Raw genomic sequence first — 51598 nt, 5'->3', positions numbered from 1 at the left:
CCGTACAGACGACTTTATTCAATGCTAGTAAACGGTGTCGATTACAACCCCTTTCTCAACCAACCATTCAACATGCTCACCACTGTTAAGCATTACGGCTACATCAACCGGCTGTTCAGGGTTAAAAGCGAATTGCCATACGAATGACACTTCCCACTGGTTTTCGCTGTGACTACGTAGCTCAAGTAAATCACCATCAATCAACCACGTTTCGTCATCTTGACGCAAAGAAATGCTTTCCACATCAAGATCGGCGGGCAAAGTGGTACTCGTTTCCAAAACTAGCGCACCATGCAATGCTTGCTCTTGCATCTCACCAATGGTCGGCATTTTATTCAGCCAAAGACTACTGGTTAAATGAACTTTTGCCTGATTTATCTCGATTTGATTGTCTTGATCCCAACCAACTTGCGGTGAAGAGCACCCAGCTAACAAAGCCATGCCCAACGAAATTACAGCTATTTTTTTCATTTGTTCACCTTCAGTTTTATGATCACAGCAGCGATGGTGTCTTACTTACCACTCAACGTTCACTTAACCACTGTTTGAGTATTTGAATATCATTCTGATACTCGTTCTTTATTTCTTCAACCCAGTCATCAATATTTTGCCACCAGGTTGGGTGCTCCGGTGATTGCGCTTTTTGTGCGACTTTCTGGATATGCTTCAAGCCAATAGAGCCTGCCGCTCCTTTGATTTTGTGCGCTTCAGAAACAATGCCATCTTGATCTTTGGCGGTCATATTCGAGTCAAGCAGCTCAATATAATCCGGCATCATATCTTCAAACATAGCGACGCTTTCTAAAACCGGCTTGGTTCCAACAATGCCGATGTAAGAATCCAACATTTCAAGATCGAGCAAACGCTGATAAACCTCATCGTTAACAGGCGGCTTTTCAACCACTGCCGTGACTAATGGTGCAGGGTTTTCAAACTCTGGAGTCATCATCGCAATCACCTCTTGGACCGCCGAGACAGACAATGGCTTGCTTATCGCTTCATCCATGCCCTTCTCGTAATATTCTTCTTTGTTCTTAAGTACGTTAGCAGTCAGCGCCACCAGCGGGGGCACGGTGTCGTAATTATCACGATAGTAGGCAGCAACATCGAAACCGGTCATATCTGGCAACTGAATATCCAAGAACACCAGATCATACAAATCAGGGTCAAAGTTATCGATCGCTTCTTGTCCTGTCATTGCCACCGTCACACTGTGGCCCATGCTTTCCAACAATGAGCGCGCGACCGTAATGTTCAGTTCAATGTCTTCGACCATAAAGATATTTAGTTGATGCTGAGCAGGCTCAACATCCACCACTTTGATTTCATCACTGCTGGCTAACGGCACTCGAAGGGTTACCGTGAAAGTACTACCAAAGCCTTCTTCGCTGCTGACCGAAATATCACCATCCATCTTCTTGATCAGTTGTTTTGATACTGCCAGACCGATACCGGTTCCCACCGCATGAAGATTATCTTTGCCTGATTTTACCTGATAGTACATGGCGAAGATCTTAGATAGCTCTTGCTCTGGAATACCCACGCCCGAGTCTTCAACTTCTAAAGTCAGATGTGCAAAATCTTCATCGCAATCCGCACTGACAGACAGCACCACGCCGCCTTCTTTGGTAAACTTCATCGCATTGCTGATTAAGTTCCACAGCACTTGGCGCAAGCGGGTGGCATCCACATTGATCGCTACAGGCAGGTCACTCAATCTTTCCAAGTCAAAGCGTAAGCCTTTTTGCTCAGCCATCAGCGCTGCAATACTTTCAATTTCAACGATAAACTCATCAAAATTAAGTGGGGCTGGGTACAGCTCCAGTTTGCGGCGATCAAACTTATCCATATCGATAATATCGTTAAAGATACTGCCTAGCGTCACTGCACTGACATTGATGGTTTGCATGTGTTTACGCTGTACATCCGTCATTGGGGTATCGAGTAACATACGACTCAAACCAACAATACCATTCAGCGGCGTGCGTAATTCATGGCTAATGGTGGAGATAAACGTCGTCTTATCACGACTGGCTTTTTCTAACGACTCTTGATGACGCTTGCGCTCGGTAATATCACGACCAAAACCGACCAAGCCTAAGTGACGACCATCTTTGCTGTAGAAGGGAACTTTACGTAACTCAAAGTAATTTTTATGCCCATCTGGGTATTCCAACCACTGCTCATAAGTGAGTGCTTGATTGTTCTTAAAGACCGCTTCATCTGTTTCAACAATGTGTTGGGCATCTTCTTTGCTGTACACATCCCACGGCGTCAAGCCCACTAACTGTGACTCTTTCATCCCTGTCAATTCTTCTAGAGCTCGGTTACAACCGGAGAAAACCCCTTCCGCGTTACGGTAATAGATTAAGTCTGGTGATGCATCAATGAAAGAACGCAACAGTGCCGTACGCTCCGCCAATTCAACTTGGGTACGCTCACGTTGATAGACTTCATTCTCGAGATCTTTCATCGCTTCTTCACGTGCCTCTTCGGCTTTTTGACGCTCTTCAATCTCTTGATTTAACTGGGTGATATTGTGTTGCAGTTGATTATTTAACTCTTGATCTCGAGAACGCATATCTTTTAGTTTTGAGACCACTTTTGATAAACGCTGACGTGATTCTTCCAATTGATCAACCACCACCGAGAGAAAATAGACAGCCCAAGGCGTGATGAGTAAACCAAAGAAGACCGAACGAACAATATCGATATCATCGACATGACCACTCAACACTAAGGTAATGCCAACCTGCACCACGACAGCCAATGCGACGAGGGCAAGTGCAAGTAAAATAGAGAAACGCAAAATGCCCAGTTTGACTAACAAATCAACATAATACTGGGCAAGGTTTTTGATGGTATTCATTCAGCGCTCCGGCGACAATCTTAACTAGATCTTACCTGTTTTGCCTGAAATCGGCTAAAGATTCCATTGGCTCGCGGAGCTTAATTTTCGGATGTGTGATGTACACAAGTTTGATTACGGCCATTGGCTTTGGCTTGATAGAGCGCACTATCAGCCAGTGCCACCATTGATTCGGCATCATCTTGAGGATGAGGTGTGAGCGAAATAAGACCGATACTGACCGTAATATGCGATGCTACTCGTGAGTTTTGGTGCGGGATCGCCAACCTTTCCACTTCAGCATGGATGCGCTGTGCCAGCAATTCAGCGCCTTCTGCAGTGGTATTTGGCAAGATAAAACCGAACTCCTCGCCACCATAACGAGCAACACAATCACTAGAGCGCGAAGCCACACGACGAAAAGATTGCGCCACCGCAATCAGGGCTTCATCGCCTTTTTGGTGACCATAATGATCGTTGTAACCTTTGAAGTCATCGATGTCACACATCATTACTGTTAATGGCTGTTTTTCACGGACGTGCAAATGCCACAGAGTATCCAATTGCTCATCAAAACGTCGACGGTTAGAGATTTGCGTTAAGCCATCAATAAAACTCAAACGCTCAAGCTCTTGGTTCACTGCCTCTAATTTTTGTTCCGCTAAGTAACGCTCTGAGACATCACGCGCCATTACCAATACGCCGTTCGTGCCCGAGGCTGGATCGCGAAATGGGGATTTCACTACATCGTACCAAGTGATCTCGCCATTGCTGTGGAATACCTGGTCGATGTAGCGCAACGAAATGCCTTCGCTTAGCACTTTTTGATCACTTTCCGATAGACGGCCATACACATCATCAGCAATCACATCTTGTAAGCGCTTGCCGATCAAATCATTGACGTCAGAAATACCCAGACCTTTTACAAACGGCTTATTACACGCTTGGTAAACCATATTCTCATTAAAGATACCGATAGAGTCCGGACTAGATTCTAGAATATTTTGTAAAATCGTATCGCGTTGAGCCAATGCCACTTCAGTATCTTTACGCTTTTCCATTTCATCACGTAGATTCTGCTGCATGTTATGCCAATCGGTCACGTCATGGCTGATACCAAGCATACCTAATGGCTTGCCTTGATCCGACATTAAGATACTTTGGTGGCTTTCTAACAAACAGCTGCGCCCTTGTGGGTCAACCGTCCAACGACGGTTCGACGCTCGCCCTTTCATCATACCGCCGATCGCTCGATAGCCTTCTTCAGCGCGCTCCCCCCAGAAACGATCAAAAGCGCGGTTACTCACCACCGAGTCATCTTGTTTTTTGATAAAGATAAGTTCAGACAAGCTATCAAAGGCACTTTTTACCATCGTCAGCGACTGCATCTCAGCCATCACTTCAACGGCACTGGATTTATAAGGTGTGACATACAATAACCACACCATACGACCACGGTAACGGGTTTGACGCCCAGTAATTTCCACTTTGATGGTTTTGCTAGCAGAGACAGCCCAGTCGAGTTGATAGCCAGCAAAGCCACTACCGGAGAATTGCTTGATGAGCTTGAGAATAAAAGCTGAAGATAAAAGTTCAGGTAATAAATAGGAGCGACCAACACGTCTAACTCCCAGCACTTGGGTGGCAAACGCATTGGAAAGCAGTAACGCGCCCGACTTAGCATCCACTAACAGCAGTGGCGTGGGCGCATCTTGAATTAACGTTTTTAATTGCTGATTAAAACGAAAATAGAGGCGAGCTATCAACGCGAACACAATCATCACGATCAGCACTTCAAATCCATGGAGATGAAATGTACTGGATAGCTGTTCGATGGTCTGTTCTATCATAACCCTCTATCTTTCTAAACGAGTTTAACGCGCTAAAAGATACCAGCTTATGTGCACTTAGTCTCGGATAATCAAGGTTTAACGTAGTGGAAAGGTCGCTCGAGTAATGAACCTTGAGCACCGTCGCGATTTAATGCACGACCGATCTCAGTCATTGCGAGCCAACGATTCTCACACCATAGTGGCGACAGCAACGTTGGACGACGAGCTGCGGAAGAGACACGATGAAAGACCACTTCCGGAGGTGTCATGCGGATCATTTCACTGGCAATCGCGACATATTCTTCCAGCTCTGGCGCTTCTAATCGCCCTGCTCGCCATGCTTTCGCCATGGTGCTGCCTTCAACAATATGTAGCCCATGCAGCTTGATTCCGTCCGTTCCCACCGCTAATACTTTCTCTAACGTTTGCACGTTATCATCACGGGTTTCTTTTGGTAAGCCGACAATCAAGTGAGTACATACTTTAATGCCAAGGGCGCGTGCTCGCTGAGTGATTTCTGCATAGCATTCAAAATCATGGCCTCGGTTAATATGCTTTAAAGTTTGGTTGTTTGCGGTTTGCAAGCCCAACTCAAGCCAGATTTCATAACCTTGTTCCACGTAACCAGACAAAAGATCCAACACAGCATCCGGCACGCAGTCAGGACGAGTCCCCACACACAAGCCAACGATATCCGCCGCCTTTAAAGCCTCTTCATACATATTCTTCAGCACTTGCACTTCACCGTAGGTACTGGTGTAGGCTTGGAAATAAGCGAGGTATTTTTTGGCACGGCTAATTTCACCGGCGCGATCAGTTAATTGCTCGACAATAGTTTTAACTTGCGTCTGCTCATCAGCAAAAGAAGCCACATTGCAAAATGTGCAGCCACCTTTACCTATGGTGCCATCTCGATTTGGACAGCTAAAGCCGCCATGAAGGGTGAGCTTATGGACTTTTTCACCATAGCGGCGCTGAAGATCTTGGCCGATGGTATTAACTAATTCGTGTAATTGCATCTTATTTAAATACTAATGATTATCATTCTGTTTAGTGTAATTTGATTACACCTTTGAAACCTTTTTTTAGCACCTGCGATCTAACCATATTTATTAATTTGATCCCTATCACAAATCAATAAACATGCAGAAACACGTGCTTCACACTAAGAATTAGTCAAAAAACAAACATAAAATCTATTTATTGCGCGAAAAAACTGCGCAACAGTGCGGAGTTTTGATTGATTTTTAGGCCTAGTAAATTGTAGGATACTTACAGGTTTTACTTGCTCGGCGTAAGCCAATTAAAAAACTAACTGCAAGAAAATCGGTGATAGACAGATCCCACCTATATAAATCACTACTTTAGTGATGCAGTAAATTGGATATCACCAAGGATTGTCTTTCTCGCAACATTTTTCCTGTGAGAAGAAGAAGGGAATCAAACTTGAACAACCTCGTTCAGGTGCGAATCAAATTATAAAAGGAAGTGACGTGCGATTAAGTTCGCTTAATAGAAGTGCGTCCAAATTAGATTGGAAGGATGTATCTATGGTAGATAGAGAGCAGAGCGCACAAGGTCTGTATACTCCTGAACTGGAGCACGACGCTTGTGGTATCGGTTTTGTCGCTCACCTAAAAAACCGTAAATCTCACGAAGTTGTTACTCAAGCTCTTGATATGCTGGCACGTATGGAACACCGTGGCGGCCAAGGCTGCGATCCATGCAGTGGTGATGGCGCAGGTATTCTACTTCAGAAGCCTCATGAATTTCTGTTAGAAGAAGCGGTTAAGCTTGGCATCAAGCTACCTTCTTTTGAAAAGTACGGCGTTGGTGTGGTTCTTTTCCCGAAAGACCAACACAAACGCGAGCAATGTCGTGACATTTTAGAACGTAATGCTAAACGTTTAGATCTTGAAGTGATTGGCTACCGCGTGTTGCCAACCGACAACTCAATGATTGGTGCAGATCCACTCAGCACTGAACCTCAATTCGAACATGTATTTGTTACTGGTGGCCCAGGTGTGACACCTGAAGAGCTTGAGCGTAAGCTTTATGTACTGCGTAACTACACCGTACGTGTTTGTTTAGAAAGCATATCGAACATTGGTGATGACTTTTACATCAACTCAATGTCGTACAAAACGCTTGTCTACAAAGGCCAGTTAACCACAGAGCAAGTACCTCAATACTTCTTGGATTTACAAAACCCGACCATGGTAACGGCATTAGCGCTGGTTCACTCACGCTTCTCAACCAACACCTTCCCTCGCTGGCGCCTAGCGCAGCCTTTCCGTTACATTGCCCACAACGGTGAAATCAACACTGTACGCGGTAACTTGAACTGGATGAAGGCTCGTGAAGCGATCATCGAATCGGATCTGTTTACCCAAGCAGAAATCGACATGCTACTGCCTATCTGTCAGGAAGGTAGCTCGGATTCATCTAACTTTGATATGGCACTTGAGCTCCTAGTTCTTTCTGGTCGTAGCCTGCCACATGCATTGATGATGATGATCCCAGAAGCATGGCAAGAAAACAAAAACATGGATCCAACACGTCGTGCATTTTATCAATACCATGCCAATGTAATGGAACCATGGGATGGCCCTGCATCAGTCTGTTTCACCGATGGTGTGCAAGTTGGTGCGACGCTTGACCGTAACGGTCTACGCCCTTCTCGCTACACAGTCACTAAAGATGATTTCCTTGTGATGGCATCAGAGTCTGGTGTCGTAGATATTGCTCCTGAGAACGTTGAGTTCCGTGGCCGTCTACAACCAGGCCGTATATTCGTTGCTGACCTTGAGCAAGGCCGTATCATTTCTGATGAAGAAGTGAAAGACGGTATCGCAAACTCACAGCCATATGAAAAATGGGTTGAAGAAAATCTACTGAGCCTGAAGAAGCTGCCTGACGCGAGCAATGAATTTAGCCAGCCATCGCCAGAAAAACTGCTACACAAGCAGCAAGCATTCGGTGTGAGCTCTGAAGAAGTGAATGAGATCATTCTGCCTCTTGCGAAAACAGGCTACGAGCCACTTTCGGCAATGGGTGCCGACTGGCCTCTAGCGATTCTTTCACACCAATCTCAGCACCTTTCTAACTACTTTAAGCAGTTATTTGCTCAGGTAACCAACCCACCAATCGACCCGATTCGTGAGCGTATGGTGATGTCTCTGAACACTTACTTAGGTAAAGATCAGAACCTGCTAGCAGAAACCCCGCAGCACTGTCAGAAAGTTGAGCTTGAATCTCCAGTTCTCTCTAACTCTGAGTTAGAAAAACTGCGCGCCATTGATAACGAGCACTTGCAAGCGAAGACATTGGATATCGTATTCCAAGCCAGTGAAGACGAAGGCAAGCTTGAGCGCGCGCTAAAACGAATCTGTCAGTACGCTGAAGACGCGGTGGTTGATGGTTACTCCATCATCTTGCTAACGGACCGTGCGGTTAACTCTAACCACGCAGCGATTCCTGCCATGCTGGCTGTCGGCGCAGTTCACCATCACCTAATCCGTAAGGGATTACGTGCTAAGTGTGACATCGTGGTTGAAACTGGTGACGCACGTGAAACGCATCACTTTGCAACACTGGTCGGTTACGGCGCGAATGCCGTTAACCCATACCTTGTGATTGAAACCATTGTTGAGCTGCAACGCACTAAGAAACTTGATCCTACCATTTCAGCTAAAGAGTACTTCGATAACTACCGTAAAGGGGTTAACGGCGGTCTACTGAAAATCTTCTCGAAGATGGGTATTTCAACCCTACAGTCTTATCACGGCGCACAGATTTTCGAAGCGCTTGGTATTAGCAAATCTGTGGTTGATAAGTACTTCACCGGTACAGTAACGCGTATTGAAGGCTTGACGATCGATGACATCGCCAAAGAAGTTTTGGTTCGTCACCGCGTGGGTTACCCAATGCGTGAAATCCCAGTCCAAGTTTTGGATGTCGGTGGTGTCTACCAGTGGAAACAGCGTGGCGAAAAACACCTGTTTAACCCTGAAACCATTTCACTACTGCAAGAATCGACGCGTAACAAAGACTACGCTCAGTTTAAGCAATACGCCAAAGCGGTTGATGATCAAGGCGACAATGCAGCGACACTGCGTAGCCAACTTGATTTCATCAAAAACCCAGCGGGTTCAATCCCACTGGAAGAAGTAGAACCGATTGAAAACATCCTAAAACGCTTTGCAACGGGTGCAATGTCGTTTGGTTCGATTTCGCATGAAGCCCACTCAACTCTTGCGGTAGCAATGAACCGCATCGGCGCAAAATCAAACTCAGGCGAAGGCGGTGAAGATCCGGTTCGTTTTGAGCGTAAAGAAAACGGTGACTGGGAACGTTCAGCAATCAAACAAGTAGCATCAGGCCGTTTCGGCGTGACCTCCTACTACCTGACGAATGCTGATGAGCTACAAATTAAAATGGCTCAAGGTGCGAAACCAGGTGAAGGTGGTCAGCTACCGGGTGATAAAGTCGATGATTGGATCGGCGCAACACGTCACTCAACTCCAGGGGTGGGTCTGATCTCGCCACCACCACACCATGATATCTACTCAATCGAAGATTTGGCTCAGCTAATCTACGATTTGAAGAATGCTAACCGCGCAGGTCGCGTGAACGTCAAACTAGTATCAGAAGCGGGTGTTGGTACGATTGCTTCAGGTGTTGCAAAAGCCAAAGCTGACGTAGTACTGATTGCTGGTTTCGATGGTGGTACCGGGGCATCTCCAATGTCTTCGATTCGTCATACAGGTCTTCCTTGGGAGCTTGGTTTGGCGGAAACACACCAAACGCTGCTAAAGAATGGTCTACGTAACCGTATCGTTGTTCAATCAGACGGTCAGATGAAAACACCTCGTGACCTTGCTGTTGCAACACTTCTGGGTGCTGAAGAATGGGGCGTAGCAACCGCAGCGCTTGTGGTTGAAGGTTGTATCATGATGCGTAAGTGTCATAAAAACACCTGTCCTGTTGGTATCGCAACCCAAAACAAAACTCTGCGTGAGCGCTTTGATGGTCGCGTAGAAGACGTGGTTACCTTCTTCCAATACATGGCTGAAGGTCTACGTGAAGTGATGGCAGAACTTGGTTTCCGCTCTATTGATGAGATGGTCGGTCAGTCACAGAAACTGAAAGTTCGTGATGACATTGGCCACTGGAAATATAAGAACCTCGATCTATCGCCTGTGCTGCACATTGAGCCAGCACGTGCCGAAGATGGTGTTTATAACCAGACAGTACAAAACCATAACCTAGAAAACGTGTTAGACCGTCAGTTGATTCAAGCGGCCCTTCCAGCGCTTGAGAAAGGTGAAGCGGTTACGGCCGAATTCCCTATCATCAACACTGACCGTTCAGCAGGTACGATGCTATCGAATGAAATTTCGAAAGTGTACAAGGACCAAGGTCTACCTCAACCAATGAATGTGAAGTTCTACGGTTCTGCGGGTCAGTCTTTCGGTGCTTTCCTGGCTAAAGGTGTCAAGTTTGAAGTTGAAGGCGATGCCAACGACTACTGGGGTAAAGGTCTCTCTGGCGGTACGCTAGTTCTGTACCCTGATGCGAAATCGACCATCGTCGCTGAAGATAATATCGTGGTAGGTAACGTTTGTTTCTACGGTGCAACTTCGGGTGAATCGTTCATCCGCGGTATGGCTGGTGAGCGTTTCTGTGTACGTAACTCAGGCGCAAACGTCGTCGTTGAAGGTGTGGGCGACCACGGTTGTGAATACATGACTGGTGGCGTAGCAATCATTCTTGGCTCAACAGGTCGTAACTTTGCGGCAGGTATGAGTGGTGGTGTGGCTTATGTTTGGGATAAAGCAGGTGACTTCGAAACCAAGCTAAACCCTGAACTGGTCGACCTAGATCCTATCGAGCAAGAAGATAAAGATCTTCTACTGGATATGCTAACTAAGCATGTCGAATTCACAGGAAGTGAAGTTGCTCAATCTTTCCTAGACAACTTTGAAGCAAGCCTAGCCTCTTTGGTTAAGGTAATGCCGCGTGATTACAAAGCGGTGCTTCTTAAGCGTAAAGCGGAAGCAGAGCAAGCACAAACGGAAGAAGTGGAGGCAGTATAATGGGTAAGCCTACTGGATTTTTAGAGCATGGTCGCGAGCTTCCAAAGAAGCTCGACCCTTCAGTGCGAATTGAAGACAACAAAGAGTTCGTTCTTAACGAAGAGTTTGGTGACAAAATTAACACTCAGGCTTCTCGTTGTATGGACTGTGGTGTGCCGTTTTGTCATAACGGTTGCCCTATCGGTAACATCATTCCTGAATTTAATGATGCGGTTTACCGTGATAGCTGGGAAGAGGCTTGGAATATTCTAAGTTCAACCAACAACTTCCCTGAATTTACCGGTCGTGTTTGTCCTGCACCTTGTGAAAGTGCGTGTGTTCTTGGTATTAACCAAGATCCAATCACCATCTGTAATATCGAAAAAACCATCGTCGAAACCGCCTACCGTGAAGGTTACGCTAAGCCGAAAAAACCGCGTGTTCGCACGGGTAAGACAGTCGCGATCATTGGCTCAGGCCCTGCAGGCCTAGCGGCGGCAGAACAGCTTAATAGTGCTGGCCATTGCGTAACGGTATTTGAGCGTGATGAAAAAGTCGGTGGCCTACTGCGTTTCGGAATCCCTGATTTCAAACTGGGTATGGACGTCATTGATCGTAAAATCAACCTAATGGCGGATGCGGGCATTGAGTTCAAAGTTAACCAACACATTGGTGTTGACGTTAATGCACAGCAGTTACGCCAAGAGTTCGATGTGGTTCTTTTGACTGGTGGTTCAACCGTTCCTCGTGACCTTCCCGTCCCAGGACGTGAACTAAAAGGGGTGCATTTCGCGATGGACTTCCTTGGTCAAAACAATCGCCGTGCCAACGACATGGATCTAAAGGGTGAAGAAATCCACGCTAAAGATAAGCACGTTGTGGTTATCGGTGGTGGTGATACCGGTTCTGACTGTGTCGGTACTTCTAACCGTCATAAAGCAGCCAGCGTTACTCAGGTTGAGATCATGCCGATCCCACCAGAAAAACGCCCTGCTAACATGCCTTGGCCTCAGTTCCCAATGATCATGAAAACTACCACTTCACATGAAGAAGGTTGTGAGCGTCATTGGAACATCCTGACCAAAGAATTTATTGGCAACGATAAAGGTGAAGTCACAGGTTTACGCATTGCCGATATCGTGTGGCAAGATGCGAAGCCTGGCGAGCGCCCTGGTTTTGAAGAAGTGGCAAATTCTGAGCGTGTCATTCCTTGCGATATGGCTTTCTTAGCCATGGGCTTTTTACACCCAGAACCAACCGGTGTGCTAGCGCAGCTTGACATTAAGCTTGATGAACGCGGCAATGTAGCCACCGATGGTTTTGCAACGAGTCAGAAAGGCGTTTTTGCGGCAGGTGATATGCGCACAGGCCAATCTTTGGTCGTACGTTGTATCAATGAAGGTCGCGAATGTGCGATTGCCATTGATAACCACCTAATGGGTAACTCAAACCTAGAAGCGAAAGCGAATTCATTAATGCTTTCTGCTTAATGCAACTCGGCGGGAGCTTACGCTCTCGCCAATCAGTTCCTTCAATCTATACCTTTGACCAGCCTCGTGCTGGTCTTTTTTATGCGCTAATTTGATTAGGCAATATTGATCGTTTTCGCCTATTTACCGTACTCTGCTACACTGAAACACTCATGAATTCAAAGACAAATAACATGAAAAAAATCGTATTCCTATTTGTTAGCAGTTTAGTCGTGGCAGGTTGTAGCCATGGAGGAACAACCATGAAAAATAAAATAAACCAAGCTTGTGGTGATAAACCCAACTGTGTATCGACCTTAGATCAGCGTGAGAAGTTCCACATTGCCCCCTACCCACTAAAAGCAGGCGTAACCCTTGCTCAAGTTGAACAAGTAGCTTTGAAGCTACCAGGAGCGAAAACAGCGGTGACTGATGGCGATTACTTACGCATTGAGTGCACCAGCAAAATTATGCGTTTTGTCGATGATTTAGAGATACAGATTAAAGATGGCCAACTGATGGTCCGTTCTGAGTCACGCGTGGGTTATTCAGACTTTGGCGTCAACCGTAAGCGTGCTGAACAGCTAAGAAACTATCTTAATGACGCCGGTTTGCTTGGGGTAGAATAAAAGCGAGAAGCGAGAAGCGAGAAGCGAGAAGCGAGAAGCGAGAAGCGAGAAGCGAGAAAATTTTGGCCGCATTTGATTATGCTGCAAAACAAAAAAGCCACGATATCGATCGTGGCTTTTGCATTGTTTTCACTGCGTCTTACTGATTATTCAGCTTCAACCTGCTCACGGAACACGACCAAACGCTTAGGCGCAACACGGCCTCTGTCGTCGATTTGCGCGACACCGATGAAAAGTTTCTCTTCACCACTGGTCATTCGCACCGTACCTTCTGCAGGCGCACCAGAGACTTGAACTGGCATGCCGTGTTGAACCAAATCGGTCAACTCAGCATTCATGTTCACCTCTGGTAGATCTTCCACAGCGCTGTCCATTGGCATTAGCAACGGATCAAGCAGTTCGCGTGGCGCAATCTCTTCACGGTGAGCTTGTTCAAGCAGTTCGTTTAACTGCTCAAGAGTCACCATTCTCTCATACGGATACTTAGCAACTGCGGTACGACGAAGCATCGTCACATGAGCGCCACAGCCAAGTAGTTCACCAAGATCATCCACGATTGTGCGGATGTAGGTGCCTTTTGAGCAATGCACTTCCATCTCTACTTCATCGCCTTCAAAGCGGTGCAGCACGATTTCATACACGGTGATTTTGCGCGATTCACGAGGGACTTCGATACCTGCTCGAGCATATTCGTACAAAGGCTTGCCTTGGTATTTCAGTGCCGAGAACATCGAAGGTACTTGATCCGATTCGCCACGGAATGTCTCAATGCAAGCTTCAAGCTTTGCCATATCAACATCGATTGGACGCGTTTCTACCACTTCACCATCAGAATCGGAGGTGTTTGTACGTTCACCTAGTTTGGCGATCACACGGTAGCGCTTATCTGAATCAAGTAAGAACTGTGAAAACTTGGTCGCTTCACCCAAGCAAATTGGCAGCATGCCAGTTGCAAGTGGATCTAGAGCGCCAGTATGACCGGCTTTTTCAGCAAAATAGATACGCTTAACTTTTTGTAGCGCATCGTTTGAAGAAATACCCGTTGGCTTATCCAATAGGATAACGCCATCAATTGGACGACCTTTGCGACGGCGAGCCATTACTCTTCGTCCTCACGACCAGAATCTTTTTGCTTCTTCTTATCGTTACTGATCACTTCACTTACAAGGTTAGACATACGCATACCTTCAACCAAAGTGTTGTCGTAGTAGAAACGGATTTCTGGAGTTAGACGTAGACGAATACGCTTGCCAAGCATCATACGGATATGAACTTCGTGCTCACGTAGTGCCGCAAGGCACGACTCAGGCGTTTGCTCACCGACACATAGGAAAGTAACGAATACTTTTGTGTACGCAAGGTCACGTGATACTTCAACATCTGAGATGGTAACCATACCCAAACGAGAATCACGCACTTCGCGCTGTAGGATCATCGCCAATTCTTTTTGCAGCTGTTGTGATACGCGCTGCGTGCGGCTAAATTCTTTTGCCATAAAATATTTCTCTTAAATAGAAAGAATGGGGGGATGGTTATCCCAGCCCCCCATGGTGTATTCAACAACCAATTACTAATTACCTTTCAAGGTATTAAGTAATTTTAGTCTATTAATCTAGTGTACGTTTGATTTCGATGATTTCGAATACTTCGATTTGGTCGCCTACGCGAACATCGTTGTAGTTCTTAACGCCGATACCACACTCGTAACCATTTTTAACTTCTTGAACGTCATCTTTAAAGCGACGAAGTGACTCTAGTTCACCTTCGTAGATTACAACGTTATCACGCAGTACGCGGATTGGGTTGTTACGCTTAATTAGACCTTCAGTAACCATACAACCAGCGATTGCGCCCAGTTTAGGTGACTTAAATACGTCACGAACTTCAGCAAGACCAATGATCTCTTGCTTGAATTCTGGAGCAAGCATACCGCTCATTGCTTGTTTAACTTCGTCAATCAATTGGTAAATGATTGAGTAGTAACGTAGGTCAACGCTTGCAGATTCGATAGCACGACGCGCAGAAGTATCAGCACGAACGTTAAAGCCAAGGATGATAGCGTTTGAAGCTTCAGCTAGAACAGCATCCGTTTCAGTAATACCACCAACACCAGAACCTACGATGTTTACTTTCACTTCATCAGTAGACAATTTCAGTAGAGAGTCAGCAATTGCTTCTACAGAACCTTGTACGTCTGCTTTCAGTACTACGTTTAGCTCAGCAACTTCACCAGCAGCCATGTTCGCGAACATGTTTTCTAGTTTAGATTTTTGCTGACGAGCAAGTTTCACTTCACGGAACTTACCAGCACGGTAGTTTGCAACTTCACGAGCTTTACGCTCATCACGAACTACAGTCGCTTCATCACCTGATGACGGCACACCTGAAAGACCTAGGATCTCTACAGGAATAGACGGACCAGCTGAAGTAATTTCTTTACCTAGTTCATCGCGCATTGCACGTACACGGCCGTACTCTTGACCACAAAGAACGATATCGCCTTTGTTTAGAGTACCTGACTGAACAAGAACCGTCGCTACTGGACCACGACCTTTATCTAGGCGAGATTCAACAACCACACCTGATGCCATGCCTTCAGCAACAGCAGTCAGTTCTAGTACTTCAGATTGAAGAAGGATTGCTTCTAGAAGACCATCAACGTTGGTACCTTCTTTCGCAGAGATGTGAACGAACATGTTCTCACCGCCCCATTCCTCAGGAATAACGTCATATTGAGCAAGCTCATTCTTAACGTTATCTGGGTTTGCGCCTTCTTTATCGATCTTGTTCACTGCAACAATCAGTGGAACGCCAGCTGCTTTCGCGTGCTGAATCGCTTCTACTGTTTGTGGCATAACACCATCGTCTGCCGCTACAACAAGTACAACGATATCTGTCGCTTGAGCACCACGAGCACGCATAGCAGTAAACGCTGCGTGTCCAGGAGTATCAAGGAAGGTAATCATACCGTTGTCAGTCTCAACGTGGTAAGCACCGATATGCTGTGTGATACCGCCCGCTTCGCCTGATGCAACGTGAGTACGACGAATGTAGTCAAGTGTTGACGTTTTACCGTGGTCAACGTGACCCATGATAGTCACAACCGGTGCACGAGGAACCGCTTCTGCGCTGTTATCACGATCGCTTAGTACTGCTTCTTCAAGTTCGTTCTCTTTACGTAGAACAACCTTGTGACCCATTTCTTCTGCTACAAGCTGTGCAGTTTCTTGGTCGATAACTTGGTTGATAGTCGCCATTGCGCCCATCTTCATCATCGCTTTGATAACTTCAGTCGCTTTAACCGACATTTTGCTAGCAAGTTCAGATAGAACGATAGTTTCGCCAATAACAACGTCAGCTTTAGCAACCGCAGCTGTCTTGTCAAACGCTTGAGTTAGTGCGCTTGATTTAGCCATTTTGCCACGACCACCGCGAGCACCACGAGCGCCGCGAGCGTTGTTACGGCCACCGCGTTCTTGTGAATCGCTCTTCGCAGACATTTTCTTCTGCTTGCGACGACGAGTAGAGGCACCTTCTTCTTTAAGATCCGCAGCATCTTCCGCTTCACGAGCGTAAGTTGATGTCGTTAGGTGGTAGTCAGCGTTCTCTAGCTCTTTCTTTTTCTTTTCTTCTTCAGTCCAACGCTCGCCGTTTTCTTCAGCAAGTTTACGCGCTTCTTCAACAAGCTTAGCTGCTTCTTGTTCCGCTTTACGTTGAGCTTCTTCTTCCTGACGACGTTTTAGTTCGTCAGCTTCTTTTTTAGCTTGCGTATTTACATCCGCATTTTTTGCATTCATGTCTTTCTTAGCCTTATCAGCTTGTACGCGTTGGGCCTTTTCTTCAGCTTCACGTTTTGCATCCGCTTCTCGTTTCGCTTTCTCGTCGGCCTCGCGTTGTGCTTTCTCTGCAGCTTCGCGTTGTGCTAGTTCCTCAGCCTCACGCTTCGCTAGCTCTTCCGCTTCTCGCTTTGCAGCTTCTTCAGCTTCACGACTTGCTTGATCTTCAATAGAGCTGCGTTTTACGTAAGTGCGCTTTTTGCGCACTTCAACTTGAACATCTTTACTCTTACCGCCACCAGCGTTAACGCTTAGTGTGCTACGCGTTTTACGTTGCAACGTTAAACGTGTTGGTGCTGATTCGCCTGATGTATCGCCGTGTTCTTTTTTCAGATGAGTAAGCAGCTGTTGCTTCTCGTCTTCTGAAATCGCATCGCTGCCTGATTTGTTAATTCCAGCATCAGCAAGTTGTTCAATCAAGCGGTCAACTGGCGTACCAATCTCTTCACCCAGAGTTTTTACTGTAAGTTGTGTCATTCCGCTACCTCCTTGCTGAAATTATGCTTCGTCTCCGAACCAACAAATATTACGTGCAGCCATGATTAGTTCACCAGCTCGCTCGTCAGTTAGTCCTTCAACACCTTCTAGATCATCGATACCTTGGTCTGCTAGGTCTTCAAGTGTTGCAACACCTTTAGCAGCCAATTTAAATGCCATTTCACGCTCTAGACCTTCCAGGCCTAGTAGATCGTCAGCTGGCTCAAGACCATCAAAAGTCTCTTCTTTTGCTAGAGCAAGCGTGGTTAACGCTTCTTTAGCACGGTTGCGTAGCTCTTCGATAATTTCTTCATTCAGACCATCGATGTCTAGCAGTTCGTTTACTGGTACGTAAGCGATCTCTTCTAGGCTAGAGAAACCTTCTTCAACGAGTAGCTGAGCGAAGTCTTCTTCAAGATCTAGGTACTTCATGAAGTTTTCGATAGACGCTTGAGATTCTTCAGCATGTTTCTTCTGTAGATCTTCAACCGTCATAACATTCAGTTCCCAACCAGTTAGTTGAGATGCTAGACGTACGTTCTGACCATTACGGCCGATCGCTTGAGCTAGATTGTCAGCTTCAACAGCAATGTCCATTGAGTGAGCATCTTCATCAACGATGATTGACGCTACGTCTGCAGGAGCCATTGCGTTGATAACGAATTGCGCTGGGTTATCATCCCAAAGCACGATATCGATACGCTCGCCACCAAGTTCGCCAGAAACAGCTTGTACACGTGCACCACGCATACCAACACACGCACCAACAGGGTCGATACGACGGTCGTTCGTTTTCACTGCGATCTTAGCACGAGAACCTGGATCACGAGCTGCGCCTTTCAATTCGATGATTTCTTCAGCGATTTCTGGCACTTCTACGCGGAACAGTTCCGCTAGCATTTCTGGTTTAGAACGCGTAACGAACAGTTGGAAACCACGAGCTTCTGGTGCAACTTTGTACAGTAGACCACGAATACGGTCGCCTGGACGGAAGTTTTCACGTGGAAGTTGATCATCACGTAGGATAACAGCTTCCGCGTTGTTGCCTAGATCTAGAACGATGGTTTCACGGTTAACTTTCTTAACCGCACCTGTTACTAGGTCGCCTTCGTTATCGATGAACTGCTCAACGATTTGCGCACGCTCAGCTTCACGTACTTTTTGTACGATAACTTGCTTCGCGGTTTGCGTCGTAATACGGTCAAATGTTACTGATTCAATTTCGTCTTCAATGAAGTCGCCTAGTTGAACAGTTTCATCATCGTATTGTGCAGCTTCTAGTGAAATCTCTTTTGTTGGGAATTCTACTTCCTCAACAACCAACCAACGGCGGAAAGTTTCAAACTCGCCAGTTTTACGGTCAATAGCAACGCGAACGTCGATCTCGATTTCACGTTTTTTCTTAGTAGAAGTAGCTAGAGCGATTTCTAGTGCTTCGAAAATACGTTCACGAGGTACACCTTTCTCGTTCGATACTGCCTCTGCTACCGCTAAAATTTCTTTACTCATTTTAATTAGCCTCTAAGCTTTAATTTTTAGGGACCTAAAATTTAGGGATCAGGTTAGCTTTGGAAATGTTGCTTAACGCAAACTGCTCTTCATTACCATCCACAGTAACAGAGACTGTCTCGCCATCAATAGAAAGGATTTGACCTTTCCACTTACGACGGTTATTCGCAGCCATCTTCAAAACGATGTTCACTTCATGACCAATAAATTGCTCATAGTGTGCCGCTTTGAATAGCGGTCTTTCTAAACCAGGAGATGAAACTTCAAGACTATAAGCCACTGAAATAGGGTCTTCTACGTCAAGTACAGCGCTTACTTGGCGACTAACTTCTGCGCAATCTTCTACAAAAATACCATTTTCATGGTCAATATAGATGCGTAGTGTTGAGTGCTCTCCTGCACGAATAAATTCTAATCCAACTAACTCGTATCCTGACGCCTGTACTGGCGCTTCTAGCATTTCAGTTAATTGTCTTTCTAAACCAGTCATTTGAACCACTCCAGAAACAAAAAAAGGGCATAGAGCCCAATTTAAATTCCAAGCAAGATCTAAATCCATTTACAGGAATTTAGATAACAAAAAACCCCGAAAAAGTCGGGGTTTTTTATTGCTGGACCCTGATGAGTTAAACAATAGTTGCTTAACTCGCAAAACAAAATACATTGTTTTGCACAAACTCGTCCTTATCAAAGGATTGGTTGCGGGGGCCGGATTTGAACCGACGACCTTCGGGTTATGAGCCCGACGAGCTACCAAGCTGCTCCACCCCGCGTCCGACTTGCTGAGCATTATACGCTCAAACAAAGTATTTACAAGTTTGTAAATCAATGGTGCCGAGAGAGGGACTCGAACCCTCACACCATAGGCACTAGCACCTCATGCTAGCGTGTCTACCAATTTCACCATCTCGGCATTAATCGCTTATTGCGGGATTTCTTCGCTCACAGGAGCTGGAACATCACTCGCTACGTCATCAGCTACCTGCTCAACAACTTGACCTTGTGTCGGGTCAATCCACTGAGATTCAGTTTTGTGTGTAGATAGATTACCTAACACCAAGCTGATAACAAAAAATACTGTTGCAAAAACTGCAGTCATTCGGGTTAAGAAATTACCTGAGCCGCTTGCGCCAAACACTGTGTTTGATGCGCCTGCACCGAATGAGGCTCCCATATCTGCGCCTTTACCTTGTTGAATCAACACTAGGCCGATTACACCAACCGCTGCCAACAGGTAAATCACAAGTAGAACTGAAAACATGTTGTCCACCTATGTTCCAAATTGTTAGGCCAGCGACGTTCGAAAATTAAATTCCAGAACAAGGCTAGCGACCTCCTTACTGAAGGCCGAGCAATACTAGCGAAACCTTCTAGGGCTGACAAGAGAAAATTGACAAAAAAGCCTAACTTTAGAATCAAACGGTTAAAAAACTAACAATCCTCTTCCCCCGCTTCGCTTAGAAGCAACAAAAAGGGGCCAAAGCCCCTTTTTTATTCTCTTTTTGCTCTATCGAATCAAAAGCTCGCTTTCACTGCATCAGCAATTTTCAGCGCAGAACTTTGTACTAAATCAGCATCTTCACCTTCTACCATGACACGAATCAGGGGTTCAGTACCTGATTTACGCAATAGTACGCGACCTTTGTCACCCAGCGCAGCTTCAACCTCAATCACTGATTCTTTCACCGCATCCGCTTCAAGTGGGTTGCTATCGCCAGTAAAACGAACGTTTTCCAGCACTTGCGGGTAGAGAGTCATGCCTTGAGAAAGCTCATTCAGCGTCATTTCACTGCCCACCACTGAAGCAAGCACTTGCAATGCTGCGACAATTGCATCACCAGTCGTCACTTTATCCAGCAAGATAACGTGACCTGAGTTTTCAGCGCCAATCTTCCAACCTTTCTCAAGCAATCGTTCCATGACATAACGGTCACCAACCGCCGCGCGAACAAATGGGATGCCCAATTGTTTTAGGCCATTTTCCATGCCTAAGTTGGTCATCAATGTCCCAACCACACCACCTTTTAGTTCGCCACGACGCAGTGCATCACGCGCAATGATGTAGGCAATTTGGTCACCATCAACTTTATTACCTAAATGATCCACCATGATGATACGGTCGCCGTCACCATCAAATGCGAGACCTAGAGCGGCGCCTTCGGCAACCACACGTTGTTGCAGTGCTCGCACATCTGTCGCACCCACTTCATCATTGATGTTGATGCCGTTTGGCTCAACACCCATAGCGATAACATCTGCACCAAGTTCAGAAAATACCGCCGGTGCAATGTGGTAAGTCGCGCCATTGGCACAATCAACAACGATTTTTTGCCCAGCTAAACTCAATGCTGATGGGAAAGTACTCTTACAGAACTCAATGTAACGGCCCGCAGCATCATTCAGGCGAGTCGCTTTACCCAACTCAGAAGATTCAACACATTCAATCTCTTTATCAAGTTCCGCTTCAATCGCGAGCTCAATATCGTCAGGCAACTTGGTGCCCTCAGAAGAGAAGAATTTAATGCCGTTATCGTAGTATGGGTTGTGTGACGCAGAAATCACGATCCCCGCTTCAGCGCGGAAAGTTTGTGTTAAGTAAGCCACCGCAGGTGTTGGCATCGGCCCAGTAAAGGTCGCTTTAAGGCCTGCTGCTGCAAGGCCTGCTTCTAGCGCCGATTCCAGCATGTAGCCAGAAATACGCGTATCTTTACCGATAATAACTTTTTTTGTGCCTTGTTTTGCAAGCACTCGACCAGCAGCCCAGCCAAGTTTAAGGACAAAATCAGGAGTAATAGGGTACTGCCCAACTTTGCCACGAACGCCATCGGTACCAAAATAACGTCTTTTGTTCGACATGAGGTTTCCTTTATTTTTATTTATTGTTCAAGGTAGCACTAACAACTTTGACTGCATCTAACGTTTGTTCAAAGTCATGCACGCGAATAATCTGTGCGCCTTTCATCGCCGCAATAGTAGCGCAACTAACACTGGCAGCCACACACTCTGATGGCGCTTTATCTAACAGTTTAAATAGCATCGACTTGCGAGACATCCCTGCCAGTAGCGGCAAATTGAACTGATGAAATCGTTCTAAGTGCGCCAACATCTGGTAATTATGCGCTAATGTTTTACCAAAGCCAAAACCTGGGTCAAGGATCAACTGCTCTCGCGCAATCCCAACCGCTTCACAAGCATCAATTCGCTCTTGCAAAAAGTCACCGACCTCTTGCAGCAAATCATCGTAGTGTGGATTAGTCTGCATGCTACGCGGCTGACCTTGCATGTGCATCAGGCAGATGGGTAAACCAGCATGAGCGGCGACTTCGAGCGCCCCCGGTTCACGTAGAGAACGTACATCATTAATAATATCAGCGCCCGCAGCGATCGCTTGACGCATCACTTCAGCTTTACTGGTATCAATAGAAATCCACACATCATATTTTGCACGAATAGCCTTGATAACAGGAATAACACGAGCAAGCTCTTCTTCCAGCGTGACATCCGGCGCACCTGGTCGGGTTGACTCACCGCCGATATCAATGATCGACACACCGGCTGTGATCATTTTTTCAGCCTGCATTAGTGCATTATCAAGGGAATGGAACTGACCACCATCCGAAAAAGAATCAGGCGTCACATTGAGAATCGCCATCACATGAGGCTGGGAAAGATCGAGGGTTTTATTGTTGGCTGTAATTTTCATCATAAATAGAAAAACCCCGAGTTTCCTCGGGGTTTATTTTTAAATACTCAATTATTCAGAGTCTTTTTTCTCTGTCGCTTCGCTTGAAGTACTTTCTTGAGAAGTTGGTTGTTCTTCAGTTGGTTCTGATTCTACCGCTTTCTCTTCAGCTTCTGGCTTAGCTTGAGGTTTCTCTTCTGTATTAGAAAGAGAATCTCCCCAACCAGCAGGCTCACGAATGTCTGCTTTACGATTCATTAGGTCTTCAATTTGACCTGCATCGATGGTTTCATACTTCACCAATGCGTCTTTCATCGTATGCATGATGTCCATGTTATCTTCTAGGATTTGACGTGCACGTGCGTAGTTACGGTCGATAATGATACGAACTTCATCATCAATTAACTTCGCGGTGTCTTCAGACATGTGTTTCGTCTGAGTCACGCTGCGGCCTAAGAAAACTTCACCTTCATCTTCTGCGTATAGCAAAGGACCTAATTTCTCAGAGAAACCCCACTGAGTCACCATCTTACGAGCAATATCCGTTGCGCGTTCAATATCATTTGAAGCGCCCGTTGATACTTTATCTTTGCCGTAAATCAGCTCTTCAGCTAGACGACCACCATACAAGCTAGAAATCATCGACTCTAGGTGCTGACGGTTCATGCTCACTCGGTCTTGCTCTGGCAGGTACATCGTTACACCCAACGCACGACCACGTGGAATGATAGAGACTTTGTACACTGGATCATGTTCAGGAACCAAGCGACCAACAATGGCGTGACCCGCTTCGTGGTACGCTGTTGATTCTTTCGTCTCTTCCGATAGAACCATTGAGCGGCGCTCTGCACCCATCATGATTTTATCTTTTGCCAGTTCAAACTCGACCATTGAAACGTTGCGCTTGTTACCACGCGCTGCAAATAGTGCAGCTTCGTTTACTAGGTTGGCTAGGTCTGCACCAGAGAAACCAGGAGTACCACGAGCAATCAATGATGGCTCTACGTCACCCGCTAGCGGTACTTTACGCATGTGAACTTTAAGAATCTGCTCACGACCACGGACATCAGGAAGGCCAACCACCACTTGACGATCAAAACGACCTGGACGAAGTAGTGCTGGATCAAGTACGTCCGGACGGTTAGTTGCGGCGATAACGATAATACCTTCGTTACCTTCGAAACCATCCATCTCAACCAGCATTTGGTTTAGGGTTTGTTCACGCTCATCGTGACCACCACCTACACCAGCGCCACGCTGACGACCTACCGCATCGATTTCATCGATGAAGATAATACATGGCGCGGCTTTTTTCGCTTGTTCGAACATGTCACGCACACGAGATGCACCCACACCGACAAACATTTCAACAAAGTCAGAACCTGAAATTGTGAAGAATGGTACTTTCGCTTCACCTGCAATTGCTTTAGCAAGTAGCGTTTTACCAGTACCAGGAGGGCCGACCATCAACACACCTGTTGGAATCTTACCGCCCAATTTTTGGAAACGGCTTGGATCACGTAGGTAGTCAACCAGCTCTTTTACATCTTCTTTCGCTTCATCACAGCCCGCAACGTCAGCAAAGGTCGTTTTGATTTGTTCTTCACTCATCATACGCGCTTTGCTCTTACCGAAGGACATTGCGCCTTTACCGCCGCCGCCTTGCATTTGACGCATGAAGAAAATCCATACACCAATTAGTAAGATCATTGGGAACCAAGAGATGAAAATAGTACCCAGTAAGCTTTGCTCTTCTGGCGGTGTACCTTGAACTTTCACGTTTTGGTTAATTAAATCATCAAGAAGCTTTTGATCGTAAACTGGCATGTAGGTAACATTTTTCGTTCCCACGCCACGACGAATGAAAGTGATTTCACCGTCTTTAAACGTTGCTTCCTGAATCTGGCCTTGGCCAACTTCCTGTACAAATGTGGTGTAATCGACCGCTTTACCGCTGCTTTCATTTGGACCGAAGCTTTGGAAAACCGACATCAACACTACAGCGATAACAAGCCACAGAATTAAATTTTTTGCCATGTCACTCAAGGTGTAAGCCTCGCGATAACTAATTGTAATTAAAGGTAGGGTACTACAGTTCTTAGACTGTAGCTATAGTGTTAACGACCGCTCAAACAAGCAAATAGTTAACCTTTGTAACCAGTGGCTACAATAAAGACTTCACGGGAGCGAGCTCGAGAAGAGTCAGGTTTTCTAATCTTTACGGTCTTGAACATATCACGTATATCCTTCACGTATTGATCGAATCCCTCACCTTGGAAGACCTTTACAACAAAGCTACCATTTGTGGCTAGAACTTGTCGACACATATCCAATGCGAGTTCAACTAAATACATCGCTCTTGGTTGGTCAACGGAGTTATTCCCCGCAATGTTTGGTGCCATGTCTGACATCACCACATCCACCATTGATGGTTGGATTTTGTCTAAAAGCGCTTCCAATACTGCATCGTCACGAAAGTCACCTTGTAGGAAGCTCACACCCGCAATTGGATCCATAGGTAACAAGTCACAAGCAATAATTTGCCCTTCGTCACCTACTATCTTAGCAGCATATTGAGACCATCCACCGGGAGCTGCACCTAAATCGACGACAGTCATCCCATTTTTCAACAATTTATCTTTCGTTTGGATCTCTTCCATCTTGAAGTAGGCACGTGAACGATAGCCTTTTTTACGGGCTTCATTTGCGTACTTATCATCAAAGTGTTCTTTCAACCAACGGCCAGAACTCGCCGAATGTTTCTGTTTACTCATTTTAATCCTAACAAGCTACAAAAAGGAGCTATTGTTGTAATAGGGTCAGCCTATTGCTCAATAAATTATAGTCTTCCGCAATAGATGGCGTTAAAATAGCTTTTTTCAACCCTTATTTTAAAGAAAATTGGCCGCGTAATGAACCTAAGCACCAAACAAAAGCAGCACCTAAAAGGCCTAGCACACAGCTTAAAACCAGTTGTGCTACTCGGCGCAAATGGACTAACGGAAGCTGTTCTAGCGGAAATTGAAATCGCGCTGAATCACCACGAGCTGATCAAAGTGAAGATCGCTACTGAAGATCGTGAGACGAAAATCCTAATCGTTGACGCTATCGTGCGTGAATCTGGCGCAGAAAAAGTACAGGTTATCGGTAAAACACTTGTTCTTTTCCGTCAAACTGAAGAGCGTAAAATCGAACTTCCACGTAAGTAAGTTCTACTATAGCGCAATAAAAAAGGTCGCCAAGGCGACCTTTTTGCTATCTAACATTTTTGTTATCGAAAACAAAACGATTAGATATATTCAACACGGTCGATTTCGAAATCGCGCTCACCACCTGGGGTTGAGATCACAACTTCATCACCTTCCATCTTGCCGATAAGACCACGTGCAATTGGCGAGCTTACCGAAATACGGCCGCTCTTAATGTTCGCTTCGTCTTCACCAACGATTTGGTAGGTTTTTTCTTCTTCAGTGTCGCAATCAATTAGAGTAACCGTTGAGCCAAAGATAATCTTACCGCTGTTCTCCATTTGGGTAACGTCGATAACTTGTGCAACAGACAACTTGTATTCGATATCACGAATTTGCGCTTCGCAGATGCCTTGCTCTTCACGTGCCGCATGATACTCAGCATTTTCTTTTAGATCGCCCAGCTCACGCGCTTCAGCAATCGCAATAGAAATTTGTGGACGAAGCTTTAATAGTCGGTCTAGTTCTTGACGTAGCTGCTGTTCGCCACGTGCTGTCATTGGGACTTTTTCCATCATATACCTCTAGGCCAAAGCGAGCTTTGGACAAAATAAAAATACCCAGCCCACAAGAGCTAGGTAATCAATACGCTTTTCAATTTAGCTTAGTGTAAACAAACTTATTGTTTAAATCATCTTAATTCCATTCGAGAGTCCAGCCTTCTCACTTTAGGTCACATTTCTCACTCTAAAACATGCAAGATCTCGGATTTAGAAAGATAAAAAAGCCTAAAAAAAAGCAAAAGGCGATGTTTTTTCGAGCGAGCTCGAACTATTCACCACGCCTTACATCTCAAGCGGTTAATCGATAAACCAGACAAATAGAACACTGTTCACAATCCAAATTTATATCGTTTTACTAACGATTTAGGGAACTTTGGCGGTACAACTTGGTTCACGAAATGCAGCTAGCTAATACGTTGATTTTGTTCAACTCGCTTAAAAATGCTGCACCGAGTATGAAATTGAAGCTAACGGACAATGCGGCTTCATTTCTAAATAACAATGATTTATGGACAGAAAATTAGGACTGATAAGATGAACAAGACTCTGATTGCCCTAGCAGTATCAGCTGCTGCATTAGCTACTGGCGCACATGCGGCTGAACTATATAACCAAGATGGTAACTCAATCGATATGGGTGGCCGCGCAGAAGCTCGTCTATCTCTAAAAGATGGCAAAGCTGAAGACAAATCACGCGTACGTCTAAACTTCCTAGGTAAAGCACAAATCAACGACAGCCTATACGGTGTTGGTTTCTACGAAGGTGAGTTTACTACTGCTGAAGATGGTCTAGGTACTGATGCTGAAGGTACTAGCGACCTAACTAACCGTTACGCATACGCTGGTCTAGGCGGTACTTTCGGTGAGATCACTTACGGTAAAAACGACGGCGCGCTAGGTGTAATCACAGACTTCACAGATATCATGGCCTACCACGGTAACTCTGCAGCGTACAAAATTGAAGTTGCTGACCGTGCTGACAATATGATTTCGTACAAAGGCGAATTCAACAACCTTGGCCTTAAAGCTAGCTACCGCTTTGCGGACCGTGAAGAAATAGACGGTAAATACACTGACAACGACGCAGATGGTTACTCACTATCAAGCATTTATGCGCTAGGCGAAACGGGTATTGCATTAGGTGCAGGTTTTGCACAAGGCAACCAAACGCTTAACGTTGGTAAAGCAGATCAGTACTTTGCTGACCGTACTGAATACATGCTTGCTGCATCTTACGCCATCAACGACCTATACTTCGCAACAACTTTCGTTGACGGCCGCGATAAAGACAAAGCAACTGGTGAAAAAACAGATAACACTGGTTACGAATTCGCAGCAGCGTACACAATGAACCAAACTGTGTTCACAACAACTTACAACTACCTAGAAGCGAAAGACAAAACGTCTGGCGACAAACATGACGTAGCAGATAACATCGCAATCGATGCTACTTACTACTTCCAACCTAACTTCCGTGGTTACGTATCTTACAACTTCAACTTGTTGTCTGAAGATGCAAACAAAGGCATCACTAAAGCAGATGCTGAAGACGAACTAGCACTAGGTCTACGTTACGACTTCTAATAGCTGACTCTTAGTCACAAACATTAAACGCCTGCTCGCTTGCAGGCGTTTTTTTTATATACTCAACGTTCAACTTGTCCCATTAGCTAAGAACTCATTCTATGAACGTTTCACTGCGCACGACACTCGCCAGCTTCATCACACTATTTTCAACCTTTTCACTGGCGTATGCCCCACTCGACTATTTACCGCAAGGCAGTCGAGTTTCAATCGCAATTGAACAGCTCAATAGTAACCAACCTTATCTCACGACTTCTAATCGCGATCAGTTTTTTCCACCAGCCAGTACGCTTAAAGTGGTTACCGCATTGGCAGCCAAATTGGCATTGGGGGATGAGTTTCAATTTAAGACCCAATTGGAAGCAAATCAGCGTGATATGGTGATTCGCTTTAGTGGCGACCCAACCCTCACCAGCCAAGACTTAAAACAATTATTAACCTTAGCGCGTCAACAAGGTATCACCACCATCAAGGGTGACATCTGGTTAGATAACAGTGCTTTTAGCGGCTATGAACGCGCCGTTGGTTGGCCATGGGATATAACGGGGGTTTGCTACAGCGCACCTTCATCCGCGATTACACTCGATGAAAACTGCGTTCAAGCTTCTATCTACGCGAATAAAGATGGTTCAACTCGTGCTTATACTCCTGAGCACTTCCCGATTTACTTATCAACCACCGCGAAAACCATCTCTAAACAACGCTACGAAGAGACACACTGCGATTTAGAGCTGATAACGACACCAGATAACCACTATCAGCTATCAGGCTGCCTGGTGGAACGTAGCAAGCCGCTACCGCTCAAATTTGCGGTACAAAACCCAAGCTTGTACACCCAAAGAACCATTCACACACTATTGAACCAACTTAATATTAAGTTAATCGGTAATGTGAAAGTGGGCTCGCCTGAGATAAGCAATCTCAAACCAATCGCGACTCATTACTCAGCTAAACTGCCAGAACTGCTCACTGTGATGCTGAGAAAGTCAGACAACCTTATTGCAGATAATGTAACTAAAGCGATCGGCCAACACTACTTCAGCTTGCCGGGCAGTTATAACACGGGTACCGAAGCCATCAAGCAAGTGATCAGCGAGAAAACCGGCATCAACATTGAGCGTAATAAAATCGTCGATGGCTCAGGACTATCACGCAACAACCGCTTTACCAGTGCCGATATGACGGCGCTGTTGCGTTATATTTGGCAGCACGACGATCAGTTAGGATTAATCGCCTTAATGCCAAGCGCCGGGGAAAACGGCACCTTAAAGTACCGTAGCAGCATGCGTAATGACCCAATCAAAGGCCAATTAGTTGCCAAAAGTGGTTCTGTGTACGGCAGCTATAACATGGCAGGGTTTGGATTAAATAAGCAGGGCCAACCAACCACCTTGTTTGTACAGTATGTGGCGGATTATCTCCCAACAAAAAGGGACAACGATACACCGACCGTTGCCCCTATTACTCAATTTGAACAGCTGTTCTACCAAGACGTACTCAAATACAGTCAGGCGAGTCCTAAGAAATAATTGACTACGCTGAAATAGATCCACATACCGGAGATATCAACCACCGACGCAAGCACTGGACTCACCAATACCGCAGGGTCCAGTTTGCAAGCGCGAGCCAATATTGGCAGCAAACCGCCCAAGGTCGTCGACAGTGTGACCTGAATAAACAGCGCCACGGCAATCGCCAGTGCAATGATCTGTAAATCAAAACCACCAGCACTCTCGGTAGGACTAAAGCATAGAATGCGGCCAATCATCACTAAAGAAATCGCCAGCGCTAAGCACAGCGCAACACGGCTCTCTTTCCATAATACTTGTAACCACTGACGTTTTTTTAATTCGCCCGTCGCTAAAGCACGAATAACCAACGTTGCTGCTTGCGTACCGGTATTACCCCCTGCCGCCGCGATCACTGGCATGTAAATCGCCAGTAACACTAATTGGCTCAGGGTATCTTCATACTGAGCAATGATCAGCCCAGAAACGATGCCTAACAAGGCCAAGGCGATAATCCAACCAATGCGTTGACGGACATGCCCCATCACCGGCGTGGCGAGATAACTCGCACTTGGCATCACTTCCGAATAAAACAACCCTAATCGATTGGCATAATGGCGCGCTAATTTATCGTGCCCTAGCCCTTCTAATTGACTGATTAACTGCTGCACATAACCAAGCGAACAATGCTGCAAAATAGCCACTGCTTCTTCGATTGGCATCACCGTGAGTAAATTCACTTGCTGCGCTTGTTCGTATTTTAAAAACGCGTTCCTTGCGGCGCCGATCTCCTCAACAGAGAAGTGCGCTGCATTTTCCATATAGATGTTATTCATTACCGTCATGGCGAATCTCCCGATTGGCGAGGTAACGACCATCAAATACAACGCGCAACAAAGCACACAATGAGTTGGATGAACGTGTAAAGCGTTCACTCAAAAAAGACACATGTTTATTGGCTTAGGCAGTTTAGCCAAAGCAATGCGTTGTATAGGTATCTAATAGAGTGACGAAAAAGAAGAGAGAAAAGAAGCCCTACCCGATGGGTAGATGCGATTGAAGCAATACCGATTGGGGGATTAGTTTTCGCCCTTAATCTTAGTCACGCTAAGACTGGGGGGATGGTCGATATTGTTCATTAAAAACTCCGAATTTACTGCCGATTTAGCAGCGTAGGTATGATAACAAAGTAATGTAATTTCGCACCAATAAATTGACCATAAACTAGGTTTATTAGATACAAAAAAAGCGCCTATAACGGCGCTTTATCGATTACTTTAAAAACATCACTATTTGATAGTGATTCGAGCAAACTTACGCTTACCCACTTGGAAGACATAAGTGCCAGCCGCTAGCGTTAGCTTAGCATCTGCCACTTTCTCGCCATCCATTTTCGCCGCGCCTTGCTTAACCATACGCATCGCATCAGAAGTTGAAGCACATAGGCCCGCTTCTTTTAGCAAATTCGCCACCGGCGTTTCTGCATCAAATTCAAACTCAGGCATTTCGTCTGGGATTTGGTTTTTAGCAAAACGGTTGATGAATTCTTGCTCTGCCGCATCAGCATCAGCTTCCGAATGGAAACGTGCAATGATCTCTTTCGCAAGTAGGATCTTAACATCACGAGGGTTCTTGCCTTCTGCGATGTCTGCTTTGAACTGTGCAATTTCAGCCAATGGGCGGAATGACAACAACTCGTAGTAGCTCCACATCAGATCGTCAGAGATCGACATGATTTTACCAAACATTTCGCTTGGCGCTTCGCTGATACCGATGTAGTTGTGCGCAGATTTAGACATCTTCTTCTCGCCATCTAGGCCAACAAGAAGCGGCATCATCAATACTGCTTGTGGTTTTTGACCGTGTGCTTTTTGCAGCTCACGTCCCATTAGAAGGTTAAACTTCTGGTCAGTACCTCCTAGCTCTACGTCGGTTTTCATTGCAACTGAGTCATAACCTTGAAGCAGCGGATACATAAACTCGTGGATAGCAATTGGCTGACCGCCAGCGTAACGCTTTTTAAAATCATCACGTTCTAGCATACGTGCAACCGTTTGGTTTGATGCTAGACGGATCATACCTTCCGCGCCTAAATCAGATAACCACTCAGAGTTAAATGAAATCGTCGTCTTCGCCGGATCTAGGATTTTAAATACCTGCTCTTTATACGTTTCCGCATTCGCCAGTACTTGTTCACGGCTTAGAGGTGGGCGTGTCGTGTTCTTACCTGAAGGATCACCGACCATTGCCGTGAAATCACCAATCAGGAAAGTTACTTCGTGTCCAAGCTCTTGGAACGCGCGCAGTTTGTTAAAGATAACTGTATGGCCCAGATGGATATCTGGCGCTGTTGGATCGGCACCCAATTTGATGCGAAGAGGGCGACCCTCTTTCAGCTTAGCAATCAGTTCTTCTTCAGGAATCAGTTCCTCGACACCGCGCTTAATCTCGGCCAGTGCTGCTTCAATACTCGCCATTCTTGTTCACTCCCACAGATTTGGCAAAAATTTGGTAATTTTACATCTTACTTGAATAGCGATGCTTTTTGAAACCAGTTAGACTAGTCAGCTAGCTTTTTTTGTCGAAAATATAATACGGACATACAATGTTGTCGCTTTTCGCTCGACTCCCAAAACTTCATCGGGCTTTAATTATCCTTTTCATCGTTTTAATTGGTGTTGCACTGGCCTTGCCAGAGCCCAAGTCTTTGCGTGATGAAAAAGGCCTCTATGAAATCGGGAAGAACTACCCACTTGAAATTCAACCGGCGAACCTAGTCGTTGAGCCAATGGCGCAGCCGCTGTCTCAATTACGTTGGGAACAATACAAGGTCGCTCCCGGTGAAAGCGCTGCAATTGTTTTTCAGCGCGCGGGGCTCTCTTCGCGCTTGCTTTACCAACTCACCACTTCAAGCAAAGAGATTGAGCAGCAGTTAACTAAGCTTCGTCCGGGTGATGTCCTCAAATTTGGTTTTGATGCTGATGATGAGCTAATCCAAATCAAACGCCCACTCAACGCTTACGAAACCTACCAAATCACCAAATCCGATGGCAGCTTCAAAGGCTCGATTGATGCTAAAGAAGTCAATTACCAATATAACTATGCCGAAGCCTCTATTAGCTCTAACTTCTGGAATGCCGCAATTAGCGCAGGGCTGACAGCGAACCAAATCATGGAGCTGGCCGGCATTTTTGGCTGGGATATCGACTTTGCGCTCGACATTCGTCAAGGCGATAGCTTTAAAATCCTCTATCAAGAAAAAATCGTTGAAGGTGAAGTGGTTGATCGCGGACAGATCATCGCAGCCGTTTTTACTAACCAAGGTGATACTTTAAAAGCGATTTTGGATGACAAGACCGGCAATTACTACGATGAAGAAGGACGCGCGATGAAGAAAGCCTTCCTGCGTTCACCCCTTGATTTTCGTCGTGTCACCTCCAACTTTAATCCAACTCGCCGCCACCCAGTGACGGGCAAAGTGCGCGCGCACCGAGGAACAGATTATGCTGCCCCAGTGGGCACACCGATTTGGGCTGCTGGTGATGGTATTGTCTTAAAGTCGAGCTACAACCAATTTAACGGTAACTATGTCTTCATTAAACATAGCAATATTTATGTCACCAAATACCTGCACTTAACACGTCGCATGGTCAAAACCGGCCAGCGAGTTAAGCAAGGACAAACCATTGGTACACTGGGTGGCACAGGCCGTGTAACCGGTCCTCATCTACATTATGAATTCTTAGTTAATGGTGTACATAGAAACGCGCGCACAGTGAAACTACCGCAATCAAAATCGTTAACTGGCAAAGCCAAACAAACCTTTATGGCCAATGCGGAAATTAGATTGAACAATCTTGAGCGCTACCGAGAATTGCTTGCCAGCAATTAGTGATTGGCTCAATCATCAAAAATAAATAAAAAAAGCGCAGGATTATCGTCCTGCGCTTTTTTATTATTCTTACTCTAGCTATTAACTCACTACCAAGACTGTACTCGCTAGGCGATCGATTCTACCTTCGGCTGTGAGCCGGGCTCTAATGGTTCTTTCTCAGCCACCAATGGTGCTTGAGTTTTATCTTCTTGCTGCACCTCTTTACGGCCTAACATCAATAGGCATGGTGTCAATACCAAGGTCAATACCGTCGCAAATGCTAAGCCTCCAGACACCGCAGTCGCAAGCTGTGACCACCATTGAGTACTTGGTGCACCAAACTCGACCTTCTGATTAATCAGGTCGATGTTCATTTCCAATACCATCGGCAACAATCCGAGAATGGTAGTGACCGTGGTCAGCAGTACCGGACGCAAACGCTGCACACCGGTACGCAAGATGGCTTCACGCTTATCCAAACCACGTCGACGCAGTTGGTTGAAGGTGTCGATCAACACGATATTGTTATTAACCACTATCCCAGCCAAGGCAATAACCCCAATTCCCGACATCACTACCCCAAACGGACGTTGGAAAATCAGTAGTCCGGCAAATACCCCCACGGTGGAGAATAAGACCGCACTCAAGATTAGGAACGCTTGATAAAAACTATTGAATTGGGTGATCAGAATCAGAGCCATCACCACTAAAGCTACTAAGAAGGCATTTTGCAAGAATGCCGAGGAGTTTTGCTGCTCTTCATTTTGTCCTCGCAACTTAAACTCAACACCATTGGGCAGAGGGATCTCACCTAACGCTTGCTCAATCTTAGGCAGCTCCAATGCAAGGTTATAACCCTCTTTGATGTCCGCTTTAATACTAATAATTCGATGACCATCAACGCGATGAATCGTATCCTGCTTGTGATCAGGGACGATGCTGGCAAAGTTAGTGATCGGCACCATTCCAAGTGCAGTTTTGACTCTCAGTTGATCAAACTTACCAATATCTCGCTTCTCTTCAGGATAACGGACAATAATATCAACCTCTTCATTGGAATCATCCGGCAAGTAATCACCAATGGTTAAGCCATTGGTAACAAACTGCACGGTATTGCCCACCAAGGTTGCATCTGCGGCAAAACGCGAAGCATCATCGCGGCGAATATCGATCTGCCAATCAATCCCCTCTTTGCTCGAGTTATCACTAATGTTGGTTAAGGCGCCGTAACCATCAGCCCATTCACGTACTTGTTTGGCTCCCGCATCCAGCTGTTCAAGATCGAGCGATGACATCTCAACCACCAAATCATGTTCTACTGGCGGCCCTGCATCTGGGAACTTGTATTCTATCTCGACGCCAGCATATTGATCGGTTTGCTGCTTCAGATCTTCAATGATCTCTTTGACTTTACGCCGATATTGCCAATCCACTGGGGTAATCTGGATCTGACCGATCTCATCATCTCCCCCTGTACGCGTGTAAACACTCTCAAACTCATCATGCCCCAGCATCATCTGTTCGATGTCGCGCATAATATCGTCTTTCTCGTTAATCGACAGATCACCATAAGAGCGAACTTTGACGGTAAAAAACGGCGGATCGACCTCGGGGAAAAACTCTGCGCCCAAACCCGCTTTGTTGTACGCGGCACCCACACCAAACGCCAAAGCAATCGCCAACAGCAGAATTTTAATCGGGTGGTTAATTGCAACATTGAGTGTGTGGTAGTAAAGCTTAGTCAGGCCCGTTGCTTGAGAGAAGTCGCCATCATGTAAAGCGACCATGCGCTGACGACTGACTGAGGTGACATTCTGCGGTTTGCCAAATAAACCGCCCAGTACCGGCACAAATAACATCGCCATTACCAGCGAAGCAAACAGCGTGGCAATCAAGGTTAACGGCAAGTACTTCATGAACTCGCCGGTCACATCAGGCCAAAATAATAACGGAGCAAAAGCGGCTAATGTGGTCGCAGTTGAAGCGGTGATAGGCCATGCCATCCGTTTAGCCGCATCGCGGTAAGCTTGCTTTCTCGGCCCCCCTTCTTGCATACGCCGATCGGCAAACTCCGTTACGACGATCGCACCATCCACCAGCATGCCCACCGCCATAATAAAGGCGAACAGCACGATAATATTGATGGTAATGCCAAACACCGACAGCGCTAGCAAACCCGCCAAAAATGAGCCAGGAATCGAGATTCCGACCAACATAGCGGTGCGCATACCTAAAATCGCGATGATGACGATCACCACCAAAATAATCGCTGACAATATATTGTTCTGCAGATCATTGAGCATCATTTTGACGTCATTTGATTGATCCCAAGTGTATTTAACCAGCAAGTTATTCGGCCACTCTGGCATTTTTTGCGCTTCAATCAGCACCGCTTTCACCAGCTCTACCGTTTCAATGATGTTTTCACCGGCACGCTTGCTGACATCCAGCACCACCGCCGATTCGCCATCAAGGCGGGCGTAGCTTTCCGGATCACGGAAAGCGCGGCGCACAGTGGCAACATCAGCGAAAGTGATCACTTGTTTGCCATCGACTTTAATCGGCAGTTCAAGCACATCTTTGAGCGAATCAAATACCGAGGGGACTTTAACCGAGAAGCGGCCATAGCCTGTATCCACGAAACCGGCAGCGACCACTCGATTGTTCAATGCAATGAGGTTGTAGATGTCCGCTTGATCTAGGCCATAACTTTCCATCAGTAAGGGATCAACAATAATCTCGACGATATCTTCACGGTCACCAGCAATGTTGACTTCCAACACTTGGCGATAGCTTTCCAGCTTATCTTGTAAACGTCGGGCTATTTGTACAATGGTACGCTCTGGCACCGTACCATACAGAACTAACGATAAAACTGGCTCTTCCGAGGCCAGCGTTACCTCATTAACGGTCGGCTCATCGCTGTCTTCTGGTAATTTAGGTTTAGCGAGATCAACCGCTTCACGAACATCCGCCATCGCTTTATTGAGATCCATACCAACCGAAAATTCCAGTATGACTGAAGCATGTCCTTCCGATGCTGTTGATGTCATCTCTTTCACGCCTTCAATCGAACGCAATTGCTGCTCAATCGGGCGTACTAACAGACGTTCAGAATCGACCGGTGAAATACCTTGGTGGCCAACCGATACATAGATAATAGGGATGGTAATATCGGGGCTCGATTCTTTGGGAATGGTGATGTAGGTGATCACACCAGCGATCAAAATAAACACTAGGAGCACTAACATGGTTCGCGTACGCGACAAGGCCGCATCAATTAAGCTAAACATAGCGCCTCCTACTGCTTCACTTGCTGAGCGCTAGCCTCAACCGCGATCACTTGATCACCATCACGCACAAAACCTTGCCCTGTAGTGATGATCTTCACTTGCTCACCCAACCCTGTCAGCCACACGCCATCTTGCTCAGCTTTGACCAACTGAATTGGCACAAATTTTACTTTGTCCTGCTCAACCAGTGTTTTGATGCCTAAGTTGCCAACCTTATCTAAGGCCAACATCGCAGGAGTTACTTTAACCGCCAATTGATCTTTGAGATTCAATTCAACTTCGGTACTGACGCCTGCTGGGATAAGTTGTTGAGGGTTATCGACTTCAATTTCTATCGGGAAGGTGTTGGTCGAGGTTGAGGAAATCCGCGCGATATAACGTAATTTGCCTTTGGTCTCTTGACCATTAATAAAGCGCACATTCGCCGCTTGGTTTAGCTTTAAATCCTGAATATGGCGCTCGCTAACGTCAGCCTCAATCACGATTTTGTCTAAATCAATCAAGGATGCAACCGGATCACCCACCGCGACGAAATCGCCCTGCTCAATATAAAGATGATCCACAACCCCAGAAAAAGGGGCCGTAACCGCTGTATTACGCAGTGCTAACTTGGCATTGCTGACCATTGCTCTGGCTTCGATTTGCGCCGCTTGAGCATTGGCAAACGCCACTTCACCTTGTAGGCCTTTCTTTTTGAGTGATTGCGCTGCTTTAAACTCTTTCACCCGCACATTGAGCATCGCTTGAGCGCGCTGCAATTGAATCTCAAGATCACCTTTGTCAATTTGAGCAATGACTTGATTACGCTTAACCACCTCGCCTTTTTTTACCTGCAAAGTAACAATTTTACCGGCAATCTCAGCCCCCAGCTTAGCCTGACGATCTGGCGCGGTACGACCGTACAAATCAATACTTTTGTGTACTTGTTGCGCGATGAAGGTTTGGTAAGCCACTTTAGCCAGCGGCACGCTTGTTTCTTGATCAGACTCAGGCGGCGCTTCTTGAGCATCGGATGCCCCCATCGCAAGCCAAGTGGCGAGCAAAATCACTAAAACCAAAGAGACAATATAAGGTCTGACTGATAAAAAATGGAAAATAGACGATTTAGCCATAACTATCCTTAGTAATACATAAGCCGCCTTCCACTGTGCTTACGAGGTTTACTGATTGTTCAAATGATACTGAGGAGTAACAACATGACTGTTGCAAGATTGTTAGGATAACAAGGCTGACAGGGATAACAAGCTTAGATATTAATCAACTTACTATGTATGACTTCGATTGAAATTTCGGCGATAATCAATGTATCGGGTTTCATTAAGACGATTTAAAAGATCACTTTAAAATAAAAAAAGCCGCCCTTAGGCAGCTTTTTCAATAACTTACTTGCTTACACGCTAAACGATGCACCACAGCCACAAGTTGTCGTGGCATTAGGGTTGTTTACAAAAAAGCGTGAACCTTCTAGGCCTTCGGTGTAATCCACCATACCACCGATCAGGTATTGCAGACTCATTGGATCAACAACTAAAGTTACACCGCAGTTTTCAATCGTCGTGTCGCCTTCATTGACGCTTTCGTCAAATGTAAAGCCGTACTGAAAACCGCTACAACCGCCACCTGTGATGTACACACGCAACTTCAAATTTGGATTCTCTTCTTCTGCAATCAGAGCGTGCACACGCTTAGCTGCTGTATCAGAAAAGGTTAGGGGGATGTTGGCTTCGCTCACAACGACCTCTCTCTTATGATCTGCCATTCAAAACAACCTAATTGTTAGGTTCGCTTACAGCAGTTATCTTCTAATAATCTAGTGATTATCTAATACCTGAGTGCAGCGTTCAAGTATTCACCAATAATCGTTGAATATTTCTCTTTCGTGGTTCGTTGTTTTTCTCTTCATTTGCGTGAATTGGCCTCAAATTAGTCACAATATGTGGGAAAACATTTCGTGCACTGAGTTTGGCAGGTACAATGCCCACCTAATTGGTCCGAGCAATCAAAAGAGGATATTTCAATGACCAAATCAGCAGACTTATATCAAAAGGCGCAAAAGACCATCCCTGGTGGTGTGAACTCACCTGTGCGCGCATTTAACGGTGTGGGTGGCGCTCCAATTTTTGTTGAACGCGCTGATGGCCCTCTTATTTTTGATGCGGACGGCAAAGCCTACATCGACTACGTCGGTTCTTGGGGTCCAATGATCCTTGGCCACAACCACGCTCTGATTCGCCAAGCCGTGATTGATGCAGCGCAACGTGGTTTAAGCTTTGGTGCGCCAACTGAGCTTGAAATTAACATGGCTGAGTTAGTGACTGAATTAGTGCCATCAATGGAACAAATCCGCATGGTGAGCTCTGGTACAGAAGCAACCATGAGTGCTATCCGCCTTGCGCGTGGTTTCACTGGCCGCGATAAAATCATGAAATTTGAAGGCTGTTACCACGGCCACGCAGACAGCCTACTGGTGAAAGCAGGTTCTGGTGCATTGACACTTGGTCAACCAAGCTCACCAGGTGTACCGGCTGATTTTGCCAAATACACACTAACGGCAACCTTTAACGACCTTGATTCAGTTCGTGAATTGTTTGCAGCGAACAAAGGCGAAATTGCTTGTATCATCGTCGAACCCGTTGCGGGCAACATGAACTGTATTCCACCGGTTGAGGGTTTCCATGAAGGCCTACGCGAAATCTGTGATCAAGAAGGCGCACTACTGATCTTTGATGAAGTAATGACGGGTTTCCGTGTTGCTCTAGGTGGCGCACAAGCACACTACAATATCAAACCTGATCTAACCACTCTGGGTAAAGTCATCGGTGGCGGTATGCCAGTGGGTGCGTTTGGTGGTCGTAAAGATGTAATGCAATACATCGCGCCAACCGGCCCAGTATACCAAGCAGGCACTCTGTCTGGTAACCCAGTGGCAATGGCGGCAGGCTTTGCTTGTTTGAGCGTACTACGTGCGGAAGGTAACGAAGCGCGTCTTGCATCAGCAACAAAACAACTTGCTGATGGTTTCAAACGTCTAGCGGACAGCCACGGTATTCCACTGGTGGTAAACCAAGTTGGCGGCATGTTCGGTTTCTTCTTTACTGAACAAGAAAGTGTGACCTGCTTTGCTGATGTAAATAAGTGTGATGTAGAGCGCTTCAAGCGTTTCTTCCATCTGATGCTAGAGCACGGTGTTTACCTGGCACCTTCTGCTTTTGAAGCAAGCTTTACCTCACTAGCACACGGCAGCAAGGAAATTGAAGCGACACTAGAAGCGGCAGATCGCTGTTTCGCAATCATCGCTCAAGAAAAATAAGCCTTAATTAAGCCTTAGCTTCGTGGTGATGATGTCATTGATCTCACACGCTCAATAGCATGAAAAAGCGCGTTCGATAATCGAACGCGCTTTTTTTACTATCGTCACTCGAACAACACCGAAAACATCGCGCCATTCCGATAGCACCTCGCTCATTGCCAATTGATTACAACCAATAACACCAACACCGTACAAACAATTGCAAACCACGGTATCGGCCGTTTTTTTGGCTCCGATTGACACCCCTTATCTTTACCACAACAACCCATCACACCCTCATTAGTTGCCTAGCCACTATTTTCACGTCATTATAATTGTATTGCACTTTACTTTGGGTTCGCTTGTGTCAAAAAAAATAAATATCACCTCTGATCATTGGGTGTTGATCGCTGCATTATTAGCGTCAGCTTTTGCCTGTTTTTTACTGCTTGAGCCATATATCAACTCCATTGTGATGGCATTCATCATTTCGCTATTGATGTTTCCAATCCATGGCTGGATTGAAAGCAAGCTACCTAATCACAAAAACCTCGTTTCTTTGCTCTCTTGTATCGTATTGACCTTTATCATTGTGATTCCGCTGCTGTTTGTTTTTGCCGCTATCGTGCAGCAAGGTACGGTTTTTTCACAAAATGTGTATCAATGGGTGTCGACCGGCGGTATTCAAGAGATCTTTGCTCATCCTTTAGTGGTTAAGGGATTAAAACTGGTCAATACATACTTACCATTTGATGCGATTAAGCCACAAGAAATTGCCCAAAAAGTCGCGGAGTTCGCCACCACCTTTGGTACAAACATTGTTGGTATCAGCGCTAAAATTCTTGGTGATGCGACCAACTTCTTGATGTCGTTTTTCTTGATGCTATTCGTACTGTTTTTCTTACTCCGTGATCACGACAAAATTATTTCCGCAATTCGTCATATTTTGCCACTATCACGTAGCCAAGAAGACAAATTACTCGATGAAGTCGAAAAAGTGGCTAAATCAGCGGTAATGGGATCGTTCTTAACCGCCATTGCACAAGGTTTTGCTGGTGGCTTTGGTATGTGGATCGCAGGCTTTCCAGGCTTATTCTGGGGCACAATCATGGGGTTTGCATCGTTTATTCCCGTGGTTGGGACCGCACTTATTTGGGTACCTGCCGTCGCCTATCTATTCCTCACTGGAGACACCACATGGGCGATCTTCCTATTAGTGTGGAGTGTCGCAATTGTGGGGTCTATTGATAACTTATTACGTCCATTGTTGATGCAAGGCAGCGCAGGCATGAACACACTGATGATTTTCTTCTCATTATTGGGGGGCTTGCATCTGTTTGGCTTGATTGGTTTGATTTATGGTCCAATCATCTTTGCTGTCACCATGGTGTTGTTTAACATCTACGAAGAAGAATTCTCTGATTTCCTTGATTCGCAAGACAATAAATAAGCCATCAATATCTGCGTTGTTATTTAAAGCGTGCTAGTTTCAAGTGAGGGAGGATTATGAGAGAATCCTCCCTCTTTTTTTTCTGTCGAGCACACCATGTCTGCTTATATTGCCCCAAGCCAAATCGCTGAGCGCCAACTTGCCTACTTCGCAGGCAAACACGTCTTGGTGGCTGGCGAAGCTGAAGATCTTTTTCCCGTTGAATTAGCAAAACATTGTGAGTCTGTCACCGTGTTCACCACTAACTACGGCTACTATCGTCAGCTAAAAGCCAACACCAGCATCACAGCGGTATTTGGTGCCGAGTTTGATCAGCAGACCAATGCCGACATGGTGCTTTTATATTGGCCAAAAGCCAAAGCAGAAGCTGAATACCTGCTCGCGATGCTAATGGCGAAGCTGGGTGCAGAGACGGAAATTGCCGTGGTCGGTGAAAATCGTTCTGGCATTAAGAGCGTCGAGAAGATGTTTCAGCCTTATGGCGTGGTTAAAAAATATGACTCTGCTCGTCGCTGCTCGTTCTATTGGGGTCAGTGCACCCAACAAGCTGCGCCTTTTAACATGGAAGCTTGGTTTAAAAGCTACTCTGTCGATTACCAAGGCACAGCCCTGACTATCAAAAGTTTACCGGGAGTCTTTAGCCACGGTGAGTTTGATATCGGCAGTAAACTGCTGCTTGATACCTTACCGTCATTGCACGGTAAGGTACTTGATTTCGGCTGTGGTGCTGGCGTGATTGGCAGCGTGATGGCGATGCTAAATCCGGAGATTAAACTAGAGATGTGCGATATCAGCGCGCTTGCGGTGGAATCCTCTAAAGCGACACTGGCAGCGAATGGCTTACAAGGTCAAGTCTTTGCCTCTGATGTCTATTCCGATTGTCACGATGGTTACCAATTTATCATCAGTAACCCTCCGTTCCACTCAGGGCTTGATACCAGCTACAGTGCAACCGAAACACTACTTGCACAAGCACCACAGCAACTTTCCCTAGCAGGAACACTGCTGATAGTGGCCAATAGCTTCTTAAAATACCCGCCGATTATTGAGCAGGCGTTTGGAAATTGCGAGACGCTAAATAAGACCAATAAATTCACCATCTACGCTGCAAAAAAATAACCTTCGGCCCAGAATTACTCAAATTCTGGGCTTTTTTACTGCAATTTAAATAAAACTGCGCCTTTTACCACGCTTTACATGTTACTTACTTGTCAAAGTAAAAAAACTCGTTAATTTTGTCATTTCAGCAAATTCAACGTTTTTAACACCGAGCCGATTACGCTTGGTTCTCATGGAAAGTCATCCCCTTATCATGTTTAAGTTGTATCGAAAACAAAGATTCAAACGCCTGCAAAATACACTCATGCTGGCATTTTTGGCGCTCAGTATCACGCCTCTAACTGTGATCGCCCTCTTCTTCCTCAATTCGCACAGCCAAGATCTGCAAGAGCAAAGCACTTCACATCTTCTCTCTGTACGAGATAGTAAGCACCAACAGATTGTTGATTATCTTGATGCACGCGAATCGGAAGTGATGGGGTTTGTCCGTTCAGAACTCGCTTATGCCAGTGGCGGCCGCTTCTATGGCTTAGTCAATGCATTCCAAAGCCTCGGTTTGGACATCAACCAGGCTCGCGACTATGCGCAGCAACGCTATATTCAAGGCTCAGGGAATCAGATTAAAACGTCAATTTTGCCGCAATCGGACATTTATAACGGTACAGAGCGCTATCGCTTACTACATACTCGTTATCATCGCGCCTATTTAGAACTGTTAAAACGTTCTGATTTTGACGACATTTTGTTGGTCGATATTAACGGCAACGTCACCTATTCCATCTATAAACACGATAACTTCGGTACCAACCTAATCTCTGGTAAATACAAAGACGATAACTTAGGTTTGGCCTTTCAAAAACTGAAGAAAAATGTCACGTCGGTACGTAAGACCAATGAAGACTACACGCCAGTGTTCTTCTCTGACTTCGAAACTCATCATGGAAAATCTTACGCTTGGATCGGCGCGCCAATCATCCAACAAGGCTACCTACATAGCTACGCGATGTTCCGTCTACCAAATAATAGTTTGACCAAATTGATGGCTGACAATAACAACATTTGGTCGATAAAAACCTTACTGGTTGGTGAAGACCACAAGCCTCGTACCCTTGCTTATAGCCAAGAAGAGGTTGATAACAGCCTGACTATTATCGATCGTGCCTTTAATAATCCAGCGTCAGTAGGCACCTTTACCAATGCTCTCGGTGAAGAGATTATTGCCGCCTACAGCCATATCCAAACCAAAGGTATTGACTGGGCACTTGTGGTGGAAGTCGCTGAAAAAGAAGCCTTTGCTCGTGTACAACAACTTGAACGACTGTTTGTTTTTGCCATGTTGTTTGCCATTATCGTGGTGGTTATCGCTTCGCACTACCTCTCTAACTTCATCACTCTACCGCTGTTAAAGCTGACATGGTCAGCAGAAAAAGCATCAGCCGGCGATCTCAATGCGGAAATCAACACTCAACGTAAAGATGAGATTGGCCGACTCGCCATTGCGTTTGATCGCATGCAGCGTTCGATTCGAGACAAAATCCAGCTTATTCGCGAACAAAATGAAGAGCTGGAAGATAACCTCACGATAATCCAGAAGAAAAACGATGAATTGCAATTGGCCAACAAACTTAAAGATGAGTTTCTTGCCACCACTTCACACGAATTACGTACCCCACTGCATGGCATGATTGGCATTGCAGAAGCGCTTATTTCGGGGGCTAGTGGGCCGATTACTGCCGATCATAAATATCAACTCGATATTATCATCAGCAGCGGACAACGCTTAACCACCTTAGTTGACGATCTACTCGACTATCACAAAATGCGTTATGGCAATCTTGACATCGAAACCTGTGGTGTCGACTTATCGAGTGCCACTCGCCTTGTGCTAGAGCTCTCGTCACACCTACTGGGTAACAAACAGATCCGCATTATTAACCAAGTGGCGGCTGAGCCAGTTTGGGTTGCGGCAGATCCACAACGTCTTGAACAGGTGCTTTATAATCTCGTTGGTAACGCGATCAAATACACCCGCGAAGGTAAAATTGTTATTTCTGCCACGGTAGTAGACGATAAAATCCGCGTGCAAGTAGTCGACACTGGCCAAGGCATTCCTGCCGACCAAATCGAGCATATTTTCGAACCATTAATCCAAGCCAGCGATGATGCCAGCCGCTACCGTCAGGGTGCAGGCCTAGGTCTGTCTATTAGCCGCCAGTTAGTTGAATTGATGGATGGCTCACTCTATGTCAGCAGCCAACCAATGGTCGGCACAACATTTAGCTTTACCTTACCGATTGCCACCGAAGCGCAAATCGCGCAGGCGAGCCATAACGATAGCATCCACTTTAAAGTGCCTGAGAGCTATGAACTAGAAGAGGCCAGCATTAGTAGCCTACCTGAGAACCCAGATGGCCAATTGCTGCTTGTTGTGGATGATGAACCGGTAAACTTAAGAGTATTGGACAGCTTCTTAAGAATCGCGGGCTATCGTGTACGCACGGCGAAAGATGGGTTTGAAGCCTTACAACAAATTGAACAAGAAAGACCGGAACTGGTGCTACTGGATGTGATGATGCCGGGCTTAAGTGGCTATCAAGTGTGTGAAACCATTCGTGAAAATTACAGCCAGTCAGAATTGCCTGTCATTATGTTAACTGCCTTAAACCAGCCTGATGACCGTATTCGTGGCTTCAATTCCGGCGCCAATGACTACTTATCAAAACCATTCAATAAACAAGAGCTGGCGGCCCGTATTTTGGTACACCTCTCAGCAAGCCAAGCTGAATTGCGTAAAGCGGAAAACCACCGTTTACAGCAAGAATTAAAACAACGCGCTGCTGTGGAAGCGAGCTTGCTCGAAACACAAGGTCGATTGCTAGAGCAACTGGAGTCTGCTCCAGAAGCGATCATCTGTATCCGGGACGATGGTCGAATCCGCTTTGCTAACGAAGCGGCCGCACGACTGTTTAAACGCAGCACTGAGCAGCTAAAACGTTCAAATGCAGACGAAATCTTAGGCCCTAAATTCCTTGATGTTGAGCAAGAGCACTATTGCGGTAAAGTGGATATCTACGTTGAGGATACCCGTCAACATCTCGATGCCGACATTCTGCGTCTGCCACTGGAATCAGGCCTTAAGTCAATGTACATCTTTGATAATGGCGGTGGTGCCAATGCGGTGCGTATTCACAACCTAGAGACTGCCATTGAGGCACTTTCAAGCTATGCGTTTGACGGTGACAAGGGCAAGTTACAAGAACTCAAAGAATTAGGCGGTGAATTTACTCGCCTTGCTGACCGCGTCACGGGTGAACATAAGTCGAAACAGGAAGTGATGCGCGAAGTATTGGTGGATGCAATGACAACCGCAATCAATTACTGGGAAAACAGTTCAGGCCAAACCAAGTTTGCCTTTGCTGAGCAAAGTGGTTTATGGCGCGTCTATCTAGACCGCAGTACCCTGCAAACGCGCACCTTAGATAAATACCTACGTATCGAAACGCTACCGAAAACACCACGCTGGCGTACCGTACTGAGCTCACTGGAATATATTCTTGATAACAGCCACGAGATGAATGCAGAACGAGCACTGATTGAAGAGCTGCGAGATAAGCTTCAACACCTGCTTACCAGTTAGTGAGTTCAATCACGATACAGCCCGTCAAATCGACGGGCTTTTTTTTACCTTGAGATAATCGTTCTCATTAGCGTTTTTACACAGCGAAAAACAACTTGGTTTCACGTCGACAATTGTTTGAAACTGAGCCCAAAAATAACGGTCAAAAACGCTAAAATCCGCCTAAAAGTAAATAAAGCAACGTAATTGCGAACCCAATCACAACAATTCGTCAGTTTAAAATTAGCGTAGTGAATTAACACTAAAACCGCCTAGTGATGAAGATCCCACCGAACCAGCCCTGCCAATAAAACCAATTAAAATAAAGAAACAAGAAGATAGTGAACACTAACTTAACACCATCACCCCAAAGTAAACTGCGACACACTTCAAAGCTTGTTTTTTAACCGCATTGAGCAAGAAATACAATTAATTGACGTTATTGACGTTGCTGAGTGATGTTTTGACGTTTTTAACGGGAATGGCAATTGATAAACATGCGAATTCAGTGTTTTCTAGATGTGCCTAGGGCCTACAGGCCACTCATATTTCCCAACAACCTCTGACGTTGAGAAATAGTTTCTGAGGTAGGTCTTGGCGAGTGTTCATCAATTGATAACATTCATCCATTAGTGAAATGAAAGCAAATAGTAAGGAACAGCTATGCTTGCCAACATTAAAAAAACTGCATTAGCAACAGCGATCATCGCAACAGCTACTACTGGTTTCGCATCAGTAGCAACTGCAGCAGAAAAAAGTGAACTAACGATCCACCCTAAAGAGTACACTACCTTCGTACGTAACTTTAACCCGTACCTAGGTGCAACTAACTTGCACACTACTCGTGATTTCCTATACGAGCCGCTAGTTGTATTCAACGAAATGCACGGTAACACTCCTGTATTCCGTCTAGCTGAAGGTTTTACCGTTGCTGACGATCTACTAAGTGTTGTTTTCGATATCCGTAAAGGCGTTAAATGGTCTGACGGCGAAACATTCAACGCAGACGACGTTATCTACTCTTTTGAACTAGTTAAAGCAAAACCTGAACTAGACCAAGCAGGTACTAACGCTTGGGTTACTAGCGTAGAGAAACTGAACGACTACCAAGTTAAGTTCAACATTGCGGAAGCGAACTCAAACGCGCCTTACGAAATCGTTAAACTACCTATCGTTCCTGAGCACATCTGGAGCAAAGTAAAAGATCCATCAACGTTCACAAACGAAAACCCAGTAGGTACTGGTCCGTTTACTGAAATCGATACTTTTACCCCTCAACTTTACACACAATGTCGTAACCCTAACTACTGGGATGCTGACAACCTAGAAGTTGACTGTCTACGTGTTCCGCAAATCGCGAACAACGACCAGTTCCTAGGTAAAGTTGTAAACAGCGAAATGGACTGGACTTCATCGTTCGTTCCAGATATCGACCGTACTTACGCAGCAGCAAGTCCTAACCACCAATACTGGTACCCGCCATCAGGTACTCAGTCATTCGTAGTTAACTTCAAGCACCCAGATGCAGTGAAGAACGAAGCGTTAACTAACGTTGACTTCCGTCGCGCATTCTCTATGGCTATTGACCGTCAAACTATTATCGACATCGCATTCTACGGCGGCGGTACAGTGAATGACTTCGCTTCTGGCCTTGGTTACGCGTTTAAGACTTGGTCTAACGAAGAAACTCACGCTAAGTACAAAGGCTACAACACGTACAACGTTGAAGGTGCTAAAGCGCTACTAGCTAAAGCTGGCTTTAAAGATGTGAACAACGACGGTTTCGTTGACACTCCATCTGGTAAGTCTTTCGAACTTCTAATCCAATCTCCAAACGGTTGGACTGACTTCAACAACACTGTTCAACTTGCTGTTGAGCAACTAGCTGAAGTAGGCATCAAAGCGAAAGCACGTACACCAGACTTCTCTGTGTACAACCAAGCGATGCTAGAAGCAACGTACGACGTAGCATACACCAACTACTTCCACGGTGCGGATCCACACCTATACTGGAACAGTGCTTACAACTCAGCACTTCAGTCTGGTGACGGCATGCCACGCTTTGCTTTGCACTACTACAAGAACGAAAAGCTAGATGGTCTTCTAAACAGCTTCTACAAAACTGCTGATAAGAAAGAACAGCTAGACATCGCTCACGGTATCCAGCAAATCATCGCAGCTGACCAAGTAACGGTTCCTGTAATGTCTGGTGCATACATGTACCAATACAATACAACTCGTTTCACTGGTTGGTGGAATGAAGAAAATCCTAAGGGTCGTCCAAACATTTGGGACGGTATCCCTGAGCGTCTACTACACGTACTGGACCTAAAACCAGTTAAGTAATTAGACATTCAATATAGCGGCGCACATCCCGTGCGCCGCACATCCCCCCTCCTGTTAGCATTTATGGTATGGCGCTTTGCGTCAGGGGATTTTTCGCGCTCAAATAAGTAGTTTCGCTGAGGGCGACCTGACACCAGGAACAGGGAAAATCTGGGTGATTAAGGTGTAAGTTATGGGTTATTTTTTAAGACGTTTGTCATTTTATTTTGTCGCTCTTTTAGTTGCGGCAACGTTGAACTTTATTATTCCGCGAGCAATGCCTGGTGACCCAGTTACCATGATGTTTGCAAACGCTTCGGTTCAGGTTACTCCTGAGCGTATTGAAGCAATGAAACAACTACTAGGCTTCGTAGATGGTCCTATTTGGATGCAATACTTTGCCTACATGAAAAACATTCTTAGCTGGGAGCTGGGTACTTCGATTCAATTCTACCCTCTTTCAGTAAACACTCTACTTGGTGGTGCATTTGGCTGGTCTCTATTCCTAGCGGGTACTGCAGTAGTTTTTTCATTCTCTCTTGGCTCAATTTTAGGTATCTATGCAGCTTGGAAACGCGGTAGTAAATACGATGCGTTCATTACTCCTGGCATGCTAGTTATCCAAGCGGTACCTCAAGTCGTTATCGCCATGATTGCATTGTTTACTTTCGCTATCGGTCTTAAATGGTTCCCAACGGGTTACGCTTACACAGCGGGTACATCTCCTGACTGGACAAGCTGGGCGTTCATCAAAGACGTTGCTTACCACGCAGTACTACCACTAGTGTGTGCAACCATCGTTCAGATTGGTGGCTTCCTAGTAAACATGCGTAACAACATGATCAACCTACTAGCAGAAGATTACATTACGATGGCAAAAGGCAAAGGCCTAAGCGAAAGACGTATTGTATTTAACTACGCAGCTCGTAACGCGATGCTTCCAAGTGTAACCGCACTTTCAATGGCGCTAGGTATGGCAATCGGTGGTCAGTTGATTATCGAAATCATCTTTAACTACCCAGGTCTAGGTTCAGTTCTATTTAACGCGATTAAAGCGCGTGATTACCAAGTACTTCAAGGTCAGCTACTTATCATGACGTTATTCATGCTGTTCTTTAACCTACTTGCAGACATGCTATACGTAGTTCTCGACCCTCGCCTACGTAAGGGAGGTAAATAATAATGAAAGGTATCTTCAAACTGATCGTCGGTAACCCGATGGCACTGGTTGGCAGTATTATTCTTAGCGCGTTTGTTTTAATGGCTGTATGTGCACCGCTACTTGCAAAGCACGCTCCAGACAAACGTACTGGTAACCCACACGAATATCCAGCATCTGTGGTAAAAGCTGCACAAGCAAATCCAGATGGTTGGGTAGCAAAAAACCTAGCTGATGACCGCCGCACTTTGATTATGTCGAAAAAAGCGGATCACGTAATGGGTACCTCTCGTATGGGCCGTGACGTTTGGTCTCAGTTCGTACACGGTTCTCGCGTATCACTATCAGTCGGTTTTGGCGCTGGTATCACAGTATGTTTTCTAGCGACGGTTATCGGTATCTCAGCAGGTTACTTCGGTGGACGTGTTGATGACTTCCTAACTGCAGCAATGAACATCATGCTGGTTATTCCACAGTATCCACTACTGTTTGTTCTCGCGGCCTTTATCGGTGAGGCTGGGCCACTAACCATTGCCTTAATCATCGGCTTTACGGCCTGGGCCTGGGGGGCTCGTGTTATACGCTCCCAAACTCTTGCCCTACGTGAAAAAGAGTTCGTTAAAGCAGCAGAAGTATTGGGTGAATCTTCATGGCGCATCATCTTCGTTGAGATTTTGCCAAACCTTATCCCAATCGTTGGTGCAAGCTTCATCGGTTCAGTTATGTACGCAATCATGATGGAAGCCACTATCTCGTTCCTAGGTCTTGGTGACCCGAACACAGTTAGCTGGGGCATCATGCTGTACAACGTACAGACATCATCTTCAATGCTGATCGGCGCTTGGTGGGAGCTTCTAGCACCATGTATGGCACTGATTCTACTGATGACTGGCCTTGCACTACTTAACTTCGCCGTGGATGAAATTGCTAACCCGCAACTTCGCTCGCACAAAGGTATGAAGCGTTGGAAGAAACTTGCTGAGCAAGATAAAAACGAGCGCGAGCCTGAGCTACCACCACAAAATGCACTTTGGAGCGGAGATAAATAATCATGACAGCACCACTAATTTCCGTCCGCAACCTTTGCGTTGACTACATCACAGCATCGGGCGATGTCCGTGCCTGTAACAATGTGAGCTTTGACCTAGCACCAGGTGAAGTCTTTGGCCTAGCCGGTGAATCTGGTTGTGGTAAATCGACCGTTGCCTTCTCGCTAATGCGTCTACATAAGCCGCCAGCATTTATCACCGGTGGTGAGGTTATTTTCAACGGCGAAAATATCCTCAACTACAGCGACGAGCGCATGCAAGCTTTCCGCTGGAGCGAGATGTCGATGGTTTTCCAAAGTGCGATGAATGCACTAAACCCTGTACTGACGATGGAAGAACAGTTCTGTGACGTAATCATGCGTCACACGAACATGACTCGTGAGCAAGCGAAAAAACGTGCAGAAGGTTTATTGGAAATCGTTGATATCCACCCTAACCGTTTGACTGACTACCCTCACCAATTCTCTGGTGGTATGCGTCAACGTTTGGTTATCGCGATTGCATTGGCGCTTAATCCAAAAATGATCATCATGGATGAACCAACAACAGCACTAGACGTTGTGGTTCAACGTGAAATTCTACAAAAGATCTATGCACTGAAAGAAGAGTTTGGTTTCTCGATTCTGTTTATTACACACGACCTATCATTGATGGTCGAGTTCTCAGACCGTATCGGCATCATGTACTCAGGTGAATTGATCGAAGTTGCTCCATCGAAGGAAATTTTAACTAGCCCTTACCACCCGTACACCAAAGGGCTGGGAAGTTCATTCCCTCCATTGACTGGGCCTAAAACTAAGCTGACAGGTATCCCTGGCAACCCATTGAACTTGCTAGAAATACCACAAGGCTGTCGTTTCCAGGCACGTTGCGACCGTGTGCATGACAAATGTACTCAAGTTGCGACTCAGTTGAGAGAGATTGAACCTAACCATCTTTCTAACTGCCACCTTTACGGTGAGCCAATTGCCCAGACCAAAATCTAGCAATTAATAAAGAAAAACTAAAAATTTCTGGAGTCAATTATGAGCAAAGCGTACGGCGAATTACTGGTAGAGGGTAAAAATCTTATTAAGGATTTCCCGATCAGTAGTAACGCCCTTAAACAACCAATGATGCGTGCGATCAACGATGTATCATTCAAAATGTACAAAAGTCGCGGCTTAGCAGTAGTAGGTGAATCAGGTTCTGGTAAATCAACTACAGCAAAAATGATCGCAAAAATGTATGCCCCAACATCAGGTACTATCGAATACAAAGGACGCGATATCTTAGATATCAA

At 45.7% G+C, this 51598-nt stretch carries 36 protein-coding genes and 2 tRNA genes; 16 read left to right on the top strand and 22 right to left on the bottom strand.

Translation table 11 applies throughout. The features are described 5' to 3' along the window. Nucleotides 1–24: 24 nt before the first annotated feature. The 4 genes from RH86_RS07120 to RH86_RS07105 all read right to left on the bottom strand — a co-directional run bounded on the left by RH86_RS07120 (nucleotide 25) and on the right by RH86_RS07105 (nucleotide 5699). Nucleotides 25–471: a hypothetical protein gene (locus tag RH86_RS07120; RefSeq protein ID WP_009733684.1), complete on the bottom strand. Its 447-nt coding sequence runs from the start codon at nucleotides 469–471 to the stop codon at nucleotides 25–27. 52 nt (nucleotides 472–523) lie between these two features. Then, the gene (gene arcB, locus RH86_RS07115; RefSeq protein WP_009733683.1) at nucleotides 524–2869 is read right to left on the bottom strand and encodes an aerobic respiration two-component sensor histidine kinase ArcB; all 2346 of its coding nucleotides are present in this window, start codon (nucleotides 2867–2869) and stop codon (nucleotides 524–526) included. A gap of 80 nt (nucleotides 2870–2949) precedes the next feature. Then, complete coding sequence (locus tag RH86_RS07110) at nucleotides 2950–4698, bottom strand: GGDEF domain-containing protein (protein WP_009733682.1); 1749 nt, start codon at nucleotides 4696–4698, stop codon at nucleotides 2950–2952. 71 nt (nucleotides 4699–4769) lie between these two features. After that, nucleotides 4770–5699, bottom strand: a complete 930-nt coding sequence (locus RH86_RS07105; protein WP_009733681.1) for a TIGR01212 family radical SAM protein — start codon at nucleotides 5697–5699, stop codon at nucleotides 4770–4772. A gap of 531 nt (nucleotides 5700–6230) precedes the next feature. Here RH86_RS07105 and gltB point away from each other — a divergent pair. The 3 genes from gltB to RH86_RS07090 all read left to right on the top strand — a co-directional run bounded on the left by gltB (nucleotide 6231) and on the right by RH86_RS07090 (nucleotide 12855). Next, the gene (gene gltB, locus RH86_RS07100) at nucleotides 6231–10778 is read left to right on the top strand and encodes a glutamate synthase large subunit (protein WP_009733680.1); all 4548 of its coding nucleotides are present in this window, start codon (nucleotides 6231–6233) and stop codon (nucleotides 10776–10778) included. Then, nucleotides 10778–12247 carry a glutamate synthase subunit beta gene (locus tag RH86_RS07095; RefSeq protein WP_009733679.1) on the top strand — a complete coding sequence of 490 codons (1470 nt, stop codon included), beginning with the start codon at nucleotides 10778–10780 and terminating at the stop codon, nucleotides 12245–12247. Before gltB ends, RH86_RS07095 begins: the two co-directional genes overlap by 1 nt. 173 nt (nucleotides 12248–12420) lie before the next feature. Continuing rightward, nucleotides 12421–12855, top strand: coding sequence for a DUF1499 domain-containing protein (locus RH86_RS07090; protein WP_009733678.1), 435 nt, complete (start codon nucleotides 12421–12423; stop codon nucleotides 12853–12855). A gap of 146 nt (nucleotides 12856–13001) precedes the next feature. Here the strand turns inward: RH86_RS07090 and truB are convergent, their stop codons facing one another. The 12 genes from truB to rlmE all read right to left on the bottom strand — a co-directional run bounded on the left by truB (nucleotide 13002) and on the right by rlmE (nucleotide 25133). Continuing rightward, nucleotides 13002–13955: a tRNA pseudouridine(55) synthase TruB gene (gene truB, locus RH86_RS07085; protein ID WP_005593299.1), complete on the bottom strand. Its 954-nt coding sequence runs from the start codon at nucleotides 13953–13955 to the stop codon at nucleotides 13002–13004. After that, the gene (rbfA, locus tag RH86_RS07080) at nucleotides 13955–14350 is read right to left on the bottom strand and encodes a 30S ribosome-binding factor RbfA (RefSeq protein WP_005593301.1); all 396 of its coding nucleotides are present in this window, start codon (nucleotides 14348–14350) and stop codon (nucleotides 13955–13957) included. The genes truB and rbfA overlap by 1 nt, the downstream gene beginning before the upstream one ends. A 112-nt stretch (nucleotides 14351–14462) precedes the next feature. After that, nucleotides 14463–17168 carry a translation initiation factor IF-2 gene (gene infB / locus RH86_RS07075; protein WP_009733677.1) on the bottom strand — a complete coding sequence of 902 codons (2706 nt, stop codon included), beginning with the start codon at nucleotides 17166–17168 and terminating at the stop codon, nucleotides 14463–14465. A 21-nt stretch (nucleotides 17169–17189) separates the two neighbouring features. Beyond that, nucleotides 17190–18677, bottom strand: a complete 1488-nt coding sequence (gene nusA / locus RH86_RS07070) for a transcription termination factor NusA (RefSeq protein ID WP_005593303.1) — start codon at nucleotides 18675–18677, stop codon at nucleotides 17190–17192. Between the two features lie 34 nt (nucleotides 18678–18711). Then, complete coding sequence (gene rimP, locus RH86_RS07065) at nucleotides 18712–19167, bottom strand: ribosome maturation factor RimP (RefSeq protein WP_005593304.1); 456 nt, start codon at nucleotides 19165–19167, stop codon at nucleotides 18712–18714. 206 nt (nucleotides 19168–19373) lie between these two features. After that, a tRNA-Met gene (locus RH86_RS07060) sits at nucleotides 19374–19450 on the bottom strand. 56 nt (nucleotides 19451–19506) lie between these two features. Then, nucleotides 19507–19590, bottom strand: a tRNA-Leu gene (locus RH86_RS07055). 9 nt (nucleotides 19591–19599) lie between these two features. Further along, the gene (secG, locus tag RH86_RS07050) at nucleotides 19600–19938 is read right to left on the bottom strand and encodes a preprotein translocase subunit SecG (protein WP_005593305.1); all 339 of its coding nucleotides are present in this window, start codon (nucleotides 19936–19938) and stop codon (nucleotides 19600–19602) included. A 254-nt stretch (nucleotides 19939–20192) separates the two neighbouring features. Continuing rightward, entirely contained in the window at nucleotides 20193–21533 is a 1341-nt protein-coding gene (gene glmM / locus RH86_RS07045; RefSeq protein WP_009733676.1) for a phosphoglucosamine mutase, read from the bottom strand. A gap of 16 nt (nucleotides 21534–21549) precedes the next feature. Then, nucleotides 21550–22380 (bottom strand): dihydropteroate synthase, encoded by an 831-nt coding sequence (gene folP / locus RH86_RS07040; RefSeq protein WP_038219401.1) that lies wholly within the window; start codon nucleotides 22378–22380, stop codon nucleotides 21550–21552. Nucleotides 22381–22431: 51 nt separating this feature from the next. Beyond that, nucleotides 22432–24396, bottom strand: a complete 1965-nt coding sequence (ftsH, locus tag RH86_RS07035) for an ATP-dependent zinc metalloprotease FtsH (RefSeq protein ID WP_009733674.1) — start codon at nucleotides 24394–24396, stop codon at nucleotides 22432–22434. A 107-nt stretch (nucleotides 24397–24503) separates the two neighbouring features. Continuing rightward, nucleotides 24504–25133: a 23S rRNA (uridine(2552)-2'-O)-methyltransferase RlmE gene (rlmE, locus tag RH86_RS07030; RefSeq protein WP_005593311.1), complete on the bottom strand. Its 630-nt coding sequence runs from the start codon at nucleotides 25131–25133 to the stop codon at nucleotides 24504–24506. Nucleotides 25134–25271: 138 nt separating this feature from the next. On the opposite strand from rlmE, the gene yhbY reads away from it, so the two are divergent. Further along, on the top strand, nucleotides 25272–25568 hold the full coding sequence (yhbY, locus tag RH86_RS07025; RefSeq protein ID WP_005593312.1) for a ribosome assembly RNA-binding protein YhbY: 297 nt from the start codon (nucleotides 25272–25274) through the stop codon (nucleotides 25566–25568). A gap of 80 nt (nucleotides 25569–25648) precedes the next feature. On the opposite strand, the gene greA is transcribed toward yhbY, so the two are convergent. Continuing rightward, on the bottom strand, nucleotides 25649–26122 hold the full coding sequence (gene greA / locus RH86_RS07020; RefSeq protein WP_005593313.1) for a transcription elongation factor GreA: 474 nt from the start codon (nucleotides 26120–26122) through the stop codon (nucleotides 25649–25651). A 522-nt stretch (nucleotides 26123–26644) separates the two neighbouring features. Between greA and RH86_RS07015 the strand changes: the two genes are divergently transcribed. Both RH86_RS07015 and dacB read left to right on the top strand, forming a co-directional pair. Continuing rightward, entirely contained in the window at nucleotides 26645–27694 is a 1050-nt protein-coding gene (locus tag RH86_RS07015) for a porin (protein ID WP_009733673.1), read from the top strand. Nucleotides 27695–27795: 101 nt separating this feature from the next. Beyond that, nucleotides 27796–29223, top strand: a complete 1428-nt coding sequence (gene dacB, locus RH86_RS07010) for a serine-type D-Ala-D-Ala carboxypeptidase (RefSeq protein WP_009733672.1) — start codon at nucleotides 27796–27798, stop codon at nucleotides 29221–29223. Here the strand turns inward: dacB and RH86_RS07005 are convergent. Together RH86_RS07005 and tyrS are read right to left on the bottom strand one after the other, a co-directional pair. Further along, complete coding sequence (locus tag RH86_RS07005) at nucleotides 29202–30047, bottom strand: magnesium transporter (protein WP_009733671.1); 846 nt, start codon at nucleotides 30045–30047, stop codon at nucleotides 29202–29204. The genes dacB and RH86_RS07005 overlap by 22 nt on opposite strands. A 444-nt stretch (nucleotides 30048–30491) precedes the next feature. Continuing rightward, on the bottom strand, nucleotides 30492–31679 hold the full coding sequence (gene tyrS / locus RH86_RS07000; RefSeq protein WP_005593319.1) for a tyrosine--tRNA ligase: 1188 nt from the start codon (nucleotides 31677–31679) through the stop codon (nucleotides 30492–30494). 128 nt (nucleotides 31680–31807) lie between these two features. Between tyrS and RH86_RS06995 the strand changes: the two genes are divergently transcribed. Continuing rightward, nucleotides 31808–33094, top strand: coding sequence for a peptidoglycan DD-metalloendopeptidase family protein (locus RH86_RS06995; RefSeq protein WP_005593320.1), 1287 nt, complete (start codon nucleotides 31808–31810; stop codon nucleotides 33092–33094). A 107-nt stretch (nucleotides 33095–33201) separates the two neighbouring features. Here the strand turns inward: RH86_RS06995 and RH86_RS06990 are convergent, their stop codons facing one another. The 3 genes from RH86_RS06990 to erpA all read right to left on the bottom strand — a co-directional run bounded on the left by RH86_RS06990 (nucleotide 33202) and on the right by erpA (nucleotide 38101). Continuing rightward, nucleotides 33202–36369: an efflux RND transporter permease subunit gene (locus RH86_RS06990; RefSeq protein ID WP_009733670.1), complete on the bottom strand. Its 3168-nt coding sequence runs from the start codon at nucleotides 36367–36369 to the stop codon at nucleotides 33202–33204. A gap of 8 nt (nucleotides 36370–36377) precedes the next feature. Further along, nucleotides 36378–37481 (bottom strand): efflux RND transporter periplasmic adaptor subunit, encoded by a 1104-nt coding sequence (locus tag RH86_RS06985; protein ID WP_009733669.1) that lies wholly within the window; start codon nucleotides 37479–37481, stop codon nucleotides 36378–36380. A 278-nt stretch (nucleotides 37482–37759) separates the two neighbouring features. Next, on the bottom strand, nucleotides 37760–38101 hold the full coding sequence (erpA, locus tag RH86_RS06980; protein WP_005593244.1) for an iron-sulfur cluster insertion protein ErpA: 342 nt from the start codon (nucleotides 38099–38101) through the stop codon (nucleotides 37760–37762). A 285-nt stretch (nucleotides 38102–38386) separates the two neighbouring features. Here erpA and hemL point away from each other — a divergent pair, with 285 nt between their 5' ends. The 9 genes from hemL to RH86_RS06930 all read left to right on the top strand — a co-directional run. Beyond that, nucleotides 38387–39679: a glutamate-1-semialdehyde 2,1-aminomutase gene (gene hemL, locus RH86_RS06975; RefSeq protein WP_005593243.1), complete on the top strand. Its 1293-nt coding sequence runs from the start codon at nucleotides 38387–38389 to the stop codon at nucleotides 39677–39679. Between the two features lie 343 nt (nucleotides 39680–40022). Further along, the gene (locus RH86_RS06965) at nucleotides 40023–41108 is read left to right on the top strand and encodes an AI-2E family transporter (RefSeq protein WP_009733667.1); all 1086 of its coding nucleotides are present in this window, start codon (nucleotides 40023–40025) and stop codon (nucleotides 41106–41108) included. A gap of 96 nt (nucleotides 41109–41204) precedes the next feature. After that, a complete protein-coding gene (gene rsmC / locus RH86_RS06960) occupies nucleotides 41205–42227 on the top strand; it encodes a 16S rRNA (guanine(1207)-N(2))-methyltransferase RsmC (RefSeq protein ID WP_009733666.1) in 1023 nt (340 codons plus the stop codon). 193 nt (nucleotides 42228–42420) lie between these two features. Beyond that, nucleotides 42421–45804: a response regulator gene (locus tag RH86_RS06955; protein WP_005593238.1), complete on the top strand. Its 3384-nt coding sequence runs from the start codon at nucleotides 42421–42423 to the stop codon at nucleotides 45802–45804. A 642-nt stretch (nucleotides 45805–46446) separates the two neighbouring features. Continuing rightward, nucleotides 46447–48129, top strand: coding sequence for an ABC transporter substrate-binding protein (locus RH86_RS06950; RefSeq protein WP_009733665.1), 1683 nt, complete (start codon nucleotides 46447–46449; stop codon nucleotides 48127–48129). Nucleotides 48130–48301: 172 nt separating this feature from the next. Further along, nucleotides 48302–49288 carry an ABC transporter permease gene (locus RH86_RS06945; protein ID WP_009733664.1) on the top strand — a complete coding sequence of 329 codons (987 nt, stop codon included), beginning with the start codon at nucleotides 48302–48304 and terminating at the stop codon, nucleotides 49286–49288. Between the two features lie 2 nt (nucleotides 49289–49290). Continuing rightward, on the top strand, nucleotides 49291–50316 hold the full coding sequence (locus RH86_RS06940; protein WP_009385729.1) for an ABC transporter permease: 1026 nt from the start codon (nucleotides 49291–49293) through the stop codon (nucleotides 50314–50316). A 2-nt stretch (nucleotides 50317–50318) separates the two neighbouring features. Then, nucleotides 50319–51302: an ABC transporter ATP-binding protein gene (locus RH86_RS06935; RefSeq protein WP_009385706.1), complete on the top strand. Its 984-nt coding sequence runs from the start codon at nucleotides 50319–50321 to the stop codon at nucleotides 51300–51302. A gap of 39 nt (nucleotides 51303–51341) precedes the next feature. Continuing rightward, on the top strand, nucleotides 51342–51598 hold a 257-nt coding region (locus RH86_RS06930; protein ID WP_009385705.1), incomplete at its 3' end, for an ATP-binding cassette domain-containing protein.

Origin of the sequence: Vibrio sp. N418 (assembly GCF_000222565.1) — a bacterium.
GTDB lineage: Bacteria > Pseudomonadota > Gammaproteobacteria > Enterobacterales > Vibrionaceae > Vibrio > Vibrio scophthalmi.
Note: the sequence above shows the minus strand (reverse complement) of the source record. Positions and strands in the feature narration are given on the sequence as shown.

Bases quoted from the DNA above. Each gene is read 5' to 3' on its own strand.
- RH86_RS06995 (WP_005593320.1), top strand. From the start codon at position 31,808: ATGTTGTCGCTTTTCGCTCGACTCCCAAAACTTCATCGGGCTTTAATT.
- glmM (WP_009733676.1), bottom strand. From the start codon at position 21,533: ATGTCGAACAAAAGACGTTATTTTGGTACCGATGGCGTTCGTGGCAAA.
- RH86_RS07110 (WP_009733682.1), bottom strand. From the start codon at position 4,698: ATGATAGAACAGACCATCGAACAGCTATCCAGTACATTTCATCTCCAT.
- dacB (WP_009733672.1), top strand. From the start codon at position 27,796: ATGAACGTTTCACTGCGCACGACACTCGCCAGCTTCATCACACTATTT.
- infB (WP_009733677.1), bottom strand. From the start codon at position 17,168: ATGACACAACTTACAGTAAAAACTCTGGGTGAAGAGATTGGTACGCCA.
- secG (WP_005593305.1), bottom strand. From the start codon at position 19,938: ATGTTTTCAGTTCTACTTGTGATTTACCTGTTGGCAGCGGTTGGTGTA.
- RH86_RS06935 (WP_009385706.1), top strand. From the start codon at position 50,319: ATGACAGCACCACTAATTTCCGTCCGCAACCTTTGCGTTGACTACATC.
- RH86_RS06985 (WP_009733669.1), bottom strand. From the start codon at position 37,481: ATGGCTAAATCGTCTATTTTCCATTTTTTATCAGTCAGACCTTATATT.
- rbfA (WP_005593301.1), bottom strand. From the start codon at position 14,350: ATGGCAAAAGAATTTAGCCGCACGCAGCGCGTATCACAACAGCTGCAA.
- truB (WP_005593299.1), bottom strand. From the start codon at position 13,955: ATGGCTCGCCGTCGCAAAGGTCGTCCAATTGATGGCGTTATCCTATTG.
- RH86_RS06955 (WP_005593238.1), top strand. From the start codon at position 42,421: ATGTTTAAGTTGTATCGAAAACAAAGATTCAAACGCCTGCAAAATACA.
- RH86_RS07005 (WP_009733671.1), bottom strand. From the start codon at position 30,047: ATGACGGTAATGAATAACATCTATATGGAAAATGCAGCGCACTTCTCT.
- RH86_RS07105 (WP_009733681.1), bottom strand. From the start codon at position 5,699: ATGCAATTACACGAATTAGTTAATACCATCGGCCAAGATCTTCAGCGC.
- folP (WP_038219401.1), bottom strand. From the start codon at position 22,380: ATGAAAATTACAGCCAACAATAAAACCCTCGATCTTTCCCAGCCTCAT.
- RH86_RS07095 (WP_009733679.1), top strand. From the start codon at position 10,778: ATGGGTAAGCCTACTGGATTTTTAGAGCATGGTCGCGAGCTTCCAAAG.
- RH86_RS06990 (WP_009733670.1), bottom strand. From the start codon at position 36,369: ATGTTTAGCTTAATTGATGCGGCCTTGTCGCGTACGCGAACCATGTTA.
- yhbY (WP_005593312.1), top strand. From the start codon at position 25,272: ATGAACCTAAGCACCAAACAAAAGCAGCACCTAAAAGGCCTAGCACAC.
- rimP (WP_005593304.1), bottom strand. From the start codon at position 19,167: ATGACTGGTTTAGAAAGACAATTAACTGAAATGCTAGAAGCGCCAGTA.
- ftsH (WP_009733674.1), bottom strand. From the start codon at position 24,396: ATGGCAAAAAATTTAATTCTGTGGCTTGTTATCGCTGTAGTGTTGATG.
- RH86_RS07015 (WP_009733673.1), top strand. From the start codon at position 26,645: ATGAACAAGACTCTGATTGCCCTAGCAGTATCAGCTGCTGCATTAGCT.
- hemL (WP_005593243.1), top strand. From the start codon at position 38,387: ATGACCAAATCAGCAGACTTATATCAAAAGGCGCAAAAGACCATCCCT.
- arcB (WP_009733683.1), bottom strand. From the start codon at position 2,869: ATGAATACCATCAAAAACCTTGCCCAGTATTATGTTGATTTGTTAGTC.
- rsmC (WP_009733666.1), top strand. From the start codon at position 41,205: ATGTCTGCTTATATTGCCCCAAGCCAAATCGCTGAGCGCCAACTTGCC.
- RH86_RS07090 (WP_009733678.1), top strand. From the start codon at position 12,421: ATGAAAAAAATCGTATTCCTATTTGTTAGCAGTTTAGTCGTGGCAGGT.
- rlmE (WP_005593311.1), bottom strand. From the start codon at position 25,133: ATGAGTAAACAGAAACATTCGGCGAGTTCTGGCCGTTGGTTGAAAGAA.
- tyrS (WP_005593319.1), bottom strand. From the start codon at position 31,679: ATGGCGAGTATTGAAGCAGCACTGGCCGAGATTAAGCGCGGTGTCGAG.
- nusA (WP_005593303.1), bottom strand. From the start codon at position 18,677: ATGAGTAAAGAAATTTTAGCGGTAGCAGAGGCAGTATCGAACGAGAAA.
- RH86_RS07120 (WP_009733684.1), bottom strand. From the start codon at position 471: ATGAAAAAAATAGCTGTAATTTCGTTGGGCATGGCTTTGTTAGCTGGG.
- gltB (WP_009733680.1), top strand. From the start codon at position 6,231: ATGGTAGATAGAGAGCAGAGCGCACAAGGTCTGTATACTCCTGAACTG.
- RH86_RS06945 (WP_009733664.1), top strand. From the start codon at position 48,302: ATGGGTTATTTTTTAAGACGTTTGTCATTTTATTTTGTCGCTCTTTTA.
- RH86_RS06940 (WP_009385729.1), top strand. From the start codon at position 49,291: ATGAAAGGTATCTTCAAACTGATCGTCGGTAACCCGATGGCACTGGTT.
- greA (WP_005593313.1), bottom strand. From the start codon at position 26,122: ATGGAAAAAGTCCCAATGACAGCACGTGGCGAACAGCAGCTACGTCAA.
- RH86_RS06950 (WP_009733665.1), top strand. From the start codon at position 46,447: ATGCTTGCCAACATTAAAAAAACTGCATTAGCAACAGCGATCATCGCA.